Origin of the sequence: Sulfitobacter sp. SH22 (assembly GCF_965641905.1) — a bacterium.
GTDB lineage: Bacteria > Pseudomonadota > Alphaproteobacteria > Rhodobacterales > Rhodobacteraceae > Sulfitobacter.
On the sequence record NZ_OZ282573.1, the window covers coordinates 2,501 to 60,171 of the forward strand.

At 56.8% G+C, this 57,671-nt stretch carries 42 protein-coding genes, 2 rRNA genes and 1 pseudogene (1 of these 45 cut by a window edge); 35 read left to right on the plus strand and 10 right to left on the minus strand.

Annotation, left to right across the window (positions count from 1 at the left end; genetic code table 11):
* Positions 1–346 precede the first annotated feature (346 nt).
* The 4 genes from ACSQ13_RS02170 to ACSQ13_RS02185 all read left to right on the plus strand — a co-directional run bounded on the left by ACSQ13_RS02170 (position 347) and on the right by ACSQ13_RS02185 (position 5,373).
* Positions 347–3,223 (plus strand): 23S ribosomal RNA (locus ACSQ13_RS02170).
* Positions 3,224–3,346: 123 nt separating this feature from the next.
* A 5S ribosomal RNA gene (gene rrf, locus ACSQ13_RS02175) occupies positions 3,347–3,461 on the plus strand.
* Positions 3,462–3,626: 165 nt separating this feature from the next.
* Positions 3,627–4,103, plus strand: a complete 477-nt coding sequence (locus ACSQ13_RS02180) for a CreA family protein (protein ID WP_295513202.1) — start codon at positions 3,627–3,629, stop codon at positions 4,101–4,103.
* A gap of 112 nt (positions 4,104–4,215) precedes the next feature.
* The gene (locus ACSQ13_RS02185; RefSeq protein WP_295513201.1) at positions 4,216–5,373 is read left to right on the plus strand and encodes a lytic murein transglycosylase; all 1,158 of its coding nucleotides are present in this window, start codon (positions 4,216–4,218) and stop codon (positions 5,371–5,373) included.
* Here ACSQ13_RS02185 and ACSQ13_RS02190 read toward each other — a convergent pair.
* From ACSQ13_RS02190 to ACSQ13_RS02205, 4 genes are all read right to left on the minus strand, one after another.
* Complete coding sequence (locus tag ACSQ13_RS02190; protein WP_295513199.1) at positions 5,368–6,720, minus strand: sensor histidine kinase; 1,353 nt, start codon at positions 6,718–6,720, stop codon at positions 5,368–5,370. The two genes, ACSQ13_RS02185 and ACSQ13_RS02190, sit on opposite strands and share 6 nt — an antisense overlap.
* Positions 6,717–7,376: a response regulator transcription factor gene (locus ACSQ13_RS02195; protein WP_295513198.1), complete on the minus strand. Its 660-nt coding sequence runs from the start codon at positions 7,374–7,376 to the stop codon at positions 6,717–6,719. Before ACSQ13_RS02195 ends, ACSQ13_RS02190 begins: the two co-directional genes overlap by 4 nt.
* 87 nt (positions 7,377–7,463) lie before the next feature.
* Entirely contained in the window at positions 7,464–9,509 is a 2,046-nt protein-coding gene (locus ACSQ13_RS02200; protein ID WP_295513197.1) for an NADH:flavin oxidoreductase, read from the minus strand.
* Positions 9,510–9,598: 89 nt separating this feature from the next.
* Positions 9,599–10,615 (minus strand): glycosyltransferase family 2 protein, encoded by a 1,017-nt coding sequence (locus ACSQ13_RS02205; RefSeq protein ID WP_295513196.1) that lies wholly within the window; start codon positions 10,613–10,615, stop codon positions 9,599–9,601.
* A gap of 196 nt (positions 10,616–10,811) precedes the next feature.
* Here ACSQ13_RS02205 and ACSQ13_RS02210 point away from each other — a divergent pair, with 196 nt between their 5' ends.
* Together ACSQ13_RS02210 and ACSQ13_RS02215 are read left to right on the plus strand one after the other, a co-directional pair.
* Positions 10,812–11,618: a hypothetical protein gene (locus ACSQ13_RS02210; protein WP_176248616.1), complete on the plus strand. Its 807-nt coding sequence runs from the start codon at positions 10,812–10,814 to the stop codon at positions 11,616–11,618.
* Positions 11,619–11,693: 75 nt separating this feature from the next.
* A complete protein-coding gene (locus tag ACSQ13_RS02215) occupies positions 11,694–13,448 on the plus strand; it encodes a glycosyltransferase family 2 protein (RefSeq protein WP_295513194.1) in 1,755 nt (584 codons plus the stop codon).
* On the opposite strand, the gene ACSQ13_RS02220 is transcribed toward ACSQ13_RS02215, so the two are convergent.
* A complete protein-coding gene (locus ACSQ13_RS02220; RefSeq protein ID WP_176248614.1) occupies positions 13,439–14,446 on the minus strand; it encodes a glycosyltransferase family 2 protein in 1,008 nt (335 codons plus the stop codon). The two genes, ACSQ13_RS02215 and ACSQ13_RS02220, sit on opposite strands and share 10 nt — an antisense overlap.
* A 154-nt stretch (positions 14,447–14,600) precedes the next feature.
* Between ACSQ13_RS02220 and ACSQ13_RS02225 the strand changes: the two genes are divergently transcribed.
* The 8 genes from ACSQ13_RS02225 to ACSQ13_RS02260 all read left to right on the plus strand — a co-directional run bounded on the left by ACSQ13_RS02225 (position 14,601) and on the right by ACSQ13_RS02260 (position 24,703).
* Positions 14,601–15,857: a glycosyl transferase family 90 gene (locus tag ACSQ13_RS02225; RefSeq protein WP_295513193.1), complete on the plus strand. Its 1,257-nt coding sequence runs from the start codon at positions 14,601–14,603 to the stop codon at positions 15,855–15,857.
* A 78-nt stretch (positions 15,858–15,935) separates the two neighbouring features.
* Positions 15,936–16,823, plus strand: a complete 888-nt coding sequence (locus ACSQ13_RS02230; protein WP_176248612.1) for a hypothetical protein — start codon at positions 15,936–15,938, stop codon at positions 16,821–16,823.
* Positions 16,816–17,679, plus strand: a complete 864-nt coding sequence (locus ACSQ13_RS02235) for a hypothetical protein (RefSeq protein ID WP_295513190.1) — start codon at positions 16,816–16,818, stop codon at positions 17,677–17,679. The genes ACSQ13_RS02230 and ACSQ13_RS02235 overlap by 8 nt, the downstream gene beginning before the upstream one ends.
* Before the next feature lie 77 nt (positions 17,680–17,756).
* Positions 17,757–19,199 (plus strand): hypothetical protein, encoded by a 1,443-nt coding sequence (locus tag ACSQ13_RS02240; protein WP_295513188.1) that lies wholly within the window; start codon positions 17,757–17,759, stop codon positions 19,197–19,199.
* Positions 19,199–20,005, plus strand: coding sequence for a hypothetical protein (locus tag ACSQ13_RS02245; RefSeq protein ID WP_295513187.1), 807 nt, complete (start codon positions 19,199–19,201; stop codon positions 20,003–20,005). The genes ACSQ13_RS02240 and ACSQ13_RS02245 overlap by 1 nt, the downstream gene beginning before the upstream one ends.
* Positions 20,002–22,299 carry a sulfatase-like hydrolase/transferase gene (locus ACSQ13_RS02250; RefSeq protein WP_295513185.1) on the plus strand — a complete coding sequence of 766 codons (2,298 nt, stop codon included), beginning with the start codon at positions 20,002–20,004 and terminating at the stop codon, positions 22,297–22,299. The genes ACSQ13_RS02245 and ACSQ13_RS02250 overlap by 4 nt, the downstream gene beginning before the upstream one ends.
* A 31-nt stretch (positions 22,300–22,330) precedes the next feature.
* A complete protein-coding gene (locus ACSQ13_RS02255) occupies positions 22,331–23,443 on the plus strand; it encodes a glycosyltransferase family 61 protein (RefSeq protein WP_295513184.1) in 1,113 nt (370 codons plus the stop codon).
* 84 nt (positions 23,444–23,527) lie between these two features.
* Positions 23,528–24,703 carry a cytochrome P450 gene (locus tag ACSQ13_RS02260; protein WP_176248606.1) on the plus strand — a complete coding sequence of 392 codons (1,176 nt, stop codon included), beginning with the start codon at positions 23,528–23,530 and terminating at the stop codon, positions 24,701–24,703.
* 21 nt (positions 24,704–24,724) lie between these two features.
* On the opposite strand, the gene ACSQ13_RS02265 is transcribed toward ACSQ13_RS02260, so the two are convergent.
* From ACSQ13_RS02265 to pcaC, 4 genes are read right to left on the minus strand one after another with little or no spacing between them, the layout of a single operon-like run.
* Positions 24,725–25,561: a 3-keto-5-aminohexanoate cleavage protein gene (locus ACSQ13_RS02265; RefSeq protein WP_176248605.1), complete on the minus strand. Its 837-nt coding sequence runs from the start codon at positions 25,559–25,561 to the stop codon at positions 24,725–24,727.
* Positions 25,554–26,159, minus strand: a complete 606-nt coding sequence (gene pcaG / locus ACSQ13_RS02270; protein ID WP_295513182.1) for a protocatechuate 3,4-dioxygenase subunit alpha — start codon at positions 26,157–26,159, stop codon at positions 25,554–25,556. Before pcaG ends, ACSQ13_RS02265 begins: the two co-directional genes overlap by 8 nt.
* Entirely contained in the window at positions 26,159–26,890 is a 732-nt protein-coding gene (gene pcaH / locus ACSQ13_RS02275; RefSeq protein ID WP_176248603.1) for a protocatechuate 3,4-dioxygenase subunit beta, read from the minus strand. Before pcaH ends, pcaG begins: the two co-directional genes overlap by 1 nt.
* On the minus strand, positions 26,887–27,267 hold the full coding sequence (pcaC, locus tag ACSQ13_RS02280; protein WP_176248602.1) for a 4-carboxymuconolactone decarboxylase: 381 nt from the start codon (positions 27,265–27,267) through the stop codon (positions 26,887–26,889). Before pcaC ends, pcaH begins: the two co-directional genes overlap by 4 nt.
* Before the next feature lie 90 nt (positions 27,268–27,357).
* On the opposite strand from pcaC, the gene ACSQ13_RS02285 reads away from it, so the two are divergent.
* The 17 genes and pseudogenes from ACSQ13_RS02285 (at position 27,358) to ACSQ13_RS02365 (ending at position 48,254) form a co-directional block, all read left to right on the plus strand.
* Positions 27,358–28,257, plus strand: coding sequence for a LysR substrate-binding domain-containing protein (locus ACSQ13_RS02285; protein WP_176248601.1), 900 nt, complete (start codon positions 27,358–27,360; stop codon positions 28,255–28,257).
* Between the two features lie 78 nt (positions 28,258–28,335).
* Positions 28,336–30,009 (plus strand): amidohydrolase, encoded by a 1,674-nt coding sequence (locus ACSQ13_RS02290; RefSeq protein ID WP_295513180.1) that lies wholly within the window; start codon positions 28,336–28,338, stop codon positions 30,007–30,009.
* Between the two features lie 147 nt (positions 30,010–30,156).
* Positions 30,157–31,269, plus strand: a complete 1,113-nt coding sequence (locus ACSQ13_RS02295; RefSeq protein WP_176248647.1) for an S-(hydroxymethyl)glutathione dehydrogenase/class III alcohol dehydrogenase — start codon at positions 30,157–30,159, stop codon at positions 31,267–31,269.
* A 174-nt stretch (positions 31,270–31,443) separates the two neighbouring features.
* Positions 31,444–31,902 carry a (2Fe-2S)-binding protein gene (locus tag ACSQ13_RS02300; RefSeq protein ID WP_295513179.1) on the plus strand — a complete coding sequence of 153 codons (459 nt, stop codon included), beginning with the start codon at positions 31,444–31,446 and terminating at the stop codon, positions 31,900–31,902.
* Between the two features lies 1 nt (position 31,903).
* Complete coding sequence (locus tag ACSQ13_RS02305) at positions 31,904–34,144, plus strand: xanthine dehydrogenase family protein molybdopterin-binding subunit (protein WP_295513177.1); 2,241 nt, start codon at positions 31,904–31,906, stop codon at positions 34,142–34,144.
* Positions 34,141–34,713 carry a hypothetical protein gene (locus ACSQ13_RS02310; RefSeq protein WP_176248598.1) on the plus strand — a complete coding sequence of 191 codons (573 nt, stop codon included), beginning with the start codon at positions 34,141–34,143 and terminating at the stop codon, positions 34,711–34,713. Before ACSQ13_RS02305 ends, ACSQ13_RS02310 begins: the two co-directional genes overlap by 4 nt.
* A gap of 58 nt (positions 34,714–34,771) precedes the next feature.
* Positions 34,772–35,812, plus strand: coding sequence for a pyridoxal-phosphate dependent enzyme (locus ACSQ13_RS02315; protein WP_295513174.1), 1,041 nt, complete (start codon positions 34,772–34,774; stop codon positions 35,810–35,812).
* Positions 35,812–36,957, plus strand: coding sequence for a M24 family metallopeptidase (locus ACSQ13_RS02320; RefSeq protein ID WP_176248596.1), 1,146 nt, complete (start codon positions 35,812–35,814; stop codon positions 36,955–36,957). Before ACSQ13_RS02315 ends, ACSQ13_RS02320 begins: the two co-directional genes overlap by 1 nt.
* Complete coding sequence (locus tag ACSQ13_RS02325) at positions 36,954–37,700, plus strand: maleate cis-trans isomerase family protein (RefSeq protein WP_295513173.1); 747 nt, start codon at positions 36,954–36,956, stop codon at positions 37,698–37,700. Before ACSQ13_RS02320 ends, ACSQ13_RS02325 begins: the two co-directional genes overlap by 4 nt.
* Before the next feature lie 281 nt (positions 37,701–37,981).
* Positions 37,982–38,680: pseudogene (locus ACSQ13_RS02330) on the plus strand (integrase arm-type DNA-binding domain-containing protein); the annotation flags it as partial.
* A 60-nt stretch (positions 38,681–38,740) separates the two neighbouring features.
* Positions 38,741–39,870 (plus strand): IS3 family transposase gene (locus tag ACSQ13_RS02335; protein WP_295513100.1). Its coding sequence is split into 2 segments (ribosomal slippage): positions 38,741–38,987 and positions 38,987–39,870, totalling 1,131 coding nucleotides; the frame shifts between segments, so codons are not numbered across the junction.
* Positions 39,871–40,327: 457 nt separating this feature from the next.
* Positions 40,328–40,525: a helix-turn-helix transcriptional regulator gene (locus tag ACSQ13_RS02340; RefSeq protein WP_295511540.1), complete on the plus strand. Its 198-nt coding sequence runs from the start codon at positions 40,328–40,330 to the stop codon at positions 40,523–40,525.
* A 165-nt stretch (positions 40,526–40,690) separates the two neighbouring features.
* Positions 40,691–42,202 carry a YfjI family protein gene (locus tag ACSQ13_RS02345; protein ID WP_295511541.1) on the plus strand — a complete coding sequence of 504 codons (1,512 nt, stop codon included), beginning with the start codon at positions 40,691–40,693 and terminating at the stop codon, positions 42,200–42,202.
* 555 nt (positions 42,203–42,757) lie between these two features.
* Complete coding sequence (locus ACSQ13_RS02350) at positions 42,758–43,735, plus strand: DUF4238 domain-containing protein (RefSeq protein WP_295511543.1); 978 nt, start codon at positions 42,758–42,760, stop codon at positions 43,733–43,735.
* Positions 43,736–44,043: 308 nt separating this feature from the next.
* Entirely contained in the window at positions 44,044–45,123 is a 1,080-nt protein-coding gene (locus ACSQ13_RS02355; protein WP_295511546.1) for a DNA cytosine methyltransferase, read from the plus strand.
* Positions 45,101–46,759: an ATP-binding protein gene (locus tag ACSQ13_RS02360; protein WP_295511548.1), complete on the plus strand. Its 1,659-nt coding sequence runs from the start codon at positions 45,101–45,103 to the stop codon at positions 46,757–46,759. Before ACSQ13_RS02355 ends, ACSQ13_RS02360 begins: the two co-directional genes overlap by 23 nt.
* A gap of 361 nt (positions 46,760–47,120) precedes the next feature.
* The gene (locus ACSQ13_RS02365) at positions 47,121–48,254 is read left to right on the plus strand and encodes a zinc-binding dehydrogenase (RefSeq protein ID WP_295511549.1); all 1,134 of its coding nucleotides are present in this window, start codon (positions 47,121–47,123) and stop codon (positions 48,252–48,254) included.
* A gap of 474 nt (positions 48,255–48,728) precedes the next feature.
* Here the strand turns inward: ACSQ13_RS02365 and ACSQ13_RS02370 are convergent, their stop codons facing one another.
* Positions 48,729–53,849 carry a RecQ family ATP-dependent DNA helicase gene (locus tag ACSQ13_RS02370; RefSeq protein ID WP_295511552.1) on the minus strand — a complete coding sequence of 1,707 codons (5,121 nt, stop codon included), beginning with the start codon at positions 53,847–53,849 and terminating at the stop codon, positions 48,729–48,731.
* Positions 53,850–54,145: 296 nt separating this feature from the next.
* Between ACSQ13_RS02370 and ACSQ13_RS02375 the strand changes: the two genes are divergently transcribed.
* From ACSQ13_RS02375 to ACSQ13_RS02390, 4 genes are all read left to right on the plus strand, one after another.
* Positions 54,146–54,436 carry a hypothetical protein gene (locus ACSQ13_RS02375; protein ID WP_295511555.1) on the plus strand — a complete coding sequence of 97 codons (291 nt, stop codon included), beginning with the start codon at positions 54,146–54,148 and terminating at the stop codon, positions 54,434–54,436.
* Positions 54,437–54,866: 430 nt separating this feature from the next.
* Positions 54,867–56,102: a hypothetical protein gene (locus ACSQ13_RS02380; protein ID WP_295511557.1), complete on the plus strand. Its 1,236-nt coding sequence runs from the start codon at positions 54,867–54,869 to the stop codon at positions 56,100–56,102.
* A 44-nt stretch (positions 56,103–56,146) separates the two neighbouring features.
* A protein-coding gene (locus ACSQ13_RS02385) for an IS3 family transposase (protein ID WP_295513100.1) occupies positions 56,147–57,276 on the plus strand; the annotation gives its coding sequence in 2 pieces (ribosomal slippage) (positions 56,147–56,393 and positions 56,393–57,276; 1,131 coding nt in all).
* A 26-nt stretch (positions 57,277–57,302) separates the two neighbouring features.
* A protein-coding gene (locus tag ACSQ13_RS02390; RefSeq protein ID WP_295512866.1) for a DUF262 domain-containing protein crosses the window boundary here: on the plus strand, positions 57,303–57,671 show its 5' portion. It continues 1,257 nt past the right edge of the window; only the first 369 of its 1,626 coding nucleotides appear in the window; the start codon lies at positions 57,303–57,305; its stop codon lies off the right edge, out of view.

A 57,671-nucleotide genomic window follows, 5' to 3' on the forward strand; every position in this document is an offset into this window, starting at 1 on the left:
TGCTGCTCCTTCGGGAGCCGGCGTTTAACGGACTGTTTCCTCGGTCTTTTAGGCGTATCGCGATTGAAAAGAACGTGTTGTCCAAGTCAAGTACACTAACCAGAGACATGACGCCTGCTTCCTGCACGGAAGGTAGGCTAGATGCATGTCTCGCTGTCCAACCTATAGTGGTTGGGCGGGTAAAAAAGTATGCTTTTGATCTGGAATAAGGAAAGACAGTTTCTTACCAGCTTCTGTCTTCCGCGCAGATTGCCTGCCTTATGCAGCGACGTTGGTTGATGGTGTAAATAGCCCTCAAGTAGCGAAGCGGTAGGGCATCATGGGTAGTCTTGCTTTTTCTGGATCAAATCAAGCGCGAAAAGGGCGTTTGGTGAATGCCTTGGCAGTAAGAGGCGATGAAAGACGTGATACTCTGCGATAAGCCATGGGGAGCTGAGAATAAGCTTTGATCCATGGATTTCTGAATGGGGCAACCCACCTGATATTCTGCTATTTATACTACTCCTAAGATGCTGTTTGCGGGTTCGCCCTCAAGTAGCCGAATAGGCGGTAGGGCAAAATAGGAGGGTAAACCAGGTATTTATAGACTGAATACATAGGTTTATAAAAGCAAACCCGGGGAACTGAAACATCTAAGTACCCGGAGGAAAGGAAATCAATTGATACTCCCCTAGTAGCGGCGAGCGAACGGGGACCAGCCGAGCCTCAATTGTGGTTAGAATGCGTTGGAATGCGCAACCAAAGTGGGTGATAGTCCCGTATAAGAAGCATGAGAGGACGTATTAAGTAGGGCGGAACACGTGAAATTCTGTCTGAAGATCGGAGGACCACCTTCGAAGGCTAAGTACTCCTTACTGACCGATAGTGAACCAGTACCGTGAGGGAAAGGTGAAAAGCACCCCGACGAGGGGAGTGAAACAGTACCTGAAACCGAACGCCTACAATCAGTTGGAGGGGCCTATGCGCCCTGACAGCGTACCTTTTGTATAATGGGTCATCGACTTGGTCTCACAAGCAAGCTTAAGCCGTTAGGTGTAGGCGCAGCGAAAGCGAGTCTTAATAGGGCGTTGAGTTTGTGGGATCAGACCCGAAACCGAGTGATCTAGGCATGGCCAGGTTGAAGGTAAGGTAACACTTACTGGAGGACCGAACCCACATCCGTTGAAAAGGATCGGGATGAGCTGTGCCTAGGGGTGAAAGGCCAATCAAACTCGGAGATAGCTGGTTCTCTGCGAAATCTATTTAGGTAGAGCGTCATCCGAATACCCTCGGGGGTAGAGCACTGGATGGGTAATGGGGCCCCACAGGCTTACTGATCCTAACCAAACTCCGAATACCGAGGAGTACTAGATGGCAGACACACGGCGAATGCTAACGTCCGTCGTGAAGAGGGAAACAACCCTGACCTACAGCTAAGGCCCCTAATTCATGGCTAAGTGGGAAAGCAGGTGAGACGACCAAAACAACCAGGAGGTTGGCTTAGAAGCAGCCATCCTTTAAAGATAGCGTAACAGCTCACTGGTCTAAATAAGTTGTCTTGCGGCGAAGATGTAACGGGGCTCAAGCCATGAGCCGAAGCTTAGGATGCATTTATTGCATGGTAGCAGAGCGTAGTGTGACATAATTCCATGTCTCCTTAACCACTTCGGTGGGATTGGAGACGCGGAGTTTTCTGTGAAGCGGGCCTGTGAGGGATCCCGTGGAGAGATCACTAGTGAGAATGATGACATGAGTAGCGACAAAGAGTGTGAGAGACACTCTCGCCGAAAATCCAAGGGTTCCTGCTTAAAGCTAATCTGAGCAGGGTAAGCCGACCCCTAAGGCGAGGCCGAAAGGCGTAGTCGATGGGAACCAGGTTAATATTCCTGGGCCAGATGGAAGTGACGGATCTCGAGGGTAGTTCATCCTTATCGGATTGAATGGGCTGCTTAGAGGTCCCTGGAAATAGCTCCATCGTTAGATCGTACCCTAAACCGACACAGGTGGATAGGTAGAGAATACCAAGGCGCTTGAGAGAACTATGTTGAAGGAACTCGGCAAAATACCTCCGTAAGTTCGCGAGAAGGAGGCCCGGTCTGTACGCAAGTATGGGCTGGGGGCACAAACCAGGGGGTGGCGACTGTTTATTAAAAACACAGGGCTCTGCGAAGTCGTAAGACGACGTATAGGGTCTGACGCCTGCCCGGTGCCTGAAGGTTAAAAGGAGGGGTGAGAGCTCTGAATTGAAGCCCAGGTAAACGGCGGCCGTAACTATAACGGTCCTAAGGTAGCGAAATTCCTTGTCGGGTAAGTTCCGACCTGCACGAATGGCGTAACGACTTCCCCGCTGTCTCCAACATAGACTCAGCGAAATTGAATTACCGGTCAAGATGCCGGTTACCCGCGGTTAGACGGAAAGACCCCGTGCACCTTTACTACAACTTCACACTGGCATTAGGCCGAACATGTGCAGGATAGGTGGTGGGCTTTGAAGCGTGAACGCCAGTTTGCGTGGAGCCTCCCTTGAGATACCACCCTTGTTCTGCTTGATGTCTAACCGCGGTCCGTTATCCGGATCCGGGACCCTGTGTGGTGGGTAGTTTGACTGGGGCGGTCGCCTCCTAAATCGTAACGGAGGCGCGCGAAGGTTGGCTCAGAGCGGTCGGAAATCGCTCGTTGAGTGCAATGGCAGAAGCCAGCCTGACTGCGAGACTGACAAGTCGAGCAGAGTCGAAAGACGGCCATAGTGATCCGGTGGTCCCAAGTGGGAGGGCCATCGCTCAACGGATAAAAGGTACGCCGGGGATAACAGGCTGATACTGCCCAAGAGTCCATATCGACGGCAGTGTTTGGCACCTCGATGTCGGCTCATCTCATCCTGGGGCTGGAGCAGGTCCCAAGGGTACGGCTGTTCGCCGTTTAAAGAGGTACGTGAGCTGGGTTTAGAACGTCGTGAGACAGTTCGGTCCCTATCTTCCGTGGGTGTAGGATACTTGAGAGGAGTTGCCCCTAGTACGAGAGGACCGGGGTGAACGATCCACTGGTGGACCAGTTGTTATGCCAATAGCAGTGCTGGGTAGCTATGATCGGACAGGATAACCGCTGAAGGCATCTAAGCGGGAAGCCCCCCTCAAAACAAGGTATCCCTGAGAGCCGAGGTAGACCACCTCGTCGATAGGCCAGAGATGTAAGCGTAGTAATACGTTCAGTTGACTGGTACTAATGGCTCGATAGGCTTGATTTGATCCAGTAGAAGCAAGACTTAGCAGCGCTCAAGTAGCAAAGCGGTAGTGCATTATACTAATCATTCAAAAGCATACACACATACATAACTGTACTGACTTGGACATTTATTGAATTTATTCGGTTTGGTGGTCATAGCGTAAGCAAAACACCCGATCCCATCCCGAACTCGGCAGTTAAGTGCTACTGCGCCAATGGTACTGCGTCTTAAGACGTGGGAGAGTAGGTCACCGCCAAACCTAATAAGTTCAATAAATGATTATCTCTCTTACGATACAATATACAAAACGCCCGATGTGTTCATTACACAACGGGCGTTTTGCGTTGGAAGCATGAAAATGATCATTGAGCATTGGTGGAAGATTTTTCTTGGGAACCTTCTGCGGATCTGCGCGTATATCAACATGAACACATATAAATCCCCCTCCCGCTTGGTCTGCGCATTGCTTGCATTCGCATTATTTCCGCTTTCGGCCAGTGCTGAAACCGTCGGCAATGTCGATGTGGACTGGCTTGGAAATGATATCGTGATCGAGGCGGTGTCAGACCCAAAGGTGAAGGGTGTCACCTGCCATCTTGCCTATTTCGAACGCGGGATCATCGACCGTTTGCAAAAGGGAAACTGGTTCGAAGACCCGTCCAATTCGGCAATTTCCTGTCGCCAGACCGGCCCTATCGAGATCGGCGACATCGATCGGGGGGACGAAGGCGAGACGGTTTTTTCCGAGCGCCGTTCAGTGATCTTTAAGACGTTGAAAGTGAAACGTATCTATGACGAAGCAAACAATACCCTGATTTACATCAGCCACGCGCGGGATGTGCAAAACGGGTCGGCAAAGATGTCGATGTCGACTGTGCCGCTCTATATCCCCGGCAACTAGGGTGTCCCTGATGACTAGGCAAAGGATTGCCAAAACATAACTGCCCCTTTGCGGCTATCCCGCCTTGGGTTAACCTGTGCGCAAAGCCACAACAAAATAGGGCGCGGGCAGTATGAGTATTTCACGTAGGAAATTTACAATCGGGCTGGCGGCCTTGTCGCTCGCCGCATGTGAGAGAAGCGGAAATGCCGCTTCCTTTGTGCCGCGTTCAGACGGGGCGTTGCCCGATGATCTGATGCCGCAAGCCAATGCCGGCTATGATGCATGGGTCGCGGGGTTCAAACTGCGCGCGGCGGGGCAGGGCATTTCGCCGGCGACATTGCGCAGTGGGTTCTCCGGTGCCGGCTATCTGCCCGGTGTGGTCAGGCGGGACCGGAACCAAACAGAATTCAGCCGCTCGCTTGAGGATTACCTTGCGATTGCTGCCTCCGAAGAGCGTGTGACCAAGGGGCGCGCGGCCTTTGCCCGTCACCGCAATGTCTTGCAACAGATCGAGGCCAGATACGGCGTGCCAGCCGAGGTTGTGACCGCTGTTTGGGGGCTTGAAAGCTTTTATGGTGAACGTCGCGGCAATGTGCCTGTCGTATCGGCCACATCGACACTGGCCTATGATGGCCGCCGCGGCGCGTTTTTTGAAAAGCAGTTGATTGCCGCGCTCAAGATCCTTGAACGCGGGGATGTCGGCGCGCGCGGGCTGACCGGAAGCTGGGCGGGTGCCATGGGGCACACACAGTTTATCCCAACGTCCTATCAAGCCTTTGCCGTCGATTTCAACGGGGATGGCCGCCGTGACATCTGGTCTGATGACCCGACTGATTCACTGGCGTCCACGGCGGCATATCTTGCGAAATCCGGTTGGAAATCCGGCGAGAAGTGGGGCGCTGAAATGGGCACAGCTGCGGCTGGCTCGGCCACGCCGGTCTCTATCCTCCAGCCCGATGCGGGCGGGCCCCGCTTTGCGGTGTTCAGGAACTTCCGTGCGATCAAGCGCTATAACAACTCTGACAATTATGCGATCGGGGTTGGCCATCTGTCAGATCGGATTGCCGGTGGTGGGCCGATCATCGCCAGCTTTGGCCCCGATAAATACGGGATGACCATCGACGACCGTAAGGCGCTGCAAACCAGGCTGACCGCCAGAGGGTTTGATACCGACGGCACGGATGGTGTGATCGGGCCGAACAGCCGCAAAGCCATCGCGGCCTATCAGCAAAGTGTGGGCTTGCCAGCGACGGGGGATCCGTCCCTTGATCTGCTGAACCGTCTATGAGCGATTGGCGGGCGGCACGGCAAAGCCCGCCATAAAACCGCCCGCCTGCCCATCGGCGGGGGAGCGTAGCTCGAGCGCGCTGCCTGCCTGCCGGACGATGCGGTCCGCGATATACAGGCCCAGCCCGAACCCGCCCTGCGCCGCGCTGCCCTGGTGCAGGCGTTCGATCAATCTGTCTAGATTTTCGGGGGAAATGACGGCGCTGTCATTGCTGACAGACAGGTAACCGTCCTGCGACAGGCGCACATGTACCTCACCGTTCGGGGTGCCGTGTTGAAAGGCGTTGTCCACCAGATTGCTGACCACGATTGCAAAGGCATCGGCATCCATCACCGAAAATACCGGCTGATCGGGCATAGCAATCTTCAGGCAGTCTTTTCTGGCAGGGTCTCTCTTCACTTCATCGACCGAAAATTGCAGAAGCTTTGCAACGTCAACCCGCGCACCCGACACGCCGATCCCGGCCTCTGCCCGCGCCATTTGCAGCAGACGGGCAACCAGCCGGACCATCCGTTTCAAAGCATCCTCGACTTTGACAATCGCCACCCGGCCTGCCGGATCCGGGGTGTCGGCCCGCAGGCGCTGGACCTGTGCCAATGCCACCGCCAAAGGGGTGCGCAATTCATGGGCGGCAGAACTGGCAAAGGCGCGTTCACCTTCCAAGGATTGGGACAAGCGCGTCATTAACCCGTTCAAAGACGCCGTGATCGCGGCCAGTTCTGTGGGCTGGCCTGCGGCATCAATCGGGGCAAGCTGGCCATCCCCGCGCGCGCTGATGTCATCGCGCAATTGATCCAGCGGTTTCAGGGCGGTGCGGGCGACCCATCTGACAAGGAAATAGGCGAGCGGCAGCAAGGCAAACATCGGGATAAGGAAGGCGACAAAGCTGTCAAGGAACGCTTCGCGGCGTTCGATTAACGGGTCACCGACCCGCACGGCCAGCCCGCTTGCGTTGAATTCCGACGTGTAAAACATATGGGTCGCAGTCCGGTTGAATCCGGAAATGATCGCACCGCTTGGCGGTTCGGCTTGGGCGAAATCGCGCGAGTTGATCAACACCGTGCCATCGCTCTTGAGCACTTGGTAAATCAGCACCTCGTCCGTATCGCCCGGACCGCGCGCCTTTAGGGCCGCATCAAGCGCGTCAATATCCAGCACGCCATTGGTCAAGGCCTGGGTCACGATAGGGCGAAACAGCCCCGCAATCTCGACCAGCTCATTGTCGAACAGTTCTGCTTGTTCGCCGCGCAGCGCAAAGCCCGTCACCGCCATCGACAAGCCCCAGATCATGGCAAAGCCCAGACTGATCAGCAGCGCCAGACGGCGTGACAAGCTCATCGGGGTCATGGTCGGCGCATCCGGTAGCCAAACCCGCGCAGGGTTTCGATTGCATCGCGGCCCAGCTTGCTGCGTAATCTGCTGATATGCGCTTCGATTGTGTTGCTCTCGACCTCTTCGCCAAAGCTGTAGATGGCGTCTTCAAGATCGGCTTTGGCAACGATGATATCCGGTCTGCGGCTTAGCCTTTCGAGGATGGTCCATTGCTTGCGGGTCAGCGGCACGGCGGTGCCATCGCGCAAAACGGTCTGGCTGGCGGGAAGGATCAGCAAGGGGCCGAATTTGCGTTCAGGATCACGGTCTTGGTCCGCGCGCCGCAAGATCGCCTGAATACGCGCCAGCATTTCATCCAGATCATAGGGTTTCACCAGATAGTCATCGGCACCCGCATCCAGTCCGGCAATCCGTTCGGTGATCCTGTCACGGGCTGTGACGATCAGAACCGGAACGTTCTTGTGGTTTCCGCGCAGCCATCGAAGAACATCCAGACCGTCGCCATCGGGCAGGCCAAGATCCAGAAGAACCAGATCATATTCCGTCGTGGCGATTGCGGCCAGCGCGTGGTCCACACCCGTGGCAAGGTCCACGGCATGGCCTGCCGCGCGCAGATGGTCGCAGACGGCTTGTGCCAAATCGGCTTCATCTTCGACGACCAACAATCGCATATATTTCCCCCGGCTGACGCGATCTAACATCAACTGCAAGGTGTCAGCAATCCGCAAGGCGGGGCGGCAGGGCGGCGGCGGGCCAGGCTACAGGTCTTTGACCAAGCGCAAGGCATCGTAAATCGCCGCATGGGTGTTGCGGGAAGACACGGCATCGCCAATCCGGTACAGCCAGAATGGCGCGTCGTTATTCCAATCCAGGGTTTGCTTTTCACCCATAATCAGGGCGTCGTAATCAACCGCGCCTTCGTTCTTGCTAAGCGGTTTGAGCGCGAAATAAAGATCATCCAGCGGCAAGGTGCCATAGTTCACAACGACCTGATCATATTCCTGCTGCTTGGTGAAATCACTGTAATCGGTGCCGATCGTTGCGATCAGTTTGTTGCCCGCCCGTGCGACGCCCAGCAAGCGACGCGTCACGGTAAAGGTCACATCCTTATCCTGCAAAGACCGCATATAGGGCACAAGGTTCATCGCCATGATCTCGGGGGCAAAGCTGCGGTCGGGGGTCATCACCTCGACTTTGGCCCCCGCATTTGCCGCGACCTCGGCGGCTTGCAGCCCCGGATGGTCACCGCTTTCGTCATAGATCAACACATTCTCGGCAGGTTTCACATCGCCCGAGATGATATCCCACGAGGTCACCACATTGTCAGCCTCGATACCGGTTTCGAACAATTCGGTATTGGGCAGCCCGCCCGTGGCGATGATCACCACATCGGGGTCCAGCTGTAAAACGGTGTCCTGATCTGCCCAAGTGTTGAAATGAAACACCACATCGCGGGCGGCACATTGGGCCATGCGCCAGTCGATGATCGACATCATCTCGCGGCGGCGCGCGCTTTGTGCGGTCAGCCTGATCTGCCCTCCCGGATCGGGCTGGGCCTCGAACACCGTGACGTGGTGACCGCGTTCGGCGGCAACGCGCGCGGCTTCCAGCCCCGCCGGACCTGCGCCGACAATGACAATCTTGCGTTTGACGACAGCCGGTTCAATGCTGTGCGGCATGGTCAGTTCGCGCCCGGTGGCGGGGTTGTGGATACACAACGCCTCGCCGCCCTGATAGATGCGGTCGAGACAATAGGTGGCACCCACACAAGGGCGGATGTCGTCCTCCCGGCCCTCGATGATTTTCTGCACGATATGCGGGTCGGCCATATGGGCGCGGGTCATGCCCACCATATCCAACAGCCCCGCTGCCACGGCGTGGCGGGCGGTTGCCACATCCTGAATGCGGGCCGCGTGGAATGTGGGCATCCCCGTCGCCTTTTTGACAGAGCCCGCGAAATCCAGATGCGGCGCGCTTTGCATGCCTTGCACGGGGATCACGTCGGTCATGGCCGGGTCGGTATGGATGCGCCCCTTGATCACGTTCAGAAAATCCAGCTGGCCTGATGCGGCCAGTTTCTTGGATATCTCAAGCCCTTCCTCGGGGGTGATGCCGCCCTTTTGCGCCTCGTCGGCGGTGTATCTGAAGCCCACGATGAATTCCGCGCCCACCCGTTTGCGCACGGCGGCCAGTACATCCATCGGAAACCGCATCCGGTTTTCCAAGGTATCGGCACCGTAGGGGCCCACCAGATCATTGGTCAGGGGCGACCAGAATTGATCCAGCAGGTGGCCGTAAACCTGCAATTCGATCCCGTCCATGCCGCCGTCTTTCATGCGTTCGGCGGCATCGGCGAAATCGCTGATGATCCGGTCGATGTCCCAATCCTCGATCAGTTTGGGAAAGGCGCGGTGCGCGGGTTCGCGGTGTTTCGACGATGACACCGACGGCAGCCAGTCGCCCTTGTTCCATGTCGTGCGTCGCCCCAGATGGGTCAGCTGGATCATCACCGCGCAGCCATGTTCGTGGCAGGCGTCGGTCAGGTTGGTGATCCACGGCACGACCTCGTCCTTATAAGCCAGCACGTTGTTGAACACCGGCGGGCTGTCCTTGGATACGGCCGCCGATCCGGCTGTCATCGCCAATGCCACACCGGCCTTTGCGCGTTCGGCGTGATAGGCCCGGTAGCGGGTTTTGGGCATGCCGTCTTCGGGATAGGCGGGTTCATGACTGGTGGTCATGATCCGGTTTCGCAAGGTCAGATGCTTGAGCTGGAAGGGTTGCAACAGCGGATCGGCAGACATGGCGCACCTCTTTGGCAAAGACAGGGTTACCTGACGGTGCATCCGAAATGGCGGGCAATCAACTCTATTCGCGGCGCTTTGGCCGTTCTCTACGTCTGGCTATGCCGGCGTAAATGCGCCTGCGTTTGCTCAGGCTTGGGGGGTGTGCTGCCGCCCAAAAGGATCAGATGCCAGTAAAACTGGACTTCGGCGGGGTCTTTCATCAGCGCGGCAAAAGCATCGCGGCGCCATTGAACAGCCCCCTGATGCACGGCCCGGATTTCGGGAGTGCCAAGCAGCGTTGCCATCTGCGCCTGCGTGGCGGCCAGCATCGGGTCGATCCGGTGGTCCTCGACGGTGTTGAAATTCCGTTCTGCCCAATAATGCAGATCAAGGGTTTTGGTCGCCCTATTGGGCAGGCCGCGCCCGCGTTTGACCATAAATTCAGCGGCAGATCGCAAGGAGTAATGGTTCAGCCGCGCCCGCGCCGGGGCTTGCATCAGACCGAACAGATTGATCCGGCTGTCATTTCCGGCAAAGTCGGCCGTGGCGGTTTGCCCGCCGCCAAGCGACCAGACCCCCGGCACCTTGCCCTTGTTCTTGGGGCGGTGCACGCCAAGTTTCTGGAATTTCTTTGGCCGCAACAGGGTTTTGAAAAAGCTGCCCGCCGGCAGGAAAAACGGATCGGGCGCGCACTTGGTAAAACGCGCCGGCGTCAGGTGATCGGTGAAATCTTCCTGACCCGCGGCACCAAACAACCGCCAGGGCAGGGCGATGGCATCAGTATCATCGGGCAGGGATGCAATCAGATCACCGAAGGTCGCCATCGGTGCCTCAAGGCACAGGAATTCATCGCAATCGAAAAAGATCACCCAATCGGCGGATTTCATCAGCGGATGCGCATCGGCCAACCGCATGGCCTGCCATTGCACCGATTTTTCGGCGTCAGGCTGGAACGGCACATGGGTAACACCGGGCAACAGGTCCAGCAGGGCAGGGGTGCCATCGTCGCAATCATGGGTGAAAATCAGAAAATCGGTCACGCCCGCCGCGCGGTGGTGGGCGATCCATTCAAGGCAATAGGGCCCTTCGTTTCGCATACAGGTTACGGCAAGGATGCGTGTCACGGGGGGCGTCGCCTTGGATTGGGTCAATTGCGTTGCTCAAATGACTCTCACGGGTGCCGCCTCAAGTCAATCTTGGGCGGATATTCGGGCGAAACCCCAAGGATTCTTTACAAGTATAGCGGCACTAAGCTAATCTGGACCCTGAGCAGATACATCCGACACAGCAAAAAACCGTGTCATCAGAGAGGCCTGAATTATGAATACCCGTCGCCCCGTCGCGTCGCTTTGGATCGGTGAAAAACTTCACTATCTGAACCAGCTTTGCCTGAAATCCCATGTTGTCGCGGGTCACAAGACGATCCTGTATTGCGCCGACAAGGTTGATAACGCCCCCGAAGGCGTCGAAGTGCGTCCGGCCTCAGAGATCATGGAAATCGACCGCGCCCTGGTCGAAGCCACCAGCGCGTCGTTTCTGTCGAATGTGTTCCGCTACAAGATGATCCAGAAAACCGGCGCGATCTGGATTGATTGCGATGCCTTTTGCCACCAGCCCTTCCCCGAGGACGAAGAATATATCTTTGGCCGCCACGGCATGTCGGGCGCGTTGAACTGTGGCGTTGTGGGCCTGCCGCAAGAATGCGAGCTGATGGACCAGCTGCTGGATTACTATGACAACCTGCCGGATTATCCCGCATGGTGGAACAAGAACCAGCGCAAGAAATACGACCGCCAGGACCCGAAACTGACCCACGCGCACCGCATCTATAACGCAGAGCGCACGGCGTTCGGCCCGCAGGCCTTCACCTATTTTGCCAAGCAGACCGGACAGTATGACAAAGCCAGCGAACGCGAGGTTCTGTACCCCGTGCCGTTCCAGCTGAACGACATTTTTTATGACCCCTATGGCCGCGTCGAAGGGCATTTCACCGACAAGACCCTGTCGGTGCATCTGTACACAAACGGCACAAAGCCATGGTGGGAAAAGAACGAACCGCTGCCCGGATCATACGCCGCGCGGATGTGCGAAAAGATCGGCATCGACCCGTCCAAGGCGCTGCGCTAAGCGACCTGACAAGGGGCCGAAGCCATCAATCTGAAACCGCATAAAAGCCCCCACGGCAAGCTTCTGGCCATCTCGATGATGAAGGATGAGGCACCATTCCTGCTGGAATGGTACGCCCATCATCTGGCCGTGGGGTTCACCAAGATCCTTGTCTATACCAACGATTGCAGCGACGGCACCGACGACATGCTGATCCGCCTCGAAGAATTGGGCCTGGGCTATCACCGCCGCAACGACATTCCCGAAGGCGTCAAACCGCAGCCATCGGCGATGAAATATGCGCAATCCGAACCCAAGGTGGCCGAGGCCGACTGGATATTGATGTTCGATGCGGATGAATTTCTGTGCATCAATTATGGCGATGGCACGCTTGATCCGATGCTTGATGCGGCGGGGGACGCGAACGGGATTATCATCACCTGGCGGATTTTCGGGTCGGGCAATGTGGTCGACTGGTCGCGCGATCCGGTGTCCGAACAATACCTCTATGCCGCACCGCCGACATGGAACAAGGGCTGGGGCGTCAAGACGCTGTTCAAGTTCGACCCCGACAAATGGAAGATCGGCATCCACCGTCCGTCGATCAAGAACAAGCATCTGGAAACCGGCTTTCCCGACACGGTCAAATGGCTGAACGGCTCCGGTCTCCCGATGGAGGATTATTTCAAGTTTCGCGGCTGGCGGTCGATCCGGCGCACGGTGGGCTATCAATGGGCGCAGATGAACCACTATGCGGTGAAATCCATCGACAGCTACGCGATCCGCAAATTCCGCGGCAACGTGAACAACAAGAAAGACAAATATAACGCCGATTACTGGTCGCTTCAGGACCGCAACGAAGTCTATGACGACAAGATTTTGCGCTATACCGAACGGCGCCGCGCGATCATGGACGAATTGCTGACCGATCCGGTGTTGTCCCGCCTGCATTGGGCCGCCATTGACCGGGTGGAGGCGCGGCTGGACGAATACCGCCAGACCGAGGCTTATGAAGAACTGAAGGAGTCGCTGATCGAGGCCTCCAAAGTGCCGATCACCCAGATCGTCGCCAAGCCGCCCAAGGCCCGCGATCCGGCTGAAATCGCCGCGCTGATGTCGCAGGTCGAGAAGAACAACGCCGACCGCCCCGCCGAGGAACGCCGCAAGAAACCGGAACCCGACTTTGCCGATGTGGGCGAGGGCGGGGATGGTTTCGTGCCCGGCGAGATTGACGTGACCGCCGAGACGGCCGTTGAATGGGTGCCCAACCACGACATTGCCTTGCCCGCTGACGTGCGCATTTTCGCGCAAAATACCCTCGATTTCGTGATGCGCGGCAAATACCAGCGTCGCATGGCCCGCAAGATCGGCCGCATGGTCGAGGATGGCCAAAAGGTGCTGGATTTGGGGGCAGGGGTTGGTTTCCTGTCGATTTTCACCGCCAAGGAAGTACCGCAAGCCACAGTGATCGCGCAGGAAGACAACGCATCCCGGATGCAGATCATGCGCAACATTCTGGCGCATAATGAATTGTCCTTTGGGGATCAGTTGCAAATGACGACGGAGCAGGTCGTCTTCCCCGATGATGACGCCAAGACGGCAGCGCGGATCAACCGGATGATCGCGGATGAAAAGCCCGATGTGCTGCGCGCCAGCTATGAACAGATCGGGGCGAAAATGCTGAACCGGATCAATCTGGCCAGCGTCAAACGGATCGTTCTGATCGGCCCCGCGATTGCGAGCTTTATGAAAGAACAGAAAAAGGTGGATGATCCCGCCTTGGCCCCGTCAGAAGACCTGAGCGTGCCGGAGTTCGTGATCATTACCCCGAACGTATCGGATCAGTCGTAATAGCCGATGCGCCGCGCCAGATCCTGCCCGCCTTCGGTTTTCAAAATCTCGGTCAGGCGGTTTTGGCGCAGTTCAAGAGATTGCGCATGCAAATCGGCAAGAACCGGATCAGCCCGCAGAAAATCATAGATTTCCTGTGCTGCTGGCGACAATCCGACATTGCTGGTGTCCGTGCCCCCGGTGCGGTTGGCGTGGTTCCAATAGTGTTCGGACGCGCCAAGACGGTCGGCCTGCACCGCATCACCACGATCGACCTTGAGCAGGAATTCAGCCGCCGATTTGATGGAATAATGGTTCACCTGACCGAAGGCGCGGGTTGGGACCGCATTGATGCCCTTGTAATCGCTATCCGTAAACGACGCGGGCATTTGCGCGCCTGATCCGTCGATCCACTTGAAACCTGTGGTCGAAAATGTCTTGGTTACGGGGCGGTGGGGCCGGCGCGGCCCCTTGATTGCGTTGCGGTACAGGGTTTTGACGGCCGTGATGATTTCGTCGCCGCTTTGATCCGCGCCGTCCAGATCGGCAGTGGTTTGGGTATAGCGGGTGGTGACCAGATCGTCGGTCTCGTGTTTGTGGCCATTGCTGTTAAAGGCAACCGAGGTGAAGGACACCGCATCGGCAGGCCCTGCATCCTCGAAAAATCCGTCCAGCGTTCCGGCGTCATTGCGCAGGTTCAGAAATTCGTCGGCATCAGTGACATAAAGCCAGTCCGCCGCCTGATACCGCCCGAAATGCCCCGCATAGCGCAGCGCCATAATGTGCCACATGCCTTGCTTTGGGAACATCACCTTGGGGTTCGGCTGGTGCTTGACCCGGTGCGGCCAAAGCACCTCGATCCGGTCCAAAATCTTGTCGGTGTTATCCGTGCAAAAATTGGTGAAAATCAGCAGGTCATCAATGCCAAGCGCAAAGTGATGGGCGATCCACTCCAGGATATACGGCCCCTCGTTGCGCATCACCGTCAGCATCAATGTTTTTTCGTTGCCGATGGCCATGGAAATCTCGCTTGATCGTTGCTGTTGCGCGCAGGGGGATGGCCGCCCCGTCATAAGGGTTGCCTCAATCGCCTGACGCAGGGTATAGTTTGATCAATAATAGACAAGCAACAAAACATATAATCGCCTGTCTTCCTGAGCATTGAGCGACCTTATGATTACGTCAAAAGATTTTGTCGAAAGATCAATCGCGCATCAATTGGGCGCGCATTCAGATTTTGACCTGTCATCAGATCCGGACGTGGTCGCATTCGTTGCGCGGGCCTCCAGCGGGATGACCTTGTCGTGGGATCATGGCAATCAAGTCCCAAAGGACCTGAACGATTGGAAGCCGTCCACGGATGCGGATCGCCCCTGGCACGTTGATCACAAACGCCATTCCAACACCAACAAGACCACAGGTGCCTTGCAAAGCGTGCTGAACGCGGGCGCTGACTTTGATTTCCTGCTGGATATGCAGGACCATCGCAACCGCACCGTGGTTGACGATCAGGGCCGCGCCGCCGCTTTGATCAATTTCAACCGTTTGCGCGACCGCCCCGAGGGGCATGTGTTGTGGCCGTTGCCCGATTATCATGACATCGACAGCCCTGAATTTCTGGGCAATCTTGACCCCGCCCGCGTGGATTGGGCCGATAAATTCGACCGCGTTGTCTGGCGCGGCGGGCCGGGAAACCGGGGCCGCTTGGGGGAAAGAAACCGCGGTGAAATGATCCGCATGCACCCGCTTTTGCGCAAATACAAAAGCGGTGAATTCAGCCGCGAGGAAACGCTCCATGTGCTGAAATCCATGCAGCGGTTCAATTTTCTGCACCGCTATATCGACAATCCGCGCTTTGATCTGGGGTACACAAACTCTGACGGGTTCGTGCTTGAGCAAGAACCGTTTCTGGCCGATTTCGAGCGCCCCCGCATCCCGCGCGAGGATTTCCAGACCTATAAATATATCGCCGTGTTGCCGGGCAATGATGTGGGCTCAAGCCTGTATTGGTCGCTGAATTCCGGCAGCGTCGCCTTGGTCGTCGATTGCCCGTTCGAAACCTTTGCGACCCATCATTTCAAGCCTTGGGAACATTACATTCCCATTCGCAAAAACCACGGCGATGTCGAAAAACGTCTGGCATGGTGTGATGCACATCAAGACGACTGTCAGGACATGACCCGGCGCGCCGCCGACGTTTGCAAGTTTCTGGCGGACCCCGAGTTGCGCCAGAAAATTGCGGTCGGCGTCATCGACGGGATGCGCAGCCGCTTGGGCCTTGAAAATCCAGCAAAAAAGACCGCCAAGCCGAAATCCTCCAAGACGGCCAGCGGCGCAAAGGCCAAGCGCCCTGCGCGCAAAGCAGCCCCTTCCAAAACCGCGTCGAAACCGCGCAAGACATCCGCAAAATCCAAGATCGCGCATGGCTGATCTACGGGGCCGATCTGCTGCCCGTGCCGCGCACCCATGTACAGTGATGCCAAACCCATCCCCGAAAAGGCACCCAGAATGAGCACCCCGAACCTTTCGATCTTCTTTGTCGTTGATCCGCCGAAATATCAGGATATGGGCTGCTATCTGGCGGCCTCCATCCGGACCCATTTCGAAGAAGATGTTGACCTGATCGGCTATTGCCCCGCCGAAACCATCGGTGACATGGACCCTTACGCTTTGGCGATCTACAAAAAGCTGAACGTGGATGTGCGCCCTATTGAAACCGCGGGGGTGTTTGACCCGCCTTATCCGCATGGCAATAAAATGGTCGCCGCGATGCAGCCGCGCCGCACGCCTTATTCGGCCTTCATGGACAGCGACATGCTGTTCATCGCGCCCAACACATCCGACAAGATGATCAAACAGGGCCATGTGTCGGTGGCCCCTGCGACGTCGATGATGTGGTCCGGTCAGGACATCTGGCAGCAGATCTATGACGCCTGCGACATGCCACTGCCCGAAGAACGCATCTGGCTGTCACGCCAGCGCCGTAAAAAGCTGATGCCCTATTTCAACGCGGGTCTGATCGTTTTCCCCGAAGGTCCGGTGACGGACAAGGGCGAAACGTTCGTAGATGTCTGGATGCGGCTGGCGCAGATCATTGATCAGGTCGATCTGATCAAGAAACGCCCCTATCTGGATCAGATGAGCCTGCCCTTGGCGATCCGTGCGGCCGGTCTGGATTGGAACATCCTGCCCGAAGAACAACATTACATTCTGGGCGGCCAGTTGCGCGGCAAACCCTTGCCCGAGGATATGGACATCAAGATGATCCACTACCGCAATATGAAGGTGCTCAAGGAAGTCGACATGCTGCGCAAAGCCAAAAACATGCTGGAACAACATGTCGGCGAACGTCGCTTCGACAAGATCGATCCGGAGAAGCTTTTGGCGGATGACTGAGACCGGGGCACAAGCACCGGCAGTGCCGGACGGTTGGAACAGCCGCGTGGTCATCTATGACGGTGCGCGTTTGCGGTTGGAATATACCGGCCCTGCCGATCCTGCGCGCATATTGGTCGCCTTTCCGCCCTTTGATTATCCGTTCCTCTCCGGCGAAGGGGGCTGGGGCACCAAGTCCTTTACCAAACGCGGCATGGCCCATGTCTGTGTCTTTCACCGCGACGAAGACTGGCACCAGCACGACGAATTCTTTGACGCTATGCGGGCATGTCGGGCCTATTTCGGTGCGACGCCACAGCTGACCGCCTACGGCTTCAGCATGGGGGGATATGGCGCATTGCTGGGGGCGCAGGCCCTGAATGCAAGCCGCGCTATCGCCGTCTCCCCGCAAAGCTCGATCGATCCCGATGTGGTCAGGTTCGAGCGGCGCTATGGTGAACAATGGGCCAAGATGGACGGCTGGCGGCATGATCTGGCTGCGCATATGGATGACAAGCGGGCCTATACCGTGATGGTCGACCCGATGCACGGGCAAGACAAAAAACACGAAGTGCGGTTGCCGAAACCGGCGCAATATTCCCGCGTTTTGCTGCATGGCGCTGGGCATGCGGGCATTCAGTCTATCGTCGGGATGGGCCAGTCGGCGGCCCTGTTCAATTTCCTGCGCGGCGACAGTACCCCCCGCGATATGCGCAACGCCTACCGCGCCGGTCGCCGTGACGGGTTCAGATATATCCGCAAGATGGGCGTTGCGTTGCATGACAAAAAGCGCCCTGCAGCGCGTATGTTTTATGACATCGCCCGCGAGAAAGGCTTTCACCGCCTGCTCAAGAAATGGGACCCGCTGTATGAATAGCGCATCAACACTTTAGAACGCCAAGGGTTCATGCCATACCTGAAACCAATGATGATCCGTCGAGGAACGTAAACGAGATGCAAGACCACGGGGCCAAGAAACGCGGCGTCCTTTTGAAGGCGAAAAACGGCGATGTCATCGGCTTTGACGAAACCGGCCTGCGCATGAACCTGTCCGATAGCGTGATCCGGGATATCGCGAAACGACTGCCCGCAGGCAGGGCCGAGGCCGCAGTTGACCCCGCGGTTCTGGGGGATGTCGATGCGTGGAACCTGCGCCAGCGCGGCGGCTGGTATATCTTCAGCGCCAATTTGCCCGGTGCCCAAGGCCCGCGCCAGTTCCGCCGCCGTGTTCAGGTGTCTGACGATGCCAGCGCGCCGGATATCATCGCGGACACGGCAGGGGCGGTTTACGGGCTGCTGTCCTTTGGCGGCACGCGGCGGGCGGTCACCGCGAACGCGCCGCTGTCTTTTCCCTATCATGTGGTCACCACGGGTGATGATCTGGGGCCGGCGGGGGCATCTGGCACCCAGGAAAACGACGCCACGGATGTCATCCAAAAGCTGACCGAACAGACACGCGACACCTTGATCGCCGACGAGATCCTGCGTCGGCGGCAAGCCGGTCACCGCGCCTTGCCGTTGATCTATGCGCGCTCGGAAACCGACAGCTCTGCCAGCATCGCCGCCTTGTCGCAGGGCGCGGCGTTCAACAACTTGCGCCAGACGGTGCAGAACCTGTGTGCGGCGGCGCTGTCACTGGGCAAACCCGCCAAGGTTCTGTCGGTCGGGCTTGATTACACCCTCGAAGACGTGCTGAGCAGCGGGCCGGACTGGACGCGCGGCATGCATGCGATCATGCACCAGATCACCGATCTGTTTGCAGATCACGGCCTGCGCAAACCCCTGTTCACCGCGATCTTTGATGCGGGTACGGCGGATATGTCAGACAGCCCCGTCTTGCGCGCGCAATGGGATCTGGCGTGGAACAAGGGCGATCACGACCATGTCTTTGCCGCCCCCGGCTATATGTTTGCCCTCGATCCCTTTGGCCGCGCAACGCCCGACGCCCGCGTTCAGATGGCCGAGATGGAAAGCTGCGCCATCGAGGCCCGCAACAGCGATGCGCCTTGGGCCTGTCCGGTGCTGCTGCTGGCGGAACGCGAAAACGACAACAAGGTGATCCGTTGCCGGGGCGAGGCGGACGGCCCGTTTATCCTTGATAAAGACGATCCGCTGAACGCAGGTGATGCTTGCGGGTTCCGCTTTGAGGGGGATGAAAAAGGGGCCAGGATCGTGGATGTGCGCGTAGACCCAAAAGACCGCAACGACCTGCTGATTACCTGCGACAGACCGCCAAAGGGCAAGGATCTGACCCTGTGCTATGCGTTGGGGCATCCGGCCTCTGATGATGGTATGCCTGCCAATCGCGGGGCCTTGCGCGATAGTTTCAAACTGCAAAGTGCGACCGGCCAGACCCTGTATCGTTGGGCGTTGCCCGCAGCCTTGCCGGTGCATTGATGGATAAATTTGCCCCCCTGTTCGTGGATATCGATCTGCCCGATGCGGTGATCTTGTGCGACGCCCCCGCGCCCGATGTGCCAAAAGCCGCCGCGATGCTGCACCCCAATGACGCCGACGCGATCTGGTATCGCGGCCATGCCAGCGCCATGACCTTGGGTTCCGGTGGCGCAATTGCGCATTGGGCCCCTGAAAACGGCCTTGGCATTGCCGCGCGCACGGCCGAACCGAATGACGGCCACGCCCGTCTGACCCCGTCCGGTGGTGTCGCCTATATCCGCGAGGTGAATGGCGGCTTTGTGGTGGATGCGGCCTTGGTCGAGGCGGAGCAGTTCTGCTGCGCCATCCGCCTGAAATCCCCCGAAGGTCAGGCCCGCACGATCATTACGCTGAACCCGTCGGGCGGTGGCAATTACCTGTTCCTGTCGGAAAAAGACGGGATGCTGGAATGGCGCGATGATGCCGGATCGGTCGAGGTGACAATGCCCGCGCCCGGACCTGATATATGGGTTCTGGCGGGCTATGATCACGGCAAGCTGAGTTTGACGGCGGCGAAAACCGGCACGAAATTTCCTGCGCCGCAGTCCAGCCCCGATGCCAGCGCGGTCCTTGCCACTGCGCTTGCGGGCCCCAGTGATCTGTTCATCGGGTGCAGATCGCACCGCAAGGGCATCTTGAAAACGCTCGGCAGTTCGGTGATCCATGACGTGCTGTTCTGGCTTGATACGGCTGGCACCACGCCCGATGCGCTGGATAAGATCACCCAAGCCTGCCGCTTTGCCGAAGCCCAAGGGGACGCGTCATGAGCTTTACCAAACAGACTGCCGGGGGCGACAACATCTGCGTCATCTGGATCGATGACATGATCGACATTTTCACCTGGCGCAACGCGTTTGGCCTGACGATCAGCACCCCCAATATCGACCGTTTCATGGCCGAGGGCACGCGCTTTGCCAATGCCTATGCCACCGTGCCGCTTTGTGCGCCGTGCCGTGCCGAACTGGCCACCGGCCTGTCGCCATTCCGCACCGGTCTGGTCGATCTCAACCGGTTCTGGCGCGATATCCTGCCGCCCACGACGGGCTGGCAATTCGATCTGCGCCGCGCAGGGTTTCGCACCTTCACGACCGGCAAGGTCGACAGCAACTACAAACCCATGCCCGAGGAATACGCCCGCATCCTGTTTCATGAACAGCCCGAGGCAAAGGACGCTGGCAAGCGCAGCAACGTCAAAAAATACCTTGATAAGGGGCCGGGGATCGCGGGGATCAACCACCCCAACGACGACGGCAGTCAGGACGGCAAGTTCTATGACAATATGGTCGCGCAAAATGCCATCGACTATCTGGGCCGCGCCGACCCCAAGCGGCGTCACCTGATCCAGCTTGGCTTCAAACATCCGCATTACAACCTGCAATGCCCCGACCGTTTTTATCAGCAATATGACGTCGATAAGATCAGCTGGCCCACCACCGCCGCGCCCGAGGATTATTTCGGCCCCCAAGAGGGCATGGCCGTCTACGAGGCCGCCTATATCGCCAACGGTCCTTGGACGCCGGAAAAGGCGGGCGATCAGGCGTGGCGTCAGGTGGTCCGCGCCTATTTCGCGGCGATCAGCCATGTGGATGCCGAAATCGGCCGGTTCATGGAGGCATTGCGCGCGTCCGAACTGGGCCAGAACACCACTGTGGTTTTGCTGTCGGACAATGGTTTCAACCTTGGCACCCATGACAGTTTCCACAAGATGAGCCAGTGGGACAGTGCGGCCCACGTCCCGCTTGGCATCTGGAACGCGCGGATGGAACAGGGGCGCGTGGTCGACCTGCCCGTGTCGTTGCACAACGTGCCCAAAACGATCATGGATCTGGCGGGGTTGCCCTATCGGCCCAACTGGACCTCGGGGCAAAGCCTGCTGCCCCTGGTCGATGACAGCTTTGGCCAGTACAACGCCGGCAAATCGCCTGTCACATCGGTTTTTGGCACATTGTCGGTCCGGTCTTCCGAACCCGAGCTTAGCCGCTACCGCTATTTCCGCTACCCTAATGGCGAAGAACATATCTATGACCTGATCGCCGATCCCGGCGAGACGACGAATATCGTGACCGAGGCACCCTTGGATGAATTGCGCGCCACGATGGTGGACAATGCGCTGGAACTGGGGCTTGACCTGCGCGGGTTTGAAAACCCTCAGCGCGGGGTCAATGCGATGATGGCGCTGGACGGGTCCGTGGTGCTGGCAGGCGGCAATGCCGATAATGATTACTGGGCCTACGGGGCCAATGCCGAAAAAATCACCGAAGACGAAGACGGCGGCAATGACACGCTGTGGTACATGGCGGGGCCGGATGATTACGTGCTGCACATGCCCGCCTATATCGAGAATATCCGCATCGCCACGGTCGTATCCCGCAAGGAGCAAAACGCCAGCGAAGGCAAGGAAATCGCCATTGTGGCCCACCCCGACACGCCGATGAATTTCGAGACCTCGGAACGGGTTGCCGTCAACGTGCAGGGCAGCCGCGGGGCCGATGTGATGATCGGCGCGAAATACGCAGGGGCCACGTTTTACGGCGGCGCGGGCAACGACATGCTGATCGCCAAATCGGGGCGCGGCAAGGACGTGCATATCTTTTATGGTGGGGCTGGCAATGACACGCTCTATGGCGGCAACGGTCGCGATATCCTCGACGGCGGCGCGGGCGACGATGTCATTCGCGGCGGCGAGGGGAGCAGCAAGATTTACGGCGGTCCGGGCAATGACGACATCAGCGACGGGATTGGCGGGTCGGAAATCCACACCGGACCGGGGCGCAATATCGTGCGTTCGGCGGGGGGCGATGATCACATCTATGTCGGCAGCGGTCAGAACACGATTGAACCGGGCGAAGGCGCTGCGGTCTTTCATGTGGCTTATGGCGGCGTGACCATGATCAGCGGCTGGAACGACGACTACAAACTGGACCTCTCCGCCTGGCCATCAGAGCCGGAGGTAACGGTCACGGGCAACGACCGCGCTGATATCCGGCTCGGTGTGTCCTTTATCCGCATTGACGGGCCGGTGTCCGTCAAGAAACTGAAATCCCAGATCAGCCAAGGCTGAACAGGCCCCCACGACCCAGTTGGAGACAGACATGGCGCTTAAGTTCGACCCAGAGACCCCCTTGGCGGGCGAAATCCGAGTGGTCGAGAATGCGCTGATCGTACCGTGGGGCGAGGGCAAGCGCCGCAAGATGGCCCGCCCTGCCGGGGTCTTCGACGCGGATGGAAAGTTTTGTGTCGATGCAATGACCTGGCGGTCAAGCCGCAGACCCACGACCGTAGAACCCGATTTGCCCCCCGAGACCGAGGTCGACCGCGAGGTGGCGGGCACCATGCTTTATGCGGGGCTGTCTTACGGCCATTTTGGCCACGCCTTGTGTGAATCTCTGGCGCGGCTCTGGGCGGTGGATGAATTCAAAGACCCCATCGATGCGGTGGCATTCATCCCCAAGAATGCGATCACATGGCCCGAACGCAGCCTTGGCATGGTCCAGTTGATCAGCGATCAGTTGGGCGACATGCCCCGCCTGACCGCCTTCAACAAACCCACCCGCGTTGAGCGTCTGGTCATCGCACCGCAGGCGTTTGGCGTGAATGATCTGATGTCGGGCAGCCCAGAATTTCGCGCCTTTACCGACCGCCGCTTGCGCCAAAGGATCAAACCGGCGGGACCGGATAAAATCTATATCTCGCGCAGCGAACTGTTTCGCAAACGCGGGCGGTTCCTGTTTGAGGACTATATCGAGGCCAAGATGGAGGCCGAGGGCTATACGATCTTTCACCCCCAGCAGCATGATCTGGCAACCCAACTGTCCTATTACAAAGGCGCGTCGATGATCGTTTCCACCGATAATTCGGCGCTGCATCTGGCGGCTTTTGTTGTGGGGCCGACCTGCAAGATCGGCATTCTGTTGCGCCGCCCCGGCACGATCTTTGAAGACTTCCAGCTTCAGCTGAAATGGTTCGCTGGCGTGACCCCTGATGTGGTGGATGCATGCACCCGCTTTTGGTTCCGCAAAAACGAGAAGATCCAGTATAACGAAGTCTATTCCCTGATCGACTTTGAGAAAACGGCACAGGCGTTGAAAGACGCGGGCCTGATTTCAAAAGCGGATTGGGTGAACCCCACAGCCGCCGAAGTGGACGCGGCGGTGCAGGCGCTCGAGACGGATTTCGAAATGGAATTCGACGAGATTTTTCTGTAGGAAACTGCGTTGCTTTAAATTTTTCTGCCTCTTATTGTTCGGGTATAGAACACTTATCTGTTCATGACCTTGGGAGGGGGACAAATGCCATTAGCACCGCTGGACGAGGCAATCACGATTGCCGAGCTGACACGTGACCCGTATCCGATATATGCGCGCTTGCGGTCGCAAAGCCCTGTTTTGCGGGTGAAATCCTTGGGGCGGACGTTGCTGACCAAGGCCGCAGATACCCGCGCTGTCAAAGGCAACCCCGCGCTGTTCAGCACCAATGATCCCAACACCCCGATGGAAAAGGCGTTCGAGGCGCATACCTTAATGCGCAAGGATGGCGAGGCGCATTTGCGTGAACGCATGGCGATGGTGCCGACGTTTTCGGCCCGCAACATCAAGTCGATCTGGGTGCCTTCGTACGAACGCCACGCCAGCGATTATCTGGACCGTCTGCCCCGCGACGAGGTGATTGATCTGTTCCCGATGCTGGCCGGCCCCTTGGCCGCCCGTATTCTGGCCGAAATTCTGGGGATGCCCGACGCATCCGACGCAGACATGCAGCATTGGTCGCAGGCGTTGATTGACGGGGCGGGCAACTTTGGCTGGGCGGACGAGCCGTTTGAACGGGTCGCCGCCGCCAATATCGAGATGAACGCCGAAATCGCGCGCATGGTGGATCGCCTCAGGGCCGACCCTGACCAATCGGCGCTGTCGGTGATGGTGAATGCAGACGATCCCATCGAGATGAGCCAGATCATATCGAACATCAAAATCGCGATCGGCGGCGGGATCAACGAGCCCCGCGATGCGCTGCTCACTATCCTTTACGGGTTGCTGACCAACCCCGACCAGTTGGAAGAGGTGAAAGCCAAAGAGCTTTGGAGCGATGCATTCGAAGAGGGTGTTCGCTGGGTGGCCCCCATTCAGGTCAGCTCTCGGGTCGCACTTGAAGATACGGAAATCAGGGGTTTCACCATTCCCAAAGGTGATGTGGTGATGACATCGCAGGCCTCGGCCAACCACGACGAAGAGGTCTTCGAGGACGGGCACCTGTATAACGCGTTCAGGAATGCATCGGCGCATCAGTCCTTTGGCAACGGGCCGCATCACTGCATGGGCATACACATCTCGCGGCACACGGTGGGCAAGGTGCTGCTGCCAATGCTGTTTGAACGTTTCCCGAATATGGAACTGGTGGACCCGGCAAGCGTGGTCTGGTCCGGTTTCGGTTTTCGGGGGCCGTTGAACCTGCCCGTGCGTCTGAACTGACGCAGCGGGCAGGCCGGTTTCTTAGACGGTGACGCTGCGCAGGCCCAAGATTTCGCGGGCCTGTTGCCATGTGGCGACGGGGCGTTCGTATTTCTCGCACAGGTCGGCGGCACGTTTGATCAGCGCGGCATTCGACGGGGCCAAGGTGTCTCGGTCAAGGCGCACGTTATCTTCCAACCCTGCGCGGGTATGGCCGCCGGCCGCAATCGCCCATTCGTTCACAACGATCTGGTTCGGGCCGATCCCTGCCGCACACCATGCCGCATCAGGCGCACGCGCCTTGAGCTGTTCAACATAGAAATCGAACACGACCTTGTCGGCTGGCATCGCGTTTTTTACGCCCATGACGAATTGCACATAAAGCCGCCCGTAAAGCTTGCCGGCTTTGTGAAGCTGGATGGCTTGCAGGATGTGGCTGAGGTCAAAGGCTTCGACTTCGGGCACGACTTCGTAGGTGCGCATTTCGGAGGCAAGCCAGTCAACCAGATCCGGCGGGTTCTCGTAGACGCGGGTCGGAAAGTTGTTCGACCCCACCGACAGCGACGCCATATCAGGGCGCAGCGACAGCATACCGCCACGGGTCTTGCCCGCACCGGAACGGCCACCGGTCGAGAACTGGATGATCATGCCGGGGCAATGCTTTTCCAGACCTTCCTTGAGGCGGGCAAATTTTTCAGGGTCCGACGAGGGCGTTTCATCATCGTTGCGCACATGGGCATGGCAAATGCTGGCCCCGGCCTCGAACGCCTCGTGGGTGCTTTCGACCTGTTCAGCGATCGAAATCGGCACGTTCGGGTTGGCGGCTTTGGTGGGAACGCTGCCGGTGATGGCAACGCAAAGGATACAAGGATCAGACATCTAGGAACACCGTTTCTTTCTCGCCCTGAAGATGGATATCAAACCGATAGACGCCATTGGCCTCTTTCTCCGCGATCAGGGTCGGGACGCGGTTTTGATGTTCGATGCGCATCAGCAGCGGGTCGGCGCTGTTGTCGGCATCGGGGAAATACATGCGGGTTTGCAGGCCAATATTGATGCCACGTGCCACGATCCAGAAGGTGATATGCGGGGCCATCATGCGCCCGTCCGGAAACGGTGCCGCACCGGGGCGGATCGTCTCGAAGGCCCATTCGCCGGTGTCGTAATCGCCCGCCTTGCGGCCCCAGCCGGTAAAGTTCGGGTCAGCCGGCCCGCGGGGGTCGTTGTTGGGGTAAATGCCGTCCGCATCGGCCTGCCAGATCTCGACCAATGCATCCTTGAGCGGGGTACCGGTACCGTCAAACACGGTGCCCTTGACGGTGATCCGCTCACCACGTGTATCGGCGTTGACCATCGTGTCGCCCAGATCATTGGGATAGACGCCCTTGATGTCGCAGAAATTCGGCACGCAGCCGATGTGCACATAGGGACCTGCCGTTTGCGACGGGCTTTCCTTGAGGTGTTTCAGCTCTTGCATCAATTGCCCTCCTTGCGGTTTTCGAACAGGGTCGACCGGCGACCACGCAGGACCATATCAAATTTATAGGCCCGTGCATCCATGGGAACAGTGTTTTCCATATCCAGCGGCGCAATCAGCTGCTCGATCGCTTCGCGCGACGGGATCGTCTCGATGATCGGGCATTTCCAGATCAGGGGGTCGCCCTCGAAATACATCTGGGTGATCAGACGTTGGGCAAAGCCGCTGCCGAACAGGGAAAAGTGGATATGCGCCGGACGCCAGTCATTCGTGCGGTTGGGCCAGGGATAGGCACCGGGCTTGATCGTGCGGAAACTGTAACCGCCGTTTTCATCAGTCACCGTGCGCCCGCAACCGCCAAAGTTGGGGTCCAGCGGGGCCAGATAGCCCTCTTTCTTGTGGCGATAGCGCCCGCCTGCATTGGCCTGCCAGAATTCCAGCAACACACCGGGGATGCCGCGACCGTTCTGGTCCAGCACGCGGCCATGCACGATGATCCGCTCACCAATCGCCATCTCGCCTTCGGCGGCGTAATTCAGGATCAGGTCATTATCCAACGCGCCCAGCATGTTGTGACCGAACACAGGCCCGGTCTGTTCGCTGAGCGTTGTGTTCATCGAAATCAGCGCCTTTTGCGGCGACCGCACGACGGATGTCTTGTAGGTCGGCGTAAAGGCCGGCGGCTGCCAGTTGCGGTCGCGGTGAAAGAACGCACCATTCTGATCGGTCATAGGTCCACTCCCATTTCCTTGTAGGTTTCTTTGGCCAGCTTAAGCGCATGGTTTGCCTTTGGCACCCCCGCATAGATGGCCACATGTTGAAAGGCTTCCATCACATCGGTTTTGCTGGCACCGGTGTTGGCGGTGGCGCGGATATGCATGGGGATTTCCTCGAAATTGCCGGTTGCTGCCAGCAGGGCCAGCGTCAGCATCGACCGTTCGCGATGGGTGATATTGTCGCTGGACCACACCGTACCCCAAGCGCCTTCTGTGATAAGCGTTTGGAAAGGTTGGTCGAATCCGGTCTTCGCGGCTTCGGCCCTGTCGACATGCGCGTCGCCCAACACCTTGCGGCGGGTCTTCATTCCGGTCTCGTATCTATCTGACATCCTGCGCTCCCTTTGGAATAATTGCAGTTTTGACATAACGTTTCGTCGAAAGATATTGAGAAACATGCCAAAATATATAACCCTAAGGTTATGAATTTGGACCCCCGCCTGCGCTTGCGCCACATCTCCACGTTTCTCGACATCGCCCAGGCGGGGTCCATTGTGGCGGCGGCGGATCAGTTGGGCGTCAGCCAGCCTGCCGTTTCCAAAACCCTGCGCGAGCTTGAGGATATCATCGGCCAGCAGCTGTTTGACCGCGTCGCGCGGCAACTGAGGCTGAACAAGGCAGGGCAGGAGTTTCAGAAACTTGCCGGATCGGCCATGACGACGCTGCTGCGCGCTACACGGCAGGGGATCGGGCAGGGGCAGACACGGCTGGCGATTGGCGCATTGCCCACGGCGGCCACCCAACTTGTGCCCCGCGCCGCGATCCGGTTTCGCGCCACGCAGCCGCAATGTCTGGTGCGGGTGTCCACCGGCCCGAACTGGCTGCTGCTGTCGCAACTGCGCGAGGGGCGTCTGGATCTGGTCGTGGGCCGCATGGCCGAGGCGGCCAAGATGGAGGGTCTGAGTTTTCGCCAGCTTTACACCGAAGACGTGGTGGCCGTTGTCCGCGCCAGCCACCCTTGTGCGGATCACTTCGATGCAGGTGCCCTAGGCCGTTTTCCCCTGATCCTGCCGCCCCCCGGTGCCGTGATCGGCCCGCTGGTCAGGGCCTATTTGCGCAGCATCGGTCAGGATGAACTGGCCCCCGCGTTCGAAACCGTCTCCCTTGCCTTTGGCCGCGAGGTCTTGCTCCGGACGGATGCGATCTGGTTCATCTCGCGGGGGGTGGTCGCCCATGAGCTGGCGAACGGCAGCCTGCGCGCTGTCCCCTTGAATGCGCCGATGATGGCGGGACCGGTGGGCATCAGCCTGCGCGATAACCTGCCCGAAAGCGCTGAAATTGCGGCGATGATCGACGCTTTGCAACATGCGACAGCCCCTTAGCCACGCCGTATCTTGCGGTTTGTGCCGGCTTGCGACTAGCTTGGCTGAACGTCCCGCCTTGATGAAAGACCGCGCCCCATGGATTTGCCCGCCGACATTATTATCGTAAACGGTTCCCTGATCACGTTTGACCCCGCGACCGAAGGGGCGAGCGCCCTTGCGATCCGCGGCGAAAAAATCGCAGCCATCGGATCGGACGCGCAAATGCGTGTGCTGGCGGGGCCTGACACGCGCATCATCGACGCAGGCCAGGCCACCGTCATGCCGGGCTTTATCGACAGCCATGTGCATCTGTTCTGCGGATCGGTCGAACTGGGCTATCTGGATTTGCACGGGGTCACGGGGCTTGCCGCGCTCAAGGCGGCTGTCGCGCCTTATTCTGACGAAACCCCCGATGATGCGATCCTGTTTGCGGTGCAGGCGGATTATGCGATCTTACATGCCGACAAAACCCCGACCCGCCAGGAATTGGACAGCGTCTGCCCCGACCGGCCCTTTGCCATGTTCGCACCTGATCACCACACGGTCTGGGCGAATACGGCAGCGCTGGAACGGGCGGGCATCCTGCACGGGGGCGAAACGGCAGCGGGCTGCGACATCGTCATGGGCGATGATGGTCTGGCGACCGGCGAATTGCGCGAACCCGGTGCCTATGCGGCGGTGCTTGCCCTGACGCGCCATGGCGGGCGCGATCTGGCGGGGCTCATCTCGGGCAAGGACCCGGTGCCAACGCCGAACGCCACCGACCGTGCCAGGGACAAAGCTGCACTTGCCCGCGGCATGCACCATTGCGCGGCCCAGGGCATCACAGGCCTGCAATGCATGGACGGGAACTTCTACCAACTCGAACTGCTCTCCGAGATGGAGACCGAAGGCACATTGCTCTGCCGTATCTCTGTGCCGTTCCATCTTCGGCCCGAAGACCCGCTGGACCGCCTTTCCGAGGCCGCGACCATGGCCAGAACCTACACCGGCGACATGGTCTATTCCGGCACGGTCAAGATGTTCGTCGATGGCGTCATCGAAGGGCGCACCGCGCTGATGCTGCAGCCCTATCCCGATACCACAGACACCTACGGCGATCCGGTCTTTAGCGCCGACCATTTTAACGCGGCCTGTACCGCCATTGATGCCATGGGGCTGCAAATCGCCGTGCATGCCATTGGCGACGCCGGCGTGCGGCGGACCCTTGATGCCTATCAGACGGCGCGGGAAACCAATGGCGCGCGCGACAGTCGCCACCGGATCGAACATCTGGAAACGATGCACCCCGATGATATCCCCCGCCTTGCCAGCCTTGGTGCCGTGGCCTCGATCCAGCCGGGCCATGCGCCTTTCGGCGGGATTTTCCCCGCCGGTGGTGTGGGCAAATATCTTCACCCCCATCAGATCCCCCATGCCTACCCCTGGACCCAACTGCGCGACAGCGGCGCAGCGGTAATCTTCAGCACCGACTGGCCGGTCATCGGGGTCGATGTCATGACCAACATCAAAGCGGCCATTGCCCCGCTGGATCTGGGCCCCGACTGGGTGGACCAAACCCAAAGCCTGATGCAAACCCTTGCCAGCTACACCCGCGACAACGCATGGGTCGAATTCCGCGACCATCAAAAAGGGCGGATCGCCCCCGGCATGCTGGCAGATGTCGTCCTATTGTCCCACGATCTGACGCGTCTGGCTCCGGCCCAAATCACCGAGGCATCTGCACAACTGACCATCTGCAACGGCCGCATTACATATCAGGCACAATAGGTTTGTCTTTATTCCAAATGGTCCTAAATCCCGGGGGAGGGGCCGCATCGCGGCCACGGGGGCTGGCCCCCGACCCCCCGCTCGTTACTTGACAAGAACGCCCAAATTCGGCCTCTTGCGACAAATAGAAAAAGGATGGACCCGATGATGAGAACCCGCGCCGCCGTCGCCGTTGCCGCAGGCAAACCGCTTGAAATCATGGAGGTCAACCTCGAAGGCCCCCGCAAGGGCGAAGTCCTGATCGAGATCAAGGCCACCGGCCTGTGCCACACCGATGAATTCACCCGCTCGGGCGACGATCCCGAAGGAATCTTTCCCGCCATCCTCGGCCACGAGGGCGCGGGCGTTGTGCTCGAAATCGGCGAAGGTGTGACCACGCTCGAAGTCGGCGACCACGTGATCCCGCTCTACACACCCGAATGCCGTGAATGCGAATATTGCCTGTCGGGCAAAACCAACCTGTGTCAGGCAATCCGCGTCACCCAGGGCCAGGGCCTGCTGCCCGATGGCACAACGCGGTTTTCGATGCTGGATGGCACGCCGATCCACCACTACATGGGCTGCTCGACCTTCGCCAACCACACGGTCATTCCTGAAATCGCGCTGGCCAAGGTCCGCAAGGACGCGCCGTTTGATAAAATCTGCTACATCGGGTGCGGCGTCACCACCGGCATTGGCGCGGTGATCAACACGGCCAAGGTCGAAATCGGGGCGCGCTGCGTTGTCTTCGGTCTGGGCGGCATCGGGTTGAACGTGATTCAGGGCCTGCGCCTTGCCGGTGCAGACCAGATCGTTGGCGTCGATCTGAATGACGACAAGGAAGAAACCGGTCGTTATTTCGGCATGACCGATTTTGTGAACCCGTCCAAGGTCGAAGGCGACCTGGTGGCCCATCTGGTCGAACTGACCAAAGGCGGTGCCGATTACACATTCGACGCCACCGGCAACACCAAGGTCATGCGTCAGGCGCTCGAGGCCGCGCATAAAGGCTGGGGCGAAAGCATCATCATCGGTGTGGCCCCTGCGGGTGCCGAAATCTCGACCCGCCCGTTTCAACTGGTCACAGGCCGCGTCTGGCGCGGCACTGCATTTGGCGGGGCCAAGGGGCGCACCGACGTGCCAAAGATCGTTGACTGGTACATGAACGGCAAAATCGAGATCGACCCGATGATCACGCACAAACTGACCCTGGACGAGATCAACTATGGTTTCGAACTGATGCATCAGGGCAAATCGATCCGCGCGGTCGTCGAGTTCTGAACAGGCTTGCCTTCGACGTTCCAAAAGCACCGCTTCCGGTTGGGGGCGGTGCTTTTTATTATTTGCACGGGGTGGCAAAGTTGACGCGAGGATATCTTTTGCTTCTACTGGCCTTAACTCTACCTGTCGGGATCAGGTGAAAGTTTGCGCCTCTAAGCTCGCGGGAGACCCCTGATGAAACTGACCGTAAATGGCGAAACCCACGATGTTGATGTCGAATACGACATGCCGCTTTTGTGGGTCTTGCGGGACGAACTGGGGATCACCGGCCCGAAATACGGGTGCGGCATTGCCCAATGCGGGGCCTGTACGGTGCATGTGGACGGGGTCGCGGTGCGGTCGTGCCAGTTGGCGGCGGGGGACGTGATCGGCGATGTCACCACCATCGAAGGGCTGGGCACACCCTCGGCCCTGCATGCTGTCCAAGAGGCATGGATCGACTTGCAGGTCGCGCAATGTGGCTATTGTCAGGCGGGCCAGATCATGCAGGCCGCATCCTTTCTGGACATGAATTCGGAACCCACCGACGCTCAGATCGACGCGGCGATGAGTGGTAATCTATGTCGCTGCGGCAGCTATCCGCGGATTCGCGACGCGGTGAAACTTGCGGCAATCAAGCTCAGAAGGGTCTGACATGGGACGCGTAAAAACCATTGCCCGCCGCAGTTTCCTGATCGGGTCGGCCGCCATCGCGGGTGGCGTTGCCTTTGGCACGTATCTTTATAAACGCGAGGGCGAAAACCCCTTGCTGGCCGATCTCAAGCCAGGTGAAACCGCGATCACCCCCTACGTCAGGATTGACGCCCAAGGGATCACCCTGATCACGCCGCGTGCGGATGTGGGGCAGGGCGCATGGTCGATGCAGGCGCATCTGATTGCCGAAGAACTGGACATCGACCCCGCAACAGCGACCGTGTCGCCGGGGCCTGCCAGTGCGATTTACTACAATGGTGTGGTCGGGGCCGAGGCGATGCCGATTGCCGCCACATCCGATACCTTGCTGGCGCGCACGGGGCGCGGTGCTGCCGATGTGATGGGCAAACTGATGGGGCTGCACATTACCGGCGGTTCCTCGACGGTGCCCGATATGTACGACCGTCTGCGCATGGCGGGGGCTGTTGCACGCGAAACGCTGATCCGCGCCGCGATGAAACAAACCGGCCTGCCGCGCGACCAGCTGAGCACGGAAAACGGCCATGTTGTGCTGCCGGACGGATCAAAGATCGACTATCTTGATCTGGCAGTAGCTGCCGCAGACATCGACCCCGTGCAGGATGTTGCCTTGCGCGATCCGTCGCAGTGGCGCTATTTGACCAAGCCGCAAAAGCGCACGGATATGGTCGCCAAATCAACCGGCACCCTGACCTATGGTATCGATATGGTGATGGACGGCATGGTCTATGCCACCACCCGCACCAACCCCGCCATGGGCGGCGGCATCATCGGCTTTGACGCAGCAGCGGCCCAGGCGATGCGCGGCGTGCGCAGCGTCTTGCCGATCACCGGCGGAATTGCCGTTGTGGCCGATAACACGTGGCGGGCGTTTCAGGCGGCCCAGGCTGTCGACTGCGACTGGGGGCCTTCACCCTATATCGGGAACACCGCCGACCAGTTTGACGCCGTCGCGGCATCCATGACCGACGATCATCAAGACAGCCGCTTCAAGGACGAAGGCGATGTAACCGCCGCGCTTGACGGTGCCGATGTGATCGAGGCGGAATACCGTATTCCCTATCTGGCCCACGCCCCGTTGGAACCCATGAGCGTCGTGGTCAAAATGACCCGGACCCGTCTGGATATCTGGACGGGCACGCAGATTCCGCGTTTTGTGCAGGCCAACATGGGCAAGCTGACGGGGTTGGATGCGGATAACATCCATGTGCATGTCTTGATGTCGGGCGGCAGCTTCGGTCGCCGGCTCGAGGATGATTACGTTGCCCAGGCCGTCGAAATCGCCCTGCAACTGCGTGATACCCCGATCAAGATGATCTGGCAGCGCGAAGAAGACTTTACCCATGATTTTTCCCGCCCGCTGGCCATTGCACGTGGCAGGGGGGCCGTGAAATCCGGCGCGCTGGATGCGTTTGATCTGTCGATTGCAGCGCCATCCGTCGCTGAATCGTCGCTTGCCCGGTTGGGCCAGCCTGCCATCGGCCCCGATGTGGCGATTGTGGCGGGTGCGTGGGACCAGCCCTTCGCGATCCCCAACTATCGGGTGACGGGATACCGCACACCGGCGATGGTGCCGATCAGTTCGTGGCGGTCCGTGGGGGCATCGGGCAACGGGTTCCTGCACGAAAGTTTCATGGACGAGATGTGCCATGCCGCTGGCGTCGACCCGCTGGAAGAACGGCTCCGGCTGTGCTGGCACGCGCCCTCGCGCAAGGTGCTCGAGGCCGTGGGCGAAATGTCGGATTGGGGCAGCGACCTTGGGCCCAACCGCGGGCGGGGGCTGGCCTTCACGCTGGCCTTTGGCGTGCCTGTGGCCCAGGTGGTCGAGGTCACGAACACGGATCGTGGCATTCGCATCGACAAGGTATTCGTCGCCGCTGATGTGGGCCGTGTGCTGGACCCTGTGAACTTTGAGGCGCAGGTGCAAGGCGGGGTGATCTTTGGTCTGGGCCATGCGATGAACTGCGAGATGACCTATGTCGATGGCGCAGCCCAACAGGACAATTACCACGCTTACGAGGGGATGCGCCTGTACCAGACGCCTGAAATCATGGTGCGCGGCCTTGAGAATGGCGACAAGATCAGGGGCATCGGCGAACCGGGTGTTCCGCCCGCTGCACCTGCACTGGCGAATGCGATTTTTGCCGCCACCGGCCAACGCATCCGTGAATTGCCCCTGTCCAAATCGGTGGATTTTGTATGAGAACCTTTGCAGTAGCTCTGTTGTTGGCGACACCTGTTGCCGCCCAAGATGCCCCGACCAAGGCACAAGGTCTGGCCGCGTGGGATGATATCTATGCGGTCACCTCGCATCCGCGCTGCACCAATTGCCATGTGGGCGCAGATGGTATCCCGATGTGGGACGGCCTGACCTATGGCGCGGACGCGGTTCACGGTATGCATGTTCTGGCCGGCGAAAGCCGTGTGGGGGCCGAAACGATGCCCTGCCGGACCTGCCATATCGGCGCGCAGTCCGGCAATGCGACACCGCACGCCCCGCCGATGATCGACGACGCCTGGCGCTTGCCCCCGGCTGAGCTGGCGTGGCTGGGAAAATCTAGCGACGCGCTTTGTGCGCAATTGCGTGACCCTGAAACCAATGACGGTTTCGCAATGGATGGTCTTGCGACCCATCTGGAAACCTCGGCGTTTGTGGCCTGGGGGTTTGACCCCGGTGCCGGGCGCAGCGTGCCGCCGGGAACTCTGGACGAGATGGTCGTCGCGTTGAACCTGTGGGCCGCCGCCGGTACGCCCTGTGCAAGTGACCCGTAAACGCCCGCCTTAGGACAATTACCCTTGACCTATTTCCGCGCGGCTTGTTCGGTAGGCCATGGATATTTTGCACATCACCCGCCCCGCCGCCGTTACCGGCCTTGATGATATTCCCATGCCGTCGGTGGATGCGCAGGCTGCGCAATCGCTGGTCGCACGCTGCCCTGTTGCGGGGGAAACCCCGCTTGTTCAGGCCGAAGCTTTGGCCGTCGAGGCAGGGGTGGCCGAATTGTGGGTCAAGGACGAACGCGGCCGCATGGGGCTGGGCAGCTTCAAGGCGCTGGGTGCTGCCTATGTCATTGCTTGCGACAAGGAACGCGGCGACCATCGCGGGCGCACCTATGTCACGGCCAGCGCTGGCAATCACGGCATGTCCGTGGCTGCGGGTGCCCATGCCTTTGGCGCGGCCTCTGTCGTCTATATCTCGGAAACTGTCCCCGAAAGCTTTGCCGCGCGGCTGGCCGAACAGGGGGCGCAAGTGGTGCGCCAAGGGGCGACCTATGAGGATAGCATGGCCGCCGCACAGGCTGCGGCAGATGCGAACGGCTGGGCGCTTTTGTCGGACAGTTCGTGGCCCGGATACACCGAACGCCCGCATCGCCTGATGGAGGGCTATCTGGTCTTGATGGCCGAGGCGATTGCCCAGATGCCCGCCGCGCCCACGCATATTTTCTTGCAAGCGGGTGTTGGCGGTCTGGCCGGAGCATGCGCTGCCTTGGCGCGGCAGGCATGGGGCGATGGCCCGTGCATCATCGTGGTCGAACCCGATGCCGCCGCGGCATTGCACGGGTCGATCAAGGCAGGTGCCCCCACAGAAAGCGCCGGACCGGTCAGCGACATGGGCCGGCTGGATTGCAAAATGCCATCGCTGATCGCGCTGAAGGGGCTGGCGCGCGATGCCGATGCCTTTGCCCTGATCTCGGAGGCCGAAGGGCAGGCAGGGGCCGGCACCGCGATGGTTGCAGGCTTGGCGTCCAGCCCGTCGGGGGCCGCAGGGATCGCGGGGGTGTTGGCGCTGTCGGATGCGCAAAAGGCCGACCTTGGGATCACCGCAGCATCCATCATCCTCACAGTACTAAGCGAAGGGCCTGCAAGCTGATGCGTGGATTTGCGCAAGCCGAATATGAGGCGCGCCTTGCGCAGGCGCAAAAGCTGATGGCCGCCCATGACTTGTCTGCGATGCTGCTGACGACCGAGGCTGAAATCCGCTATTTCACCGGGTTTCTGACGCGGTTTTGGGAAAGCCCGTCGCGGGCGTGGTATCTGGTGATCCCGGCCTCGGGCAAACCGATTGCGGTGATACCGTCCATTGGTGCGGCGCTGATGGCGCAGACCTGGGTGGATGACATCCGCACATGGCGCGCCCCCGATCCTGCCGATGACGGGATCAGCCTGTTGTCGGACACGTTGAACGAAATCGCAGGGATAGGGCGCATCGGCATTCCGTCTGGCCCTGAAACCCATCTGCGGACCCCTCAATCCGACTGGGGCTGGATCAAGTCGGGGACATTCGGGCAGTTCGTGCCCGACAACGGCATTACGGCCCGTTTGCGTGCGGTCAAATCCGGTGCGGAAATCGCCAAGATTGAAACCGCCTGCACCATCGCGGGGCGTGCCTTTGGACGCGTGCCCGAAATCGCTGGCCAAGGCCGCGCGCTGTCTGCTGTCTTTCGCGACTTTCAACGGTTGTTGCTGGAAGAGGGGGCCGATTGGGTGCCCTATCTGGCTGGCGGCGCGGATCGCGACGGCTATGGCGATGTGATTTCCCCCGCCGCAGACAGGCCCTTGGAGCAGGGCGATGTGTTGATGCTGGATACGGGCGCGGTGTTTGACGGGTATTTCTGCGATTACGACCGGAATTTCGCCATCGGGCCTGCGTCGCCAATCGCGCGCGATGCCCATGCGCGGTTGATTGATGCGGTGAATGCGGCGGCGGATATTGCCCGCCCGGGCACAACGGCCGCAGACCTGTTTCATGCGATGGACAAAGTCGTGACCGGCGGGGCAGGCGGATCGGATGCCGGGCGATTGGGGCACGGGCTGGGGATGCAACTGACCGAAGGCATGTCGCTGATCGCGGCCGACCAGACTGTGCTGGCCGAAGGAATGGTCCTGACGCTTGAGCCGGGGATTGATACTGTTGACGGCCGGATCATGGTGCACGAGGAAAACATCGTGATCACCCAAGACGGCTGCCGTTTCATCAGCCCGCGTGCGGGGCCGGAAATGACGGTGATCGGATGAGCTATCCCTACAGGTCCGTGGCGACGCTTGATCCGGCTCTGGGGCTGATCGTCTTGCAGGCCGATGAAACCCTTGAAGGGGACATGCGGGCGATGATGCCGCTGGAAACCGCGTTTTATGTCAGCCGCGTGCCCAGCGACGATGCCGTCACCTCCGAGACGCTGGCCGAAATGGCTGGGCATCTGACCCGCTCGGCGGGGTTGCTGCCCCATGCCGCGCGCTTTTCCAGCATCGGATACGGGTGCACCTCCGGGGCCGCTGAAATCGGCTCTGACCGGGTGGCCGGGCTGATCCGTGCCGGCAAAAGCAGCCCCCATGTGACCAACCCGCTAAGCGCGCTGATCGCCGCATGCGAGCATCTGGGGGTGACGCGGTTGGCGCTGCTGTCGCCCTATGTCGCACAAGTATCGGCCAAACTGCGCGATGCGCTGGCGCGCCAAGGCATTGAAACGCCTGTTTTTGGCAGCTTTGACGAGGCGGAGGAGGCCAAGGTCGTGCGCATCGATGGCCCGTCCATTGTCGCGGCAGCCGTCGATCTGGCATCGCGCGGCGGGGCCGAGGCGGTTTTCCTGAGCTGCACCAACCTGCGCACCCTTGGTGTCATCGACCAGATCGAGCGGGAAACGGGGCAGCCGTGCCTGTCGAGCAATCAGGTTCTGGCGTGGCACATGGCGCAGGCCACAGGGATCACCGCGCGGATACCGGGGCGGCTGGGGCAGGGGATGGTAACGTCGTTAAAGTGAACCCGTAACGCCCGCACTGCCGCAGATTGACGGGTTTGAGCAAATTCCGGGCCATTCGGGGTATTGATCCACTTGACGATCGGTTCGTGTTGGCATACCTCAGGCTTCGCTGAGCGGGCGTTGTGTAATGGTTAAGACCTCAGTTTTCCAAACAAAGCTTCTGATTTTCATACAGTATCATGGAGTAGCTTAGTCTTTATTTTTGTTGACTTTTATATGTCACTAGGTTGCATGGTGTAGCACTGACTTGCATACCGTTACCTACAAAAGGCCGACAAAGAATGCCGAAGCTCACAGAGACGTTTGCCAAGAAGCTACCACACGCGAAAGCCGGTACGGACAAGTATTGGGACGCCGAAATCAAAGGGCTCGTGCTCTTCGTCGGGAAGCGATCCAAAACCTGGTATTTTCAAAAAGACGTTGGTGGTCAGACCAAGCGCATTCTGCTTGGCCGTTTCCCCACCATCTCGGCGCTTGCCGCTCGGCAAACAGCCCTAGGGTTTGCACTGGAGATGGGCCGGGGGGCAGGGAAGGTAGCCCAGATCGGAGCGCCAACTCTTGAGGCTGCGATGGAAGCCTATCTGTCCCGCCCGAAGCTTCGATCTGATACCCATAAAAGTGGAACACGTCAGCAAATAGAACTTCATCTCAGGGACTGGATGCGACTGCCACTGGACGAGATAGGCAAAGCAATGGTTGTCCGTCGCCATCAGGAAATGGCTAAAACGCCATCCGCTGCCAATCATGTGCTTCGGAGCTTTCGGGCAATCTACAACCATGCCCGGCGGACATGCGATCTGGGAGAATGCCCGGCGATAGCAATAGAATGGTTCGAGGATAAACCAGACGGTCGGATCATCAATGATCTCAGGGATTGGCGGGTCACAATCGACGGTTTGGACAACCCGATACATCGCGTGTTCTATGAGCTTCTTTTGTTCACGGGTCTCAGGAAAACTGAGGCGCTTACGCTGCAATGGTCTTGCCCCGTTTTAGTTCCGGTCTCTTTCGAGCAATGTTTGCTATGAAGGAGATAAGGAATGGCAAAGCGATACACAGACGAGTTTCGGCGTGATGCTGTGCGAATGGCGACGACCAGCGGCTTAACGCGCCCGCAGCTTTCATCGGATTTAGGGGTTGGCGTCTCCACGCTGAACAAGTGGGTTCAGCAACATCAGCACGACGATCTGATGTCTGGGCCGCATGAGGATGTTGAGAAGGAAAACATCCGCCTTCGCAAAGAAGTCCGGCTACTGCGCGAGGAGAGGGAAGTGCTAAAAAAGGCGGCAATCTTCTTTGCAGGCGAAAGCCGGTGAGGTTCGCCTTCATCGACGCCTGGAAGGAAGCTTGGCCCGTAGAATTTCTCTGCCGTATCATGCAGGTCACGTCTCGTGGGTTTCGTGCGTGGCGGATACGCCCAATGAGCCAACGGCAGCGAGATGATATGGTACTTCTCGCCCACATCCGTGAGCAGCATCGGCTTAGCCTGCAAAGCTACGGACGCCCACGGATGACTGAAGAACTGCAAGAACTGGGGCTGAGCGTCGGCCACGGGCGTGTGGGCCGTTTGATGCGCGAGAACGGCATCAAGGTCGTCAGGACCCAAAAATATAAGGTCACAACAGATAGCGATCACACGTTCAACATCGCGCCCAACCTGCTGGATCAGGACTTCACTGCGGATGGCCCGAACCAGAAATGGGCCGGTGATATAAGTTACATCTGGACCAGCGAAGGCTGGCTATATCTGGCTGTCATCCTCGACCTCTACTCTCGCCGCGTCATCGGCTGGGCTGTCAGCAACCGCATGAAACGGGATTTGGCGATCCGGGCGTTGGACATGGCTGTGGCGCTACGGCAACCGCCCGAAGGCTGCATTCACCATACGGATCGCGGGTCGCAATACTGTTCCAACGAGTATCAGCGCCGCCTGTCAAAGCACGGCTTCAAGGTCTCGATGAGCGGCAAGGGCAATTGTTACGACAATGCGATGGTTGAGACATTCTTCAAATCCATCAAGGCAGAGCTGATCTGGCGCAATCGTTGGGACACACGCCGCCAGGCAGAAGGCGCGATATTCCAGTATATCAATGGCTTCTATAATCCACGCCGACGTCACTCATCGCTCGGCGGGAAAAGCCCCTTGGCATTCGAACGAAAGGCCGCATAAATGAGTTGAGAGACCGGAACGTAACCGTGACAAGACCAATAGCAAACCAAGCAACTTACATGCCGCAAACTAGGCTCTCACGAAGAGGGTTCGCCGTCGAAGACAGGCCATTTATTGAATTGGCATCGCACGCACTGAAAAGTGGGAGTGCTAAGAACCCAAATGAAGCGATACGGATGATAGAGGACGGGCTTTGGAAAGACGTTGCACCTCAAGCAGGATCGTTCGATGCTGCCGTTGCTGGGGGTGGATCTTCGCTGTCGAAAAGAACTCGCCTGTACAAGCAGCTGGTTGCGAGCCTAAAGAAAAGTTAGATTAAAGTGACTTAAGCTATTGAAGTAAATACGTAATGTTTGGAGCGCTTTAGTGCGCTCTAGAGAACTCCAATGAACTCAAAAGATTTTCCCTAACTGCTCTGCCAATATTGGATTGTAACCTGATATATGGAGAGACAGCCATGAAATCCGATAGTGATGAACGTCTTCTGACCCGCAACCAAGTGGAAGACCGCTTTGGTATCCCCAAACGGTTTCTCGAGGTTTCTGCGATGAAACGGGAGGGCCCGCCGATCGTACGCCTTGGGCGGTCAGTGCGCTACCGCCCGATAGACGTGATTGCTTGGATCGCTACGCAGATGAACGCGGTTCCACAATAGTTAAGGCAATTTGGGCGCAAACTGCACTCTTGCCGATCCCACCTCAACTTTTGGAAAAAATGGTATCTCCCGTCTAGGCTGACCTAGGTATTCCACTGTCGGTACCGGCCTTTCCAAACCTCACGGCCAGAACACTGGCACACATGAAAATCACTGGAGAAAGTAATGCTGACTAATAAGTTTAGCACAGGGGAGAGCTATGTCTTCACCCCACAACCCGAACCAACCGCGCTTTTCGGGGAGTTAAGAGAAGCCGAACCAGTTCCCTGGGAGGCGCTTGGTCCCTTAGCAGACCCAATCAGGAGTATCTCGACGTTGACGCAAGCACCGGCTGCGATCGCGATGCAAAGTGTACTGACGGTTGCGAGTACCGTCACGCAGGGGCTTGCGGATGCGGAAAGCCTTCACGGGCATGTGCCTTTAAGTGTGTTTGCACTCACCATTGCCCAGTCCGGAGAACGCAAATCGGCCTGTGACGCGCTGGCGACAGCCGCAGTCAAACGCGTCGATCAAGAGCGGGAACGTGAGTACCGCCTTGCAAAACGCGTGTTTGAAGCTGAGTTGCTGGAGTTTCAGAAAGGTCAGAGACGCAAACCGAATAAAGATCTTGAGGTTATTGAAGGAGATCTCAAAGATCCAGACGTCGATTTGGCTCCTGAACCACCGCTTGTTCCGACCATATTGATCAGCGATGTGACAATCGAAGGGCTGCATCGACGATTAGAGACGGGAACGCCGTCTGTTGCGGTTATGACCGACGAAGGTGGCCAGTTCTTTGGCGGTCACAGTATGAAGCGAGAAAACGCGTTAAAAACAGCCGCAGGGTTTTCTAAACTTTGGGATGGTTCGCCTATAAGCAAAAGCCGAGCATCGTCTGAACCGAGTGTGCTTTACGGGAAGCGGGTGTCGTTGCATCTGATGATTCAGCCGGGTGTGGCCCAGACTGTCGTCGGAGACCCTATGATGAAGGACCAGGGGCTACTCTCTCGGGTACTAATCGCATGGCCCGACAGTAACATTGGATCACGTCAAATTACCAGAGACCCGTCCCGCATTGCTGCAGAAACCAAAGCAAAGGCCAAGTTGCTTAAATTCGATGAGCGCATCACGGAGCTTCTAAATGTTAAACTGCCAATTCACCCGGAGACAAGGGCGGATCTTGACCCTCATCGTTTGCAACTGTCAGATAGGGCGCGCGCAAAACTTGAAGACTTTTATAATCGCGTGGAACATGCCTCAAATAAGGGTGAGGCATTTGAATACATTACTGGATTCGCGGCAAAGGCCCCTGAAATGGCAGTAAGGATCGCTGGTGTGCAGACGCTTTATGCCGACGAATTTGCGACTGAGATTACCGAAGGCATGATGTCAAATGGGATAAGCATGATGGAATGGTATCTCACAGAGATGCTGCGTGTCTCGGATACGGGCCGCCCAAACCAGGAACTCTGCGCGTCCGAAGATTTAAGACTGTGGCTTGTAAATAGATGGGCAGAAGAGTTCATCGACAAGCGAACCATGATGAAAAATGGCCCCGGTCATCTGCGTGATGGGAACACATTGGACATCTGCATCAAGAAACTCATTGAGTACGGCTGGCTGGTTCGTGAGCCTGGGCGGCAGGTCATCAATGGAGCCAATAGTAAAACGTATTGGCGTGTTGTGCGTCGGGGGTAGTGGGGGTGAGCTCGGACGGCATCGCACGCATTTTTGCGTGCCTTGAAAGCGCAGAAGAAATATTTCTGGATGTTGATCCTGAACATCGCCCTGCGGGTCCGCACACGTCCTCGCAGGGATCTTTGCCGCAAATGCCGCAGTTGCCGCAGCCTAAAGCGTCTGCACACAGTGCTATGACGGACCAGGAAGATGAGTTTGAAGAGCGGGCAGCCATAATTGAATATGACGGCGGACTGCCGCGGCCGCTGGCAGAGTTTCTAGCGAGACGGGGCAGGGAACAGTAGGGGGCCGCCTGTCCGGGTTGGAGCTTAGTAGTGATGCGCAGTGCGTTAACATCTGCATCAGCATAAGGTCAGGTATTGGTCTTTTCCGGCCCTTAGCTGCCGTTCACGCACGCTCTCGACGCTGCGATGCAGCTTCCTTGAAGCGGACATTGGACCAGATGCGCAGCATTTTGACAAAGCCGGGGTCCGCATCGCGGGACAAAGCCGACATTGGAAATCCACGTCGGAACATATATGAGAACCCATAAGTTTCCCAACCCAGAGGCAGGCCGTGGCGGAGAAAGCTAATCATCACTATGTTCCCCAACTCTATTTGCGGAACTTTGCGGATGGATTTGGCCGCAAAGCACGGGTCTTCACTTTTGACTCCTCCACCAACGAGGCTTTTAAGACCTCAGTCCGAAACGTGGCAAGTAAGAGGCATTTCAATCGCGTAGAGATTGATGGCGTTGATCCAAACTATTTGGAAGATGGTCTCGCGGAAATGGAGGGTGAACTTGCACCTTTCCTCGCTGAAGTTGTTGCTGAGAAGCGTTTTCGAACATCTGAACATTTCGATTGGACCATGAATTTGGCCGCGCAACTCTCGGTGCGGAATCCGCGAATGCGTGGCCAGCTGGAGAAATTCCATAAGGACATTGCGGAACGTATCGCAAGCCTTTCCGTTTCGACCAGAGAGATTTGGGAGAGCCAACAAAGACAGATGCAAGAAGCTGGCGAGGTAGTCAATGCGAAGGTCACGTACGAGCAAGCTAAGAAGTTTCATGAAGATAAAAACTACGAAATTGCGATTGATCAGACCCATTTGATCGGGCTCGAAATGCAGATGGTTGAAACAGTACTTACAGAGCTTGGGAACCGGAACTGGTGCTTTGTTTCGCCTCCGGACGGCCATATTTTTATTACCAGTGACGATCCGGTAGTGTTGTCATGGAGCGATCAGAAGGACAGAGGTTTTTACGGGCCTGGTCATAGGCTCAAGGACACTCTCATAACTTTTCCTTTGTCCAGTGATCTAATCCTACTCGGTACCTTCGAAAATTTGCCACCTGTCATGAACTATGATGCATTGCAGGTTGCTGATGCGAACACCCACCTTGCCAGATATTCGACCAAGCAGATTTATGCTCGGAGCAGTGACTTCAATGTCCATATGCCAACGAAGTTTTTCGCTTCTGGCAACGAACTACCCATGCTCATGAGGTTGGTAAAAAAGGCAAGCACCACAGAATTTGCCTCCAAAAAATAGATGTATGAGTTGTCGATGGTCGATACGGTAGGTCTGGGCTCCTTGCGGCCATTAGATCGACTACACCATCCGTTGGCATCTGACCTGATCGCATCGTCAAAGACGGCCCAAACCGGACATTGATTACCTTAGTCAGAACCGCATGCAGCTTTCCCAAAGCAGTCGTCGGTGGATCACGCTATCGCGCACGACTATAGCTACCTGAGATTGCAATAGAGCTTCCCCTCGAACGTTCAGTTGTTTAGCGTGTCCGTAAAAACCGAGCTAGTAACCAAATTTCAGTAGTGATGACACAGGGATACCCAAAGATGGCCAAAAAAGAAGACCCTGAACCGTTTGCTGAAGTAGTAGATTTGTTCTGTGGCGTGGGATCGTTAAGCCATGGATTATTCAGAGCAGGCTTTGATATACGTGCGGGATACGACACAGATAGTCGATGCAAACATGCCTTCGAGGTCAATAACGAAGCAAAATTTCATTCACGAGACGTCGCAAAGTTGCAGCCAGAGGAGATACTGTCTCACTTTTCAGGTGAGTTACCTACTGTATTGGCAGGTTGCGCACCTTGTCAGCCTTTCTCAACTTACAAACAACGTTATGACGAAGACCCGCGTTGGGATTTAGTTGAAAGCTTTGCCCAGCTTGCCGTGAGAGTTCAGCCTGACTTTGTGACTATGGAAAACGTGCCGTCCCTTCTGAAATACAAGGAAGGGCGTGTATTCGCTCGCTTCAAAGAAGTTATCGAAGACGCTGGTTACAAGGTTCAATGGGAAGTGGCCCGATGTGAGCAATATGGTGTCCCGCAACGACGGCGACGGTTGGTAGTGATCGCATCTAGGATTGCCCTTCCACCTAAGCTCAGAGCAACCCATTCCATACCTTTGACCGTACGAGATGCAATCGCCTCATTGCCACCTATAGGGGCAGGTGAGAATAAGAAAAAAGATGCGCTCCATGTGGCCGCCTCACTTTCAGAAACCAATCTTGCCCGCATCAAAGCATCAAAACCGGGGGGAACTTGGCGCGATTGGCCGTTTGACCTCAGAGCGAAGTGCCATCAACGAGCAACAGGGAAAACGTATTCAGGGGTATATGCGCGAATGGAGTGGGACAAGCCGTCTCCGACGATGACCACCCAATGCTACGGATTTGGAAATGGTCGCTTTGGGCACCCTGAACAGGACCGAGCGATAACCCTCCGTGAAGCTGCTATCTTGCAATCATTTCCAAAAGACTATTCATTTCTACCAAAAGGCGAAAAGGTAGCCCTTTCTGAAGTTGGCCGTTGGATTGGCAATGCAGTTCCAGTCGGACTAGCAGAAGCCATAGGCAAGAGTATTAGTTCAATAATATCGGAGAAACCATTTGGCAGACGATCCACAAGTTGACCCATACAGGTTTGAAATCTCACTTAGTGTTTTAAATCATCTGGGCAGGAACCTATATCGAAACTTCATTACAGTTCTTGGCGAAGCGATTTCTAATGCATGGGACGCCGACGCAAACAATGTTTGGATTGAAATTGGTCGAGAAAAATCAAGCTTTTCGATAAAAGACGATGGCGTTGGCATGGATGCTGCGTCATTTCAATCAAAGTTCCTGAAAATCGGGTATTCAAAGAGAACAGAGGGCGGTGGTCGATCACCTAAGGACCGCCCCTACATCGGAGCCAAAGGTATCGGGAAGCTAGCCCTTCTTTCATGTGCTAAACGCATATCCGTTTTCTCGAAAACAGAAACATCAGACTATACGGGTGGTGTGATTGATAATGCTGGATTGGACGACGCCATTAAGGGCAACCAAAGCACCGAGGAATATCCGCTTGAAGGACTAAACTTCGATCTCATATCTGAGCTACGCAATGGTCATGAAAAAGGAACGATAATCTGGTTCGAAGAAACTAATGATCAGCTCCGCAAATCCGATGCCTATTTAAGAAAGCTGCTTGCCTTGAGTTTTAAGTTTTCTCTGTTGGGTGCAGATTTTACAATTCACGTGAACGGAACTCCAGTTACGATAGATGACTTGAAGGGCTTGTCTGAAGCGACACAGTTCTTGTGGTTGGTAAATGAATATACTGACGCTTTTGTAGAAGGACTTCCAAATCTGGAAAGACCACAGGCTGAAGTTACTAGTCCACTGGCAATCAAAGGCTTTATTGGATCAGTAAAAAAGCCCGCAATGCTCAAAATCACTGGAACCGAAGAACGGGCGACCATTGATCTCTTTGTAAATGGTAGGCTTCGAGAGAAGAATATCATAAGGCACATTCCAACTCAGCGGATCGTTGAAAGCTACATTTACGGCCAGATTCACTTTGACACTCTTGACCGAGAGGGCGTCGATCCATTCACAAGTAGCCGTGAAGGTGTCGTAGAAGACGACGTGAGGTTCCGCAGCCTTATGGACTACCTCAAGCGTGAGCTACTGTCTCAAATCATTGATGAATGGGATAAGTTTCGGCTCGATGTTAGAGATGAGGGCGACGACGAAAACAAAAGAAAGACCAAACGAGAGCGGAAGGCACAAGCTTTGGTAGCGGAAGCCACCAATGACTACGTACCAGAAGACGATGCGCCCGCCAAAGATGATGTTGAAGCTTGGCTGAAGGAAATCATGCCTGACGCAGAGTACAACACTTCAGCCTATGTGGATTGCTTCCTCTCAGAAAACTTAGTTCGCAAGTACATTTCTCACAAGGGTCTACCGCTCAAACCAGATATTCAGACAAGGATTGACAAGTACAAGGAGCAAGAAGTTGCGTACAAAGGAACTGCAAATATCAGCTTTCCGATCCGCCAAGCGTCGTCTGACCTAAGCTATGTAGATATGAACGATCTTGCATTTACGGCTGAGGGCAGCAAAAAAGCACCTAACCCATCGCTTTGGGCAGATGCTGGAGCCTTTCGGCCTGTCAGAAACGCAGTAGGCCATACTGGACGACTAACAAAAACCGCCAAAAATCACCTGAACTTAACGTTTGAGAATATCAAAGCACGTATTCGCACCCTAATATCAAGTTAGGTAGTCGGGAATGCAAGGTGGATAGAAGAGTGCACGGACTTCACTCTCAACGCCGAACGGCGGCTTTAAAAAAGGTGTCTATTTTTAGCTGACGCAGCGAATGTCCGTTTCCCGCCCTTCTTGTCGAACGGCGTTTCCGGGCCGTCAAAAGACTATAATCGGCTGAATTGTAATCCTCCTGAAGCAAACGGCCAACCGCAGTGCCGCATTTGTCGGTGGGTCTCGCAGGGTAACTCTTCTTTGTGAACATCGCCGTGGTAGGCTTGCGGGGCTTAAGCCTGTCACGCGGCGCGCCGAAGGCGTTCTAAGGACGGCCCATATCCGTTTCGACCAACAACGTCCCTAGAAAGAAAGCCACAAAATGTCATTGCCCAAAACCTATCTCCAATTGCTCTCTACATTGAATGCGGATGGTGAACTCCAGATGCAGCTGGCTGAAAAGGAGATGCCCACGCCCGGTCTTGACGAAGTGCTTGTCCGTGTTGAAGCCGCGCCGATCAACCCGTCGGATCAGGGCGTGATGTTTGGTTGGTCTTCGATGGACAAAGCCACGACAACAGGGACAGGTGCCGAGACCACGTTACATGCACCTGTGTCACCTAAGGGAATGCGCATGATGAAAGCACGCGTTGGTCAGGCCCTACCCGTTGGGAATGAAGGCAGCGGTACGGTTGTCGCCGCAGGTGAGAATGCTCAGGGCCTTAAGGGTAAGCTCGTAGGCCTGATGGGTGGCGAGATGTATGCTCAGTACCGGTTGGTCAAGGCGATGATGTGCCTGCCCCTTGGTCCCGACCATACTGCAAAAGATGGTGCGGCCTGTTTCGTCAATCCCCTGACGGCGTTGTCGATGGTCGAAACCATGCGACTTGAGGGACACACTGCACTTGTTCACACGGCGGCTGCGTCCAACTTGGGCCAAATGTTGAACCGCATATGCCAGGCGGACGATGTACAACTGGTCAATGTTGTGCGTTCAGCAGAACAAGAAAAGCTTCTGCGGGACATGGGTGCAGCCCATGTTGTCGACAGCTCGAAAGACAGTTTCATGGCTGATTTGACGGATGCTATTCATGAAACCGGTGCCACGCTTGCCTTCGATGCGACCGGTGGAGGGCGTCTGGCATCTAACATCCTCACTGCGATGGAGGCCGCTGCAGCGCGAACGCCGGGTGCATACAGCATCTACGGATCAGTGAAGCACAAGCAGGTCTATCTTTATGGTGGGTTAGATCAATCAGAGACAGTGCTCACACGCGGCTACGGTATGGCTTGGGGCGTTGGCGGTTGGTTGCTACCCAATTTTCTTGCACGTGTCGGCCACGAGGTCGGTGCAAAGATGCGGGAGCGGGTGGTTAAGGAACTGACCACCACGTTTGAAAACAAATACTCGGATGAAATTTCGCTCACGGATGTGCTCAAGTCAGAAGTCGTTGCGCGCTATGTTACCAAAAAGACTGGTGCAAAATTCCTAATTAATCCTCAGTTGCCTATCTAGTTCGCAGGTCGTGTTTTGAAAATTAGGCTGGACGGATAACCAGCGTTCGCTCCGACCCCTTGTAAGTTTTGGAGCGGGCTGTCCTAGGTGCAACAAGTGTCACGATGGCGAGAAATAAGGCCACCTCAAAGCAGACCAAGGGGCAGGGGGTGAGTCTAAAGTCTGGGAAAACCGGACCTCGCAGACCCGTCCCCCTGCAATCCGGAGATTTTTTCTTTTGACTAAGGAAGTTTCACGCCACCCAGAGGCCCGCAGATCTGCTCTGCGGTTCCATAGGCCAGAAGTCGGAAAATCTGAGATCTTCTCCTATTTTTTTAACACTTTAAAACAATGGCTTATGGATTTCTCAGAAGCCTAGGGGAGGAGTTTTGAGAATACGGCTCACCAATTGGGCATTCACCATCAATTTCTGAAATCTTATTTTTCGGATGAGTTGTGATGGGCGTCGTCAAACCGTGACACGTCCAAAGATCGTCAACCGGCCTCGAAGACCAACTCAGGAATAACAACCTCCCAAGCATCTCGCCTGAGGGTGTGATGAAACGCTTCGTCACCATCTTCTTTGCGCCAACGCAGAATTGCCGCCACTTCACCAGCTACAAATCGGGTGTTCGGGGGAGGTGCAAAGCTCTTTGACATTCGTCCAAGACTGCGTCCTTTAGAGTCCTTGAGAAACCACCGACCCTTTTCCAAGACCAAAGCAATAGGATCGCCAATTCGGGCACTAGCGATAGCGTTTAGGCCAGGGAAGTTATGCCCTTGGCGTCCAGCGAACGACAGATCAACCATTCGCGCTTCAGCCGACTGGAAATACCTTCGCGGCCCCGTGAACGCGTCCAGATCCGGAGTCACAAGACGGTTGATAACGGAAGATGAGTTTTTGGGCAGATACTCGTGGTTGTCGTTGCTCATCACGATGAGGTTGCGCCGCGCACGCGTCATGGCCACATAGAACAGACGTCGGGGGGCATCTTGGTCCTCGTTGCGTGAGGGGCGTTCCCAGCCTCCGTCGAGAATAATAACGTCGTCGAACTCTAGACCCTTGGCACGGTGCGCTGTGAGGAGCTTTAAGCCCGTTTGCTCGCCCCACGTCTCGCGAGCCCATTCTGCAAACCACTCTATGACATCAGTCACTGGAAGGTTTCGTGCATCGATTTCCCTTGCAAGAATACCTAGCCCCACGCCAATCTGATCAGTCCAACGAGAGGACGGAATAGCATTCAACATGGCTGTCATGTCCGCCACAGAGACGACCCGACTTTGATCTTTCCTCAAAGCTTCGACGAACATTTGCATTTCGCGCATCCGCCAGAGACCAGGAAGGCGTTCGTTCGCAACATCCACAGGGATGCCCAGTGTTTCGGCGAAGTCCCTGACAGGAATGAGTCTCTGCCAATCTCGCGATATGATCGCAGTCCGGGACCAGCTCCAGTCCGGTATCAGTCGAGAAAGGCGTAGCATCTCTTCAAGTGCGGCCATCGCCTGAACTTCATTACCAGACGGACAGCCAAGAATTTGGACCCGACCTTGTGCGACGGGATCAAGCGCAGCCATCTCTCCACCAAGAGGTTCCCTGGTTCTGGCGCGATCAACCGAGATGTCATGGCCAATTTTCATTCGATCTGCAGATTCCTCGATCACAGCGTTTGCAGTCATAACGATGTGACCAGCTGACCGGTAATTCTCAGTCAAGAAGACAGGCTTAGCCGCATAGTCCTCTTCGAATTGACGGATGTGCCGAACTGAGGCTCCCGCAAAGGAATAGATGTTTTGATCGTCATCGCCGACCGCAAAGAGGCTGATACGGAGGTCCGGATCATCTAGACTGCGCCCCGCCACAGCAGCAATTAACGCGTATTCTTCGGGCCCGACGTCCTGGTACTCGTCAACCAACATCCAACGGTAACCCTGGACGAGTGTTTCACGCAGTGCTTCTGCCGCAGTCTTGTCCATTCCATCGCCGCGAAGAAGTCGAACCGCATCCATAAGTAAACTGCTAAAGTCTTGGCGCTCTGCTGTAGCGCCTCCGGTAAAGCTTGCACCTACCAAACGCATCGCGAGGGCATGGATCGTTGATACAGTCACAAAACGCGCTTCATCACCTATCAAGCGGCGCAAGCGCTCCCTGATTTCGGCTGCTGCATGACGGTTGTAGGCAAGCACGAGAATCCCGTTTGGATCTTCGCGCTTAATCTTCACGAGGTAGGCGATGCGGTGCACTAGCACGCGTGTCTTGCCAGAGCCTGGTCCCGCTAAGACGAGGACATTGGTCTGCTCACGGTCATCACGTACGATTTGCTCCTGAACTGGGTTGCCAAGTGAGTCGACGATGTTCTCCCAAGCCTGACCCGTGGCCTGCCTGCGAAACTCGGTTCCGCGACCTGGCATCCACCGGCGCATGAACGCGTCACGTTCTAGAATAAAATAGTCGGCTGAAAGTCTCTCGGCTTCTTTAATGCTTTTCAGTCCCTTTTCGGCATATGCAGCCATAACATGGGTCTGGATTGTCTGTTCGGTGTAGTGCTCCTCAAGCGGCGCAAAGTTTTGAACGGTAAAGCTTCCGCCTTTGGGGTCGAGATGAAGCGTGATTGCGGGCCGGAACACCGACAAACCCTTGCCAAGCGTAATAACTTGCTGCTCATGGAGCCAGAGCAGTGCACGGTCCATGAGTTTGTTAGGATCGTTGACGGAACCTCTAAGGACAGCGTCACCATTGATCGCGCCAAGAAGGCCGCCCAAAGTTGTTTCAACTGGAATGTCCTTACCGCGCGTTCCCTTTGGCACGCGGTCAACTAGGTGGCTGAGTAGTCGCTCCGCCCCAAGCCTGCGCAGTTCGGCTGTCTGCACAACTATCGACCAAGAGCGCTGCAGGCGTAAAAAGAGGCTTCCTCGGGATGCCTTACGTAAATGGAGGTTGCCGCGCCCACCTTCCATATCACGGCCATCCTGCGCCAGGCCGTGTAACAGGCCTTCAACGATATCTGGGCGGACGGAACTATGGCCTCTTTCCCTAAGCATTTGGCTTGTGGCGGAAAGATTGAATGGTGTGGGCTCCCCGTTGTCTGCATCAGGAGCTTCCTCACGCAACAGGGCGATTAGGTCGGCTTCAAGCCGCGCCGCAGCTTCGAACCGCGTCCGCGATCCGTTCTCGACACCCACGTGGAGGAAGATCGTGATGTTGGTATCATCGTTAGCGATACCCAGAGCTTCGAGGTCCGTGAGTGCTTTTCGGAGTGCCAGCGCAGTGAGGCCACTGGCTCCACTCAAGGCATCAGTCGATACACCTTCCTCCGGGGGGGCGTTGATTATGTGCTGGACGATACTCAAGAGCTGGCGCTTGCGGGTCTCGGAGATCTCCACGCGCTCCAAGATCACTTTGACTTGTTCAACATCACGTACAAGCAATGAAGCGGGGAAGACTTGGACGCGGTTTTCTTCCCGTCTGAGGAGCTTTGCTTCTTCGAGCCAGGCCACGGCTGTCTTGACGCGCGTGTCGTCTGTAGCGCTGTCACGTTGGAAGTCATGATCCTTCTCTTCTTTGACGATCTCCCCTGCAGTCGCAATAACCTCACCGTTCTTGCGCGTTCTGCTATCCAACCGCCTGATGGACTTTAGGATCGCACCAATCTCATGACGTGCCAGCCTGGAGCGCGCGCTTAAGCTAAATTGCCGGTCAACATCGTCGCTATTGAACAGCAAGACGCATTGGGCCGGATCTCTATCACGCCCAGCGCGCCCTGCCTCCTGCAAGTAGTTCTCAAGCGAGCCGGGTACATCACCGTGTACGACAAGCCGGATGTCAGGCTTATCAATTCCCATGCCGAACGCGTTGGTCGCTGCAATGACACGGAGTTCACCAACGCGGAACGCTTCCTGGATATCGCGCTTCTCCTCGGTTGTGAGGCCCGCATGATAGCGTTCAGCTGCAAGCCCCCGTTGTTTAAGAAACTCAGCAACACGCTCAGTGGCGCTTCGTGTTGCGCAGTAGACAACAGCCCCCGATACGCCATTGGTTGGAAGGTCGGCCTCGAGCGCATCCAGAATGTCAGCCAGTTTTGTAGTTCGCTGTGTAGGTAGAACCTTGAAGCTGAGGTTGGTACGTGAAGCACCACCATCAAGCAGTGTCAGATCGAGTCCAAGCCGTTCAAGGAAATGTCCGCGGATATCCTGGACAACGTCCGGCTTTGCCGTAGCAGTCAGGCAAAGGACTGGTGCGACTTCATCGCTAGAGCTTTCTTTGATGAACCGGCTCACATAGCGATAGTCTGGTCGGAAGTCGTGACCCCATTTTGAGACACAGTGCGCTTCATCCAGCACCCACAAACCAACTTCGCGCTGGGCAAGCACCGATCTGACCGATGTGCTGCGTAGCTGCTCTGGGGAAATCAATAAAATTGCAGCATCACCGAGACGGACTTTATCCAGCGCATCGTGGCGTTCAGGGAGGGACAATAGTCCGTTGATAGTCACTGCCGAGGATATGCCGGCGCGAGCCAGTCCCTGCACTTGGTCCGCCATCAACGCAACGAGCGGTGAAATAACGACTGTGAGCGTGCCAGTCTTGTCGAACCGTGAAAGGGCAGGGATCTGATAGCAGACGGATTTGCCAGTCCCTGTCGGTAGGATGCCAAGCACGCTTTCGCGTTCCATTGCGCTTTCCACAATCCGTTCTTGTAGTGGTCTGCCGAACTCGTCTGCTGGCTCTGGGCGAAAGCTCTCAAATCCAAACCAACGGGACAAGGCGCGCTTTGGATCATTGTGCGTTCTGCAATAGGTGCACCAGGGGCTCCTGCAATTGGTGTCCCTTAGGTCTCGGACAATCCTTGCGGCTTCTTTGAACTGGGCGCGGACCCACGGTGGCATGACGGAGTCACCCCCAGCGACTGAAATCCAGGACAACGCATAAGCCATGGGCCAGGACAGGCTAGTATCATCGAGTTGCTCAAGGGCTTGGCCCAACATCGCAGAACATGCTGCGCCCTTGAGCAATCTGCGGATTGCGGTGTGTGCCTCGTCTCTATCGGGCTTTGAGCTGCCACGGATCTCTTCGAAGAGCCTGTCGAAGCCGCCACTTTGGGGCGAACGACAGCAAAGGTAGTGATATGCCGCCACCGCATCAGGTGACTGATCTTTGAGCTCTGAAAATGCAGTGATTTGGTTTTCCAAAACGTCAAAGACGAGGCGCGCATCGTAGGTGGGGTCATTGACGCGACCTGATTGAAGACGGCCGTCTTGATAGTGTTTCACAAGGTGGTGGTAGGGGTTCCGCGGGAACGCTAGTGGGTTCAGCCAAAGAGTGTCAATCGGAGCATCTGCAAGGACCACAAACCGTGGCGATGCAGCGGCCAGATGCGGAAGGTCATGCGCAAGGATGTTGTGCCCAATCACATGATCAAACCCTCGGCAGAATTCATCCAGTTTATCCAAACCTGCTTTAAGGTCGGACTTCACAGTGAGGTCTGCCAAAGCGGGATCGTGGGTCACCGCGGCAAGCGCAAATATCTGCGCTTGCGCCGGGTCGACTTCTAGGTCGATCGAAACGCACCGCCCCAATATCTCGGGGCTCGTAGTAGATGGGTCTGAAACGGCGCTCAAAGTGTCTGCAATCTTTTGATATTTCTTTGAGAACCTTACTTTTTGTACAGGAAAAGGGAAGTGGGGCAATTCCCGAACTCATCTATAGTGGTTCATAGTTACCACTATAGATTGTTAAGACCAAAATATGGGAAGCAGGTGGTTCGCTTGTTGCCATAGGCTAATAAGGCGCCTCTTAAAGGTTGAAAAGTATTGCCCAATGCAGCCCCACTGTACCCGTAGCGGACAGCGCGCGGCCGCAGGATCTCGCCGGGTAGGGTGCACGGAAGTCGTCATCCTTCGGGGCTCTTTACGGGATGCAGTATTTCGGAGAGATCGACGGCGACCGCGGCAACCGGCAAAAGACCGCGGAGCCTATCGCGGGCAGGTGCGCTCTGGAACTGCCGGGCCTGAGCGCCCTGTACCAGTTCGCGTCAAACGAGGCCAAGGCGTTCATGAACCGCCAGCAAGAAGACGGGCGGATGGTCTGCGTGGGGCACAACCAACGACGAGAAGTACCAGTGGGAAAGCAGCTTGGTGAAATCGAGATTTGCCAGGGCGATCCTAAATTAAGCAGTGAACCTGATCGGAATGAGTTGTCCTACTAGTGGGTCTTAGGCATCGCCCTTGGTGCGCATGTGCGCTCGCTGACTCTAGAAAATCCCGAGTTAAGCCTTTCTGCTGCCGGATTTATCTGGAGAACACGGGGCTAGGTAGAAGAAAAAAGTCTAAGAAATGCGTTCATGTCGAAAACAAGAGATTGAAAGAGGCGGATTTGCTGGCCTTTTGAACTAAAAGGCGTTTCCCTTGTCCACGAGAAGGCACCGGTCATCCTACTCAAAACTGGCAAACGAGCCCATCTGCCTAAACACACCATTCAATCATGATGCTTGACCTTAGGAAGCGCAGCCGGTCTTTTGCTTGGGGAGGGCAGCGTATTTGCTGTGATATCAGCCGATCCCGCACAAGAGCAGAAAAACAAGGTATCCAATCAGAATGGTAAGGCGTGTCACTGAAAGAAGTGCTGTAGAAGCGGCAATGGATGAATTCGATCAAATCGGCAGAGATGCCTTTTTGAAAAAGTACGGATTCGGTCCAGCCTTAAGGTACTTTATCATGTCGAACGGTCGCCAATACGATTCCAAGGCAATCTATGGGGCTGCTCATCGGATACAGTTTCCGGAAGATGGACTGGTTACCAGTGGCGATTTTTCTGGAGGCGAAGACGCAGTCCAACAACCGCTTGAAGCACTCGGTTTCAAGTTTTCTGCCGTAGGTCCAGACGCCGGCGACGGTCAGGCTGCTGATGCCTCCGATGTCGGATCAATTACATCCGAAGATATCAGCCTAATTGCTAGTTCGCGATCCAAAAAGCGATATGCAGAACTCACTGATGAAGAGCGCGCAGCCTATGTAAGCGTTTCATCAAGCCTGAAGGCACTCGGTGACCTTTTGAAGTCCAAATTGACGAACTCGGAAAAATTTGATGTCAAAATGACGTCAGGCTTCAATATCAACAGCGGTGTCCGAAGCTATATTCCAAAGGACCTTTGGTTTTCTGTTTCGCCACGCGAGAATGCAAAGGATCTCGCTGGTATGCCTCAACTCTTCATGATTGTGTCTGAGCGAGGCATTGAATACGGTTTTGGTGCATGTGTTTCGCCCAGTGATTTTTCTCAACAGACCGTCAAAGAAATTGTTCGAAAGGCTGCGCCAATTGTTTTTGAACAGTTGCCATTGCCAGAGACCGCTGAGGCTACTGGCATTCAGCACGACATCGAAGCGTCTGGCAATTGGTACTATCGATTCAAACATCGCTTGCCCCCAAGCCAGAGTGACTTCCCTAATCTAAAAGAGTGGACGCGGTATCTACGGTCAGCTGATGGGAAGAAGAATTCCGCCGGGACGATCAGTCGGTATCTTCAGGGCGATGCAGTAGATCAAGCCGACTTGACCGTTGAGATCACTGAAATGGCACGTCTTTTCGAACCTCTCATCGACAGAGTTTGGCAAAAGCCGTCCGATGTATCGCGATTGGAAAACCCGCAGACCACAGAATTTGCGCAATTGCTTTCCCATTTCATGAAGACTTATGACGAGAAGCGCACTGGCTCATTCGCGGTTGACGATGAACTTGGCTCAGCGATGCGAAACCTTAAGGCTTGGCTGGAGCAGGTGCCTGCGATCTTGGCCATGCCAACAATCAAAGTCAAACTAAGTGTTGGCATGGGGAATTGGACCAAGACGCCCTGGATTGGTCTTGCCCCGTTTTAGTTCCGGTCTCTTTCGAGCAATGTTTGCTATGAAGGAGATAAGGAATGGCAAAGCGATACACAGACGAGTTTCGGCGTGATGCTGTGCGAATGGCGACGACCAGCGGCTTAACGCGCCCGCAGCTTTCATCGGATTTAGGGGTTGGCGTCTCCACGCTGAACAAGTGGGTTCAGCAACATCAGCACGACGATCTGATGTCTGGGCCGCATGAGGATGTTGAGAAGGAAAACATCCGCCTTCGCAAAGAAGTCCGGCTACTGCGCGAGGAGAGGGAAGTGCTAAAAAAGGCGGCAATCTTCTTTGCAGGCGAAAGCCGGTGAGGTTCGCCTTCATCGACGCCTGGAAGGAAGCTTGGCCCGTAGAATTTCTCTGCCGTATCATGCAGGTCACGTCTCGTGGGTTTCGTGCGTGGCGGATACGCCCAATGAGCCAACGGCAGCGAGATGATATGGTACTTCTCGCCCACATCCGTGAGCAGCATCGGCTTAGCCTGCAAAGCTACGGACGCCCACGGATGACTGAAGAACTGCAAGAACTGGGGCTGAGCGTCGGCCACGGGCGTGTGGGCCGTTTGATGCGCGAGAACGGCATCAAGGTCGTCAGGACCCAAAAATATAAGGTCACAACAGATAGCGATCACACGTTCAACATCGCGCCCAACCTGCTGGATCAGGACTTCACTGCGGATGGCCCGAACCAGAAATGGGCCGGTGATATAAGTTACATCTGGACCAGCGAAGGCTGGCTATATCTGGCTGTCATCCTCGACCTCTACTCTCGCCGCGTCATCGGCTGGGCTGTCAGCAACCGCATGAAACGGGATTTGGCGATCCGGGCGTTGGACATGGCTGTGGCGCTACGGCAACCGCCCGAAGGCTGCATTCACCATACGGATCGCGGGTCGCAATACTGTTCCAACGAGTATCAGCGCCGCCTGTCAAAGCACGGCTTCAAGGTCTCGATGAGCGGCAAGGGCAATTGTTACGACAATGCGATGGTTGAGACATTCTTCAAATCCATCAAGGCAGAGCTGATCTGGCGCAATCGTTGGGACACACGCCGCCAGGCAGAAGGCGCGATATTCCAGTATATCAATGGCTTCTATAATCCACGCCGACGTCACTCATCGCTCGGCGGGAAAAGCCCCTTGGCATTCGAACGAAAGGCCGCATAAATGAGTTGAGAGACCGGAACGTAACCGTGACAAGACCAATCGTTGTCAGCCAGAACGATGACGTCCGGCACATTGTGGACGGCCAGCAGAGGATGACATCACTGTCGATCCTATTGATCTATTTGAACAACCTCCAGCAGGGCCAAGAGAAAACGGTCTCCATCCAGTCAATGATCTATGCCGACGATTTTGGCGAAAAAAAATTCAAGATGGATGTGCCTGAACGCAATGACTGTATGGAGGCATTGTTCAATAATACGCCCTTCAATACTGATGACGCATCGGAGTCAGTTCGCAACCTGACAGCCCGTTACCAAGACCTCGGCGAGCTATTCCCCGAGGAACTCCAAGGCGATGCTTTGCCGCTGTTCATCTATTGGCTGATGCGCAAGGTG

Excerpts from the sequence above, each read along its gene's own strand:
- ACSQ13_RS02215 (WP_295513194.1), top strand. The coding sequence starts at position 11,694 with ATGATGAAGGATGAGGCACCATTCCTGCTGGAATGGTACGCCCATCAT.
- ACSQ13_RS02295 (WP_176248647.1), top strand. The coding sequence starts at position 30,157 with ATGAGAACCCGCGCCGCCGTCGCCGTTGCCGCAGGCAAACCGCTTGAA.
- ACSQ13_RS02195 (WP_295513198.1), bottom strand. The coding sequence starts at position 7,376 with ATGCGATTGTTGGTCGTCGAAGATGAAGCCGATTTGGCACAAGCCGTC.
- ACSQ13_RS02375 (WP_295511555.1), top strand. The coding sequence starts at position 54,146 with ATGCAGTATTTCGGAGAGATCGACGGCGACCGCGGCAACCGGCAAAAG.
- ACSQ13_RS02185 (WP_295513201.1), top strand. The coding sequence starts at position 4,216 with ATGAGTATTTCACGTAGGAAATTTACAATCGGGCTGGCGGCCTTGTCG.
- ACSQ13_RS02220 (WP_176248614.1), bottom strand. The coding sequence starts at position 14,446 with ATGGCCATCGGCAACGAAAAAACATTGATGCTGACGGTGATGCGCAAC.
- ACSQ13_RS02230 (WP_176248612.1), top strand. The coding sequence starts at position 15,936 with ATGAGCACCCCGAACCTTTCGATCTTCTTTGTCGTTGATCCGCCGAAA.
- ACSQ13_RS02380 (WP_295511557.1), top strand. The coding sequence starts at position 54,867 with ATGGATGAATTCGATCAAATCGGCAGAGATGCCTTTTTGAAAAAGTAC.
- ACSQ13_RS02245 (WP_295513187.1), top strand. The coding sequence starts at position 19,199 with ATGGATAAATTTGCCCCCCTGTTCGTGGATATCGATCTGCCCGATGCG.
- ACSQ13_RS02190 (WP_295513199.1), bottom strand. The coding sequence starts at position 6,720 with ATGACCCCGATGAGCTTGTCACGCCGTCTGGCGCTGCTGATCAGTCTG.
- ACSQ13_RS02225 (WP_295513193.1), top strand. The coding sequence starts at position 14,601 with ATGATTACGTCAAAAGATTTTGTCGAAAGATCAATCGCGCATCAATTG.
- ACSQ13_RS02310 (WP_176248598.1), top strand. The coding sequence starts at position 34,141 with ATGAGAACCTTTGCAGTAGCTCTGTTGTTGGCGACACCTGTTGCCGCC.
- ACSQ13_RS02320 (WP_176248596.1), top strand. The coding sequence starts at position 35,812 with ATGCGTGGATTTGCGCAAGCCGAATATGAGGCGCGCCTTGCGCAGGCG.
- ACSQ13_RS02285 (WP_176248601.1), top strand. The coding sequence starts at position 27,358 with ATGAATTTGGACCCCCGCCTGCGCTTGCGCCACATCTCCACGTTTCTC.
- ACSQ13_RS02315 (WP_295513174.1), top strand. The coding sequence starts at position 34,772 with ATGGATATTTTGCACATCACCCGCCCCGCCGCCGTTACCGGCCTTGAT.
- pcaH (WP_176248603.1), bottom strand. The coding sequence starts at position 26,890 with ATGACCGATCAGAATGGTGCGTTCTTTCACCGCGACCGCAACTGGCAG.
- ACSQ13_RS02325 (WP_295513173.1), top strand. The coding sequence starts at position 36,954 with ATGAGCTATCCCTACAGGTCCGTGGCGACGCTTGATCCGGCTCTGGGG.
- ACSQ13_RS02250 (WP_295513185.1), top strand. The coding sequence starts at position 20,002 with ATGAGCTTTACCAAACAGACTGCCGGGGGCGACAACATCTGCGTCATC.
- ACSQ13_RS02300 (WP_295513179.1), top strand. The coding sequence starts at position 31,444 with ATGAAACTGACCGTAAATGGCGAAACCCACGATGTTGATGTCGAATAC.
- ACSQ13_RS02365 (WP_295511549.1), top strand. The coding sequence starts at position 47,121 with ATGTCATTGCCCAAAACCTATCTCCAATTGCTCTCTACATTGAATGCG.
- ACSQ13_RS02345 (WP_295511541.1), top strand. The coding sequence starts at position 40,691 with ATGCTGACTAATAAGTTTAGCACAGGGGAGAGCTATGTCTTCACCCCA.
- ACSQ13_RS02255 (WP_295513184.1), top strand. The coding sequence starts at position 22,331 with ATGGCGCTTAAGTTCGACCCAGAGACCCCCTTGGCGGGCGAAATCCGA.
- ACSQ13_RS02260 (WP_176248606.1), top strand. The coding sequence starts at position 23,528 with ATGCCATTAGCACCGCTGGACGAGGCAATCACGATTGCCGAGCTGACA.
- ACSQ13_RS02305 (WP_295513177.1), top strand. The coding sequence starts at position 31,904 with ATGGGACGCGTAAAAACCATTGCCCGCCGCAGTTTCCTGATCGGGTCG.
- ACSQ13_RS02340 (WP_295511540.1), top strand. The coding sequence starts at position 40,328 with ATGAAATCCGATAGTGATGAACGTCTTCTGACCCGCAACCAAGTGGAA.
- ACSQ13_RS02210 (WP_176248616.1), top strand. The coding sequence starts at position 10,812 with ATGAATACCCGTCGCCCCGTCGCGTCGCTTTGGATCGGTGAAAAACTT.
- ACSQ13_RS02240 (WP_295513188.1), top strand. The coding sequence starts at position 17,757 with ATGCAAGACCACGGGGCCAAGAAACGCGGCGTCCTTTTGAAGGCGAAA.
- ACSQ13_RS02355 (WP_295511546.1), top strand. The coding sequence starts at position 44,044 with ATGGCCAAAAAAGAAGACCCTGAACCGTTTGCTGAAGTAGTAGATTTG.
- ACSQ13_RS02235 (WP_295513190.1), top strand. The coding sequence starts at position 16,816 with ATGACTGAGACCGGGGCACAAGCACCGGCAGTGCCGGACGGTTGGAAC.
- pcaG (WP_295513182.1), bottom strand. The coding sequence starts at position 26,159 with ATGCAAGAGCTGAAACACCTCAAGGAAAGCCCGTCGCAAACGGCAGGT.
- ACSQ13_RS02180 (WP_295513202.1), top strand. The coding sequence starts at position 3,627 with ATGAACACATATAAATCCCCCTCCCGCTTGGTCTGCGCATTGCTTGCA.
- ACSQ13_RS02290 (WP_295513180.1), top strand. The coding sequence starts at position 28,336 with ATGGATTTGCCCGCCGACATTATTATCGTAAACGGTTCCCTGATCACG.
- pcaC (WP_176248602.1), bottom strand. The coding sequence starts at position 27,267 with ATGTCAGATAGATACGAGACCGGAATGAAGACCCGCCGCAAGGTGTTG.
- ACSQ13_RS02265 (WP_176248605.1), bottom strand. The coding sequence starts at position 25,561 with ATGTCTGATCCTTGTATCCTTTGCGTTGCCATCACCGGCAGCGTTCCC.
- ACSQ13_RS02200 (WP_295513197.1), bottom strand. The coding sequence starts at position 9,509 with ATGTCTGCCGATCCGCTGTTGCAACCCTTCCAGCTCAAGCATCTGACC.